The following is a 50001-nucleotide window of genomic DNA, read 5'->3' on the forward strand; positions in this document are numbered from 1 at the left end:
TGTTTGATTTAGTTGATTAACCTTAAGCCGATAGGCTTTCCAAGGTTTGATCAGGGTGCGAAACTTGAGTAATATATTGGATAAAAGTCAGTTGATAGGCTTACTAGAAGCACTATCTTTTTGACCATTACTGACCTTTCTATAATTAATTATACTCTGACCATTACTGACTTTCAAGTGATAAATGAGATTTAGTAAAAAATAGTTGTAGGTATAGGAAAAAAATGGTAATCTGTAATGGAAGAAAGGGTAGTATGATAAGCTTGGAACATGTTGGTGCAGCGATCGAATGTTCATGAAGCGCTCTCATAATGCTCATTTCTACCATACTATCTACTATTAAAGGAGAATTCATAATGGAAAAAAGAGAATACAACGTAACTGCAGAAACAGGGATTCACGCTAGACCAGCAACTTTACTGGTTCAGACAGCGAGCAAATACAACTCAGATATCACTTTAGAATATAAAGGAAAATCTGTTAATCTGAAATCAATCATGGGCGTTATGTCTCTAGGTGTTGGTAAAGGTGCTGACGTTTCTATTACTGCTGAAGGTGCAGACGAAAAAGAAGCGATCGAAGGAATCGATCAGACAATCAAGAATGAGGGAATGGCTGAATAATGACCTCACAAGTATCTGGAATTGCAGCGAGCGATGGAATTGCTCAAGCTAAAGCCTACTTACTTATCGAGCCTGATTTAACTGTTGAAAAAACAAGTGTTACTGACACGGGTGCCGAAAAAGACCGTCTGACTAAAGCAATCGATGAGTCTAAAGAGCAGCTGGGCAAGATCCGCAGCATAGCCGCTGAATCTTTAGGTGAAGAAGAAGCACAAGTCTTTGATGCTCATGTCATGGTATTGTCTGATCCTGATCTGATTGATCAGACACATGCTGTAATCGATAACGACAAAGTCAATGCAGATTTTGCTTTCAAACAAGTGACGGATACATTCATCGCTATGTTCGAAGGCATGGAAGACAATGCTTATATGCAGGAACGTGCAGCTGATATCAAAGATGTTAGAAAACGAGTACTAGCTCGTTTGCTGAACGTGACTCTGCCTTCTCCAGCTACTATAGATGAAGAAGTCATAATCATTGCTGAAGATCTTACACCTAGTGATACTGCCCAGTTAAATAAGAAGTATGTAAAAGCCTTTGTAACTGATATCGGAGGTAGAACTTCTCACTCAGCAATCATGGCCCGTTCTCTTGAGATTCCTGCCATTGTGGGAACAAAGAACATTACAGAACTCGTTAAAGAAGAGGATTATTTAATTGTTGACGGAATGGAAGGAGAAGTAATCATCAACCCTTCCGAGGAAATTATATCTTCTTTCAATAAAAAAGCTGAAGAGTTTGCTCAGCTGAAAGCAGAATGGGATCGTCTTAAAGACGAGCCTAGCCTGACCAAAGATGGAAAGCACGTAGAGTTGGCTGCCAATATCGGGACACCTAAAGATCTTGAAGGGGTAATCAATAATGGTGGGGAAGCGATTGGACTTTATCGTACCGAATTCCTTTATATGGATTCTGCTGAACTACCATCTGAAGATGAGCAGTTTGATGCCTACAAAAAAGTTCTCGAAGGCATGGGAGACAAACCGGTAGTTGTCAGAACAATGGATATCGGCGGAGATAAAGAATTGCCGTATCTTGAATTGCCTGTAGAAATGAACCCGTTCCTAGGTTACCGCGCGATTCGTGTCAGCCTGGACCAGGATAGTGTGTTCCGTACGCAATTGAGAGCCTTATTAAGAGCTTCAGTTCACGGCACACTTCGCATCATGTTCCCTATGATTGCGACTTTACCTGAGTTTAGAGCTGCGAAAGCCATTTTGGAAGAAGAAAAAGCTAAATTGATTGAAGAAGGTACTGAGGTATCTGATTCGATTGAAGTGGGAATCATGATCGAAATTCCGGCAGCAGCAGTGCTGGCTGATCAGTTTGCTAAAGAAGTAGACTTTTTCAGTATCGGAACGAACGACCTGATCCAATACACTATGGCAGCAGACCGCATGAATGAACGCGTCTCTTATTTATACCAGCCATATAATCCATCGATCCTTCGCCTAATCAAAGGTGTAATCGATGCTGCGCACAGTGAAGGCAAATGGGCCGGAATGTGTGGAGAAATGGCAGGAGATCAGATCGCTGTACCACTACTTGTGGGACTAGGACTGGATGAGTTTTCAATGAGTGCGACGAGTATTCTGAAAACTAGAAGCCTATTGAGAAAGCTTGATACAGCTGAAATGAAAGAACTAGCTGATAAAGCTCTGACAGAATGCACCACTTCTGAAGAAGTGATGGCATTGGTCGATCAATACGTATCATAATCGATAAACAGACTGGGTCTTAACCTGACCCAGTCTGTTTTGCTATACATAAAAAGGAGGCTACTTGATGAAAAAGATAGGGTTTATCGGTACAGGAGTCATGGGACAGTCGATCGTGAAACATTTACTTAATGCAGGGTATGAGGTCGCCGTCTACAATCGTACAAAATCAAAAACTGAGGATCTAATCAGACTTGGAGCAAGCTGGAAGGATACACCAGCCGAGGTGGCGCGTGAGTCAGAGCTGATTTTTACTATGGTAGGGTACCCTCGTGATGTAGAAGAGGTCTATTATGGGAATGATGGAATCTTTCAGACGGATTTCAGCAACAGAATGGCAGTCGATTTGACAACCAGTACGCCTTCTTTAGCAGAAAAAATATACAGCACTGCTGTGAAGGCTGGTGGGCAGGCGCTGGATGCTCCGGTGTCCGGCGGAGACCTGGGCGCAAGGAATGGCACGCTGACCATCATGATTGGTGGGGAGTCAGAAGTGTTTGAGTCTTGCAGGCCAGTTCTTGAACTCTTTTCGAAATCACTTGAACATCATGGACCGGCGGGTAGCGGTCAGCATACCAAAATGGCTAATCAGATTATGGTTGCAGGCACGATGACTGGGATGGCTGAAATGCTGGTCTATGCAGAAAAAGCCGAACTTGATTTGGATAAGGTAGTTAAAACTCTTAGTGGGGGCGCGGCAGCCAACTGGTCACTTGAGAACTATGCGCCAAGAATTATTAAGGAAGACTATACCCCAGGCTTTTTCGTCAAGCATTTTATCAAAGACCTCAATATTGCACTTCAGGAAGCTGATAAAATGAAGCTTAAGTTACCAGCCACAGCTAGAGCAAAAGCTTTATACGATCAGCTTGCAGAAAAAGGACATGAAGATGATGGTACCCAGGCGCTGATCAGGCTCTGGTGGGGCTAGACTGAGATAGATTGGCTTCATCGTTTGATAAGTGCAAAAAGAGGAGTCGCCTTGATTATAACTTCAGGGTGACTCCTCTTTTGTGTAGTGTCATGTGTAGCAAGCGTATGGCTTGCTAGTGCTGTTGAAAATCTGCAGGTTTTTCGAAACAGGACGTGTTCCAGTAGTCCAGCTTATTTATTTTCCATATACTCTGCAATACGGTCCATAGCTGTTTGGATATTGTCAAGACTAGCTGCATAACTTAGTCTGACATACCCTTCTCCTGCATCCCCGAATGCACTTCCTGGAATAATCGCTACTTTAGTTTCCTTCGCCAGATCGTAGCAGAAGTCATAACTGTTCTGTTTAAGTCTTTCCGGAACTTTAGCAAATACATAAAAGGCTCCAGTAGGTTCAGCAATTTCAAAACCGAGAGCAGACAGTTTTTCTACAACAACATCGCGGCGTTTAAGGTACTGATCTCTCATAGGCAGCGCATCATCTTTCCCTACGGTAAGGGCTTCTATGCCGGCAAACTGAGTGATGCTTGATGCACTGGTAACCAAAGACTGATGGGTTTTTACTATCTGTTCAGCCAGGTACTCAGGTGCAAAAATAAGTCCCAGTCTCCACCCTGTCATAGCGTGAGATTTTGACAGGCCGTTGATTACGATCGTCTGCTGACGCAAATGTTCTCCCAATGAAACAAAGGGCGCATTATAGACGATTTCACTATAAATTTCATCACTGATGGCAATGACTTCAGGGAAGCGACTGAATAAGTCGGCGAGCTTCATTACTGTCTCTTTATCCCAAGTGGTCCCGGTAGGGTTATTGGGGTAGTTGAAAATAACAGCTTTCAGTGAATCTCTATGTTCTTCCATGGTTTTTTCTAATATATCAGGATCGATAATAAATCCGGTGTCAGATGTGTCGATGAATATAGGTTCCGCTTTAGCGTATCTGACCAGAGATTCATAAAGAGTGAAAAACGGAGATGGAATAATTACCTTGTCCCCTGGGTTAAGGAGAGTCAGAAGGCTGGCAGCGAGTGCCTCTGTTGCACCAACTGTTGCGATGATCTCTGAGTCTGGGTTATAATCCAGACGATACTTTTCATTAACAAAAGCTGCTGCGGCTTCGCGCAGGAGATGGTATCCAGCAGTTTGCGTGTAAAAAGAGAAATCTTCATCGATTGCCCGCTTCGCTGCTTCCTTTACATGTGAAGGGGTAGGGAAGTCAGGTTGCCCCAGGGTCAGTCGAATCAGTTCGCCGAATTCAGAGACTTGTTCATCGAACTGTCTGATCTGTGATATTTCAGCTTTTAATACTTCCTGATTGAAAAGTGAATTGGTCATAATTATCATCCTTTTTTTTACTTATTAGTTTATCATACAGTTTTAATAAACAGAATTGAAGAGAGATTTTTAAATAGTTGAGGGAGGACTTCGGAGAATTTAGTAAAACCTGAGACAATTACTGTAATTTACAACAAATTCTGGTAAAATAGATGAGTGAAGAAGAATAGAAGTAGGAAGGGGAAAGTCTATGAAACCATCCCAACTGATACCAATTATCCGTCGCTTGGATGCGATGCGTGAAGATCAGTCTGACGAGGTGCAGGTAAGACGTTTCGAAAGAGACGGCAAGGAGCAGTGTATCGTTAGATATGACAGCAAATCCAACATGTTCGAGCTTGAAGACCGTACAAGCCAGCAGACCTATGAGTTTGACAATATTGACTATGTTGCTGTCGAAATACTTGAACTTGTTCAACCTGCAACATCTACAGAAGATTAAGAAGTGCACAAAAGGAAGTGCTTTGTGTGCTTCCTTTTTTTTAGATAGAACCCCTATGTAAAAAAATACAGTTCAGAATAGGAGGAAGTGGATGCTTAAAAGTTTTAAACCAACGTGGATGGTCGAGTCGATATATCAGATCACTCCTGAACAGCTGAAAAATGCTGGGATCAAGGCAGTTCTGACCGATCTGGACAATACGCTCATTGCCTGGAACAATCCCGAGGCAACCGAAGAGACGATTGAATGGATCAAACTGATGAAGGAAAATGATATCGAAGTTATCATCCTTTCAAATAACACACGAAAAAGAGTAGGAAAAGTAGCTTGTATTCTTGATCTTGAATTCGTTCCGAATGCCTTGAAACCTTTTCAGCGAGGGTTCAAAAAAGCTCTTGAGGAATTTGACCTTGATAAAAGCGAAGTAATGATGGTAGGAGATCAAATCATTACGGATATAAAAGGAGCCAATCATGCAGGAATCAGAAGTGTTCTCGTTAAACCTATTCTGGACTCCGATGCCTGGAATACCCGACTGAACCGGTTCGTTGAATTGAAAATCATGAATTATCTGATTGAGAAAGACCCGGATATGAAATGGAGAGGAAGTTTACATGACAGAAACAGAACAAACTGACACGCTATATTGTATTGGCTGCGGTGCAGTGCTTCAGGATAAAGACGAATCGAAATCCGGTTATGCACCGACTAAGACACTCGAAAAAGCAGCCGAAGATGAAGCAGTCTATTGTAAGCGATGTTTTCGACTGAGACATTACAACGAGGTTCAGGATGTAGAACTGACAGACGATGATTTCCTTAATATGCTTCATGAATTAAGTCAGAAAGATGCGCTCATCGTCAACCTGGTGGACATTTTTGACTTTAATGGAAGCATTATATCAGGCATACAGAGATTTGCAGGACAAAACCCTCTGATGATCGTAGGGAATAAAGTCGATCTCCTGCCGAAGTCTTTAAAGCAGTCTAAAATGAGACAGTGGATAACTGAACAGGCCCACCTGGTCGGAATCAGACCGGATAGCGTCCATCTGATCAGCGCACTCAGCAAAGATCATGTAATGGACCTTATGGAACAAATCGAAAAAGCAAGAAAAGGGGAAGACGTCTATATTGTAGGAACGACCAATGTCGGTAAGTCCACTTTAGTAAATCAGATCATCAATCTGGCAACAGATGAATCCGATGTCGTAACGACCTCATATTTCCCTGGTACTACACTCGGTAAAATTGAAATTCCTCTCGATGACGAACGGATGCTGGTCGATACCCCTGGAGTCATTCAGCCAGGTCAGCTGTCTTATTATCTATCAGCGAAAGACATCAAGGAAATCACCCCGAGAAAAGAAATCAAGCCGAAAAGTTATCAGCTGAATGAAGAGCAGACACTTTTCATTGCCGGTCTGGCACGCTTTGATTACATCTCCGGAAATGATAAGCAGTCATTCGTCAGCTATTTTGCTAATGACTTGTATATACACAGAACGAAAACCGAGAAGGCTGATGACCTCTACTCCAGTCAGAAAGGGGAACTGCTTACTCCACCTTCTGAGGACAGTGAAATTGCCAGTATGAAGCGATATGAGTTTGTGACCTCGGGTCCCTCTGATATCGTATTCTCCGGGTTAGGATGGATTTCAATCGATCAAGCAGATACTAAAATTGCCGCATGGGCCCCTCAGGGTGTAGATGTACTGATCAGAAAGCAATTAATTTAGAAAGAAGGACAATGATGAAATTAACAGGCAAGCAGAAGCGTTTCTTAAGAGCAGAAGCGCACGATATGTCACCCCTTTTCCAGATTGGAAAAAACGGGCTGACTGTTGAAATGATAAGAGAATTTGAAGACTCTCTTGAAAATAAAGAACTGATGAAAGTCCAGCTGCTGCAGAATACTGACTGGACCACCAAAGAGGCAAAAGAGCTTATCGAAGAAGAGTCGGATATAACCGTCGTTCAGACGATAGGAAAAGTTCTGGTGCTATATAAACAGGCGGAAGAAGAAAAATATCAGCACTACTCTTCCAGACTACCAAGATAAAATTAAAGGCAGGTGTAAGCAAGTGAGTCAAAACGTTTCCAGTACCATTGAACCCGAAGTGCTCACTGAACTTTTACAGTCGATTCCTGATAAAAAAATCGGCATCCTTGGAGGAAGTTTCAACCCACCTCATCTAGGTCATCTTATCATAGCAGAGCATGTAAGAGATCAGCTTGACCTGGATACTATTCTGTTTATACCATCGTATGAGCCGCCTCACAAGCAGTCGAAGCAGACAATCGATCATGTGCACAGAGTTAATATGCTTGAACAATCACTTTCAGATAATGAGCAGTTTAAGATCGATCTAAGTGAAATAGAGAGGAAAGGCAAAAGTTACACATACGATACGATAAGAATACTTAAGGAGAAGCATCCTGATACAGAATTCTACTTTATCATAGGAGCGGATATGGTCGAGGATCTGCCGAACTGGTATAAAGTAGATGAACTTATTCAGCTCGTTCAGTTTGTAGCTGTCAACCGGCCCAATTATAAGACCGGTACCCCTTATCCAGTGATTATGGTAGACGTGCCTGATGTGGATATCAGCTCGAGTATGATCCGCCAGAAGGTAAGAGACGGCTGTTCGATCAGGTATCTAGTCACGGCTGAAACCGAGAAGTACATCGAAAGTGAAGGACTATATAAGAATGAAAAATAACAAACCGATATATTCTCAAAACTATTGCGATCTGTCTAGGCCTGAACTTGTTGAGCTTATGGAAAAGACGCTGAGTAAAAGACGGTTCAAGCACGTTTTGAGAGTTGAAAAAACAGCTTTGAAACTAGCTGAGGCTTATAATGCTGACAAGGAGAAAGTCAGTATAGCTGCACTGGCTCATGACTATGCAAAAGAAAAACCGGATGAAGAGATGCGTGATCTGATCATTAGTGAAAACCTGGACCTGGAAATGCTTCAGTTCGGAAGCAACATCTGGCATGGGCCTGTGGGAGCAGTTCTGATGAAAAACGAGTATCACTTAGATGATGAAGAGATACAGGATGCAATAAAATACCATACCATCGGTTCGCCCCGAATGGATATCGTGGCGCAGATCATTTACATTGCAGATTTCATCGAACCTAACCGGTCGTTCAATGGTGTGGAGGATGCTCGTCAGCTTGCAAAGACCGATCTTGAATCGACTATAGCTTACATTTCCAGACACACATTAAAAAATCTGATAAAACGTAAGGCAAAAATATATCCCAAGGCAATCGAGACATACAATGTCTGGGGCGTTAAAAACAAGGAGGAGCAAGATGACCCGTTCGTCTATTGAACTTTTAGAATATGTAGTTAAAGCAGCTGATGATAAAATGGCTCAGGAAATACTGGCATTGGATATGAAAGAGGTATCACTTCTAGCAGACTATTTTGTAATTATGCACGCCAACAATAACCGTCAGCTTGATGCAATTGCCCAGAGTATACTGGAGGCAGCTGAGAAGAATCAGCAGCCAGTTAAGAGAGTGGAAGGTAAGAACCAGGGTAAATGGATCCTGATCGATCTCGGAGATGTTATCATTCATTTATTCAATGAGGAAGAACGAGAGTTCTACAAACTGGAAAGACTTTGGTCTGATGCTGAGCAGGTCGACGTCAGCGGCTGGCTGAGCTAATGAGCTACAACTGGTTTGCTAAAGTATACGATCAGCTCATGGACGATAGTCTGTATGGCAAGTGGCTGGAGTATACTAAAAAACATGTATCAGAGAATCGGACAATGCTTGAGCTGGGCTGTGGAACAGGAATCCTGGGTATTATGCTCAAAGAGTCGGGTTATGACCTGACAGGTCTTGATCTGTCTGAAGAGATGCTAAGCCTGGCTTACGACAGGCAGACTGAAAGCAAAGTCTTTTTCCCTCTTCTTCAAAGGGACATGAAAGAACTCTCAGAGCTCCCTCATTATGATAGTGTCATCTGCTACAGTGATGCACTGTGTTATATGGAAGATGAAGCATCTCTCGCTAAGGTTTTTAAAGAAGTCTACTCGGTGCTTTCTGATGAAGGGGTCTTTCTATTCGATGTACATTCTCTTCATAAAATGGAGCTCTTTCAGGAATTTTCCTTCCATGCAGAAGTTGATGATATCGTCTTTTTATGGGACAGTTACGAAGGGGAGCATGAAGGGTCAGTCGATCATCATTTGACATTTTTTGTAGAAACAGATGAAGGCCGATATGAGCGATTTGAAGAAGTCCATTCAGAACGTACCTATCCTGTTGAAGTATATATACAGCTGCTGAAGAAAGCAGGATTTAGAACAGTCGACGTGACAGCTGATTTTACTGATACGGTCGAATCAGATAGTGAACGATGGTTTTTCGAAGTCAGAAAGTAAGGTGACAGGATGAGAGTGTGTGGGATCGTTGCTGAATATAATCCGTTTCATAATGGACACCAGTATCATCTTGAAGAGACTAGAAAAAAATTAAAAGCTGATATTATTATTGTTGTAATGAGTGGTAATTTCCTTCAGAGAGGGGAACCGGCAATCGTTGACAAATGGTCAAGAGCCCGAGCTGCACTGATGAATGGAGCAGATATCGTTGTGGAACTGCCGACTGACTTTAGTGTTCAGCCGGCTAATTTTTTTGCTGAAGGGGCTGTATCCGTCCTTAACGGTCTGGGTTGTGATCTGATCAGTTTTGGAAGTGAGAGTGGGAATAGTCAGGCTTTCGGAGAAGCTGCGTACCTGTATCTAGAAAATGAGGCTGAACTGGACGACTTGTTCAGACAGGCGCATCAGCAGAAACAGACATATGCCCAGAATTTCAGTGATGTGATCAACACTTATTTCAGTCAGTTTCCACTTGATCTCACTCAACCAAACAACATGCTTGGTTTTGCGTATGCTAAAGAAATAAGAAGGAATGGATACGACATGTCCATCCAAACTGTTCCCAGAAAAAACAGCCACTATCATGATGATGAACTTGACAGTTCATTCAGTATAGCCAGTGCAACAGCTATTAGAAGAACTCTGCTTGAGAAGCGAGAAGCCTTTACGGCTGTCGAAACATTTGTACCGGCCGAAATGTATGATGTGCTGAAAAATCACCCACTTATATCATGGGAAAATCTGTTTCGTCTGCTTGACTACAGATTATCAGCGATAAGCACTGAAGACCTTAGTCAGATCTATCTGATGGAGAAGGGACTGGAGTACCGCTTGAAAGAGAAAATCAGCGATGCAGTATCAATGAAGGAGTTTATCGAATCTGTTAAGACTAGGCAGTTGACCTGGGTGTCCCTGCAGCGTATCTGCTGTCATATATTATTGAACAATACTAAACAGGCCATGGACATGGCAGAAAAGAGAATTGAAGCTGTCCGTCTTCTTGGATTTACGGAAGCAGGTCGAGGTTATATAGGCAGGCACAAAAAAGAATGGTCGATCAAATTGGTTTCCAATCTCAATAAAAGTACAGCGCCCAATTTTGAGCAGGATATCAAGGCGGGACATATTTATCGTCTGGCTGATAAAGAGCAGATACTTCACCAAGATTTTTATACGAAACCTTTTAATTTTATTGACAATAATGGACTAAAATAGTATAATTGTTTTTGTTGTCCAAGTACAAGGTCTACCCTCTAGGTTCTCAGCATTGACTGCTTTTTATCCTAGCAGAACTAACCGACAAACACTGAGGTGAAGTCATTGAAAACTAAATGGGCATTAAACGAATTAAAAAGATATCAGGACCAGCCATTAAAACTGGATGGGATAGTCGATTTCTCAGAATCACTGAAAAATAGAGATAATGAAATCCTTTATGCTGAGCCAATACAGATTAGAGGGACACTGGAAAATGAAAAAAATGAAGTTTATTATGTGGATCTCGTACTCGATACGGTTCTCACAATGCCTTCGTCACGTTCACTGGAACCCGTCAAGGTTCAGTTGACTATCCCATTTTCTGAAATTTATCTGCCGGCACTATCATCTGTATCACTGGAATCATTTACAGAGGATGAACTGGTCGAGGAATTATCTGAAGACATTCTTGATTTGCAGAAACCGATCGAAGATACTATTTTAACTAATAAACCTACTCAGGTTTTTACTGTGGACGAGCGTCAATCTGGCATGATGCCCAGTGGAAAAGACTGGCATGTTATTGATGAGGAAGACCATAACGATCATCCAGGATTGGCTGATGATGGTGAGGGTGATCCCCGATTTGCCGCATTGAAAGATCTGTTCAAAGAGGACAATGAGTAGTATTTGAATCAGGAATCGAATCCTTTTAAGGAGGTGTGTTGGAAAATGGCAGTACCTAAAAGAAGAACATCTACTAGCAGAAAAGCAAAAAGACGTACTCATATCAAATTGGACCTTCCAAACATGAGTGATTGTCCAAACTGTGGTGAAGTGAAGCGTAACCACCATGTATGCCCATCTTGCGGATTTTACGCAGGTAAAGAGGTAGTAAGCAAAGAAAGTTAATCGTGGCATACACGATCGACTCAATATAGAGTTTAGGAAAAAGCGTTTATGGGTTAACTCATGAACGCTTTTTCTGATAGTTAATCGTATGAATGGATAGGAAGTGGACATCATTGATGGTTCAGTCGATTTGATTATAATTATATTTTATATTTTGCCAATTATTATCCTGCTGTTTTCAAAAAAGATAAACCGCCAGTTCAGGTTGGTAAATATTCCCGTAAAAGTAGTGGACCTGCTAATCCCTTACATGCTGATTTTATTATTTTTTTTAGGGAAGCTTTACTTTGAAATCAATTTCATTCCGTACATTATTATTGTTCTGTCTCTAACGGGGATTATCATCGCCACATTCAGAACGTTCGTTAAAGAAGAACTGAACATTTACTTTTTCTTCAGGATCTGGTGGAGATATGTGTTCCTGATTCTTCTTACTGGGTATCTTGCAATAGGCATCTTCATTACTTATCTGGCCATTATTTAAGTATCAACTTAGAGAATAGCTCAAAGCATCCGAGAGTATGACGGCAGTCATATTTTCCGGATGCTTTTTTTTTGCCAGTTTTATTTTACAATTGTGTTTTATTTGTATAATGATGTGGTAGAAAGTGGGGCATTGTGGTAGACTTAGCCTTATAAGTGGGGAGAGGGGGCAGTGAAATGTTATTAGGCGAATATAAGCATAATATTGATGCAAAAGGTCGGCTGATCATCCCATCCAAGTTCCGTGAGGATCTGGGGGAGCGTTTCATTGTGACCCGTGGCCTGGATGGCTGCCTTTTTGGCTATCCCATGCAGGAATGGACCTTGCTGGAAAATAAATTAAAGCAACTTCCCCTGGCAAAGAAAGAATCAAGAACCTTCACACGGTTTCTTTATTCAGCTGCAACTGAATGTTCACTGGATAAGCAAGGACGTATCAACCTTCCGAGTCCGCTGATCAATCATGCAGTACTGGAAAAGACCTGCTATATCATTGGTGTATCAGAAAGGATTGAAATCTGGAGTGAAGAGAAGTGGGAAGCATTTTCTCAAGATGTTGACCAGTCTTTTGAAGAAATAGCGGAAGAAATGATCGACTTTGGCTTTTAGTAACGGAGGATATACATGACACTATTTGAACATGAAACAGTTTTACTTAATGAAACCGTCGAGGGTCTGAATATACGTCCAGACGGCGTCTACGTTGACTGTACACTAGGCGGAGCCGGACACTCGTCGCTTATACTTCAGAAACTTGATGAGAGAGGGCATTTATACTCCTTTGATCAGGATATTATGGCAATTAATAATGCAGCAGAATTGTTAAAAGAAGAAGTGGATAAGGGAAAAATCACGTTTGTCCACACTAACTTCAGAAATATTGCATCAGCATTGAATGGACTTGGGGTCCAGAAAGTTGACGGTATCATGTATGACCTGGGTGTTTCGTCACCTCAACTGGACATCACTGAACGGGGATTCAGTTATCACAAAGATGCACGCCTTGATATGCGAATGGATCAGTCACAGGACTTAAGTGCTCATGATATTGTCAATAATTGGGAGTACAACGACTTAGTCAGAATATTTTTTAGATACGGGGAAGAAAAATTCTCTAAACAGATCGCAAGACTGATTGAATCTACAAGAAAAGACAGACCCATCAATACAACCCAGGAGCTGGTTGAGCTGATTAAAGAAGCGATTCCGGCGCCGGCAAGAAGAAAAGGCGGGCATCCTGCCAAACGAATCTTTCAGGCCCTCAGGATAGCTGTCAATGATGAACTGGGCGCACTTGAAGACTCGCTCGAAGCAGCAATCGATCTATTATATATTAACGGACGGATCAGCGTCATCACATTCCATTCGCTGGAAGATCGCATTGTCAAGCAGATGTTCAAGAGTTACTCCAAGCTACCGGACCTACCTAGAGGACTTCCGGTCATTCCTGATCACGAGCAGCCGGTACTTAAGCTGATCAACAGGAAGCCGATTATTCCTGGAGATGAGGAACTGGCTGAGAATAACCGGTCTCGAAGTGCAAAACTAAGAATCGCAGAAAAACAGAGAAACAGCTGAACAGATAAAACGGTATATTGAAGAAAGGAGTATTGATCACATGATGAATGATAACTTAGCAAGACAGTATGAAATGAACCAACAGCCCCTGCATCAGCCTGGCATCAATCAGGAACCGGAGAAGGTAAGAGAAGCCAGTCCGAAGACGAAAGGACTGACGCGGCTTGAATCTGCAGTCATCAGCTTTTTTGGTGTCATACTATTCGGTTTGGCAGTTGTACATATTGCATTATCTATACAGGTATCTACGATCAATCGTTCGATTCAGGATATCGAGTCTCAGGCAGTCGTTACTCAGATTGAAAACGAAAACTTTGAACAGAAAGTGCAGGAATTGTCCAGATATGACAGAGTTTATTCCATCGCCATAGAAAATGGACTGGAAATGAACGTAGAACAGATCAGGAATGTATTCAGATGAAACAGTTGAAAAAAAAGGTTAAAGAGACCAACCCTTTCCACAATAGAAAAACGATCGCAATATTTATGTATGTAATCTGTTTTGTTCTCTTTGCTTCGCTTTTTCTGAGATTTACCTGGATCATGGTCAGAGGAGAAGTAAACGGGGAAGATCTTCATCTTAATGTAGAAAAATTATATACTCGAAATAATGTGCTTCAGGCCCGCCGCGGGACAATATTCGACAGAAACGGTAATCCGATCGCAACAGATGCAACGACCTACAAGATGGTAGCTATTCTTACTGATGAATGGTCATCACCTAGCAGACCCCAGCATATTGAAGAACCTCGAGCTGTTGCAGAAATTATTGCTACTCATCTGTCACTGAATGAGGATGACATTTATGCCCGACTGACTCAAGACAGTATGCAGGTAGAGTTCGGAAATGCTGGAAGCAATCTGACTTTCGAAACTATGAGTGCGATTAGAGACGATCTGTCGGAAAATGAACTGACCGGTATAACATTTGATGAAAGCAGAAGCCGGCTTTATCCCAATGGCACATTTGCTTCAAATACAATCGGACTGGCTCAAGTGACAGATGAAAGTGATGATCAGCTTCATGGAGTCATGGGCCTGGAAAAACAGTATGATGACCATTTAAGTGGTGAAAATGGATGGATAAAATTTCAGGCTGATCGCTTTGGTTATGTAATTCCAGATCAGGAAATCGAAGAAGTGGATCCGATAAACGGCAAAGATCTTACACTTACAATAGACCGGCGTATGCAGAATTTTCTTGAAAGGATTGTTGAAGAAGTAGATCAGGAACACAAACCGGAATACATCACGGCTAATCTGATGAATGCTAAAACTGGAGAAATACTGGCTACATCTCAGCGTCCAACTTTTAATGCCACTACAAAAGAAGGAATCGATCAGTCCTGGCAGAATCTTTTGGTTGAATATACATTTGAGCCCGGATCAACTTTAAAAGCAATGACTCTGGCTGCTTCTATTCAGGAAGGTACCTTCAGACCATATGAATACTTCCGCTCGGGACAGATTCAGGCCGGCGGAGGAACGATCCGTGATGTCAGACGCGAAGGATGGGGAACAATTACCCATCTGGAAGGACTGGCTCGTTCCAGCAACGTATCATTCGTTCATCAGGTTGAAGAGATGGGGCATGATAAATGGAAGAGCTATCTGGATGCCTTCGGCTTCGGTACTGGAACAGGTATAAACTTGCCTAATGAGTCGAACGGAAGTAATCCATACGAGTGGCCATTACAGAAAATTAATACTGCTTTCGGTCAGGGGATTGCAGTGACTCCTGTTCAGATGCTGAGAGCCTTTTCTGCTCTTACTAACGGTGGGATAATGGTAGAACCTCACATTGTATCAGAACAGACAGAGGGCTCAGAAAAACAGCCGGTCATTTCTCCTGAAACAGCTGCTCAGACATTGGAGTACCTTAAAGAAACAGTTTACAGCGAGCATGGAACTGCTAGAGGGTACCAGATCGATGGTTTTGAAATAGCAGCTAAGACTGGAACTGCTCAGATTGCAGATCCGGAAACTGGCGGATATCTGAGCGGGCCAAATAATAATGTATTTTCAGTAGTCGGAATGGCGCCAGCTGATGATCCGGAATTGATTCTGTATGTGACTGTGCAGCAGCCTGAACTGAATACGATCTCTCACGGCAGTCAAGCTGTCCAGAAAATATTCAACCCGGTGATGAAGAGGGCACTTAAATACTATTCTGCCGGTGACGATATGCAAAGTGAAAATAGTTATGCAAATGACATGCCTGACTTTGTTGAAAAACCAGCTCAGGATGCCATAGCGTATCTGGAGGAAAATGGTGATGCGTACAGCCTGATCGGCTCTGGAGAACGAGTTGTTCAGCAGTTTCCAAGACAGGAGATGCAGGTAGATGAAACTCAACGAGTTTTGCTTCTGACAAATGGTGCAATGACCTTACCGGACCTTACCGGCTGGTCAAGAAATGATTTGTACAGACTGGCAGAACTCACCGGGATAGCACTCACGGTAGAAGGTGAAGGTTTTGTGACGTCACAGAACATGTCTGCCGGGTCATTTATTGAAACTGGAACTGAAATAGTGGTACAATTAGCTTCGAATCAAGAATGACATAGGAGTGGACAAGAAAAGTGGATAGTGTGTATTTGGTAATGACGTTGGTAGTCAGTGGATTGATAGCTGCTTCCCTGATGCCGACTGTAATTAGTTATTTCAAAAAAAAGCAGCTGGGTCAGACAACCAGAGAAGAAGGCCCTTCCTGGCATGAATCAAAGTCGGGCACACCGACAATGGGAGGTCTCTCGATTCTTATCTCTGTGGTTCTTTCCTCGTTAATTTTTTCATTCTTGGTGGGGGGGCAGTTCTGGCTGACAGCCTTACTTGTATTCATCTTTATCGTATTTGCATTGATCGGCTTTATAGATGATTATATTAAAGTCGTCATGAAAAGAAATCTTGGACTTACCAGTCTCCAGAAGCTTATCGCTCAAATTGCAGGTGCAGTTCTTTTCTATTTCGGGGTCAGCAGTCTGATTTCTATCCAGACGATCAGTTTACCTTTTAATGTAAGTCTATCGATTGGATGGCTGTATATTTTCTTCGTCTTGTTCTGGCTGGTCGGGTTTTCGAATGCGACTAATCTGACAGATGGAATTGATGGTCTGCTTGCAACGACAGGAATGATTGCATACGGAGCATATACTGTAATTGCTGTCTGGCAGGAACAGTGGGAAGTAGCCGTCTTTACTGCAGCGGTTGTCGGTGCGCTTATAGGATTCTTTATTTTTAATAAAAAACCGGCAAAAGTGTTTATGGGAGACGTCGGCTCACTCGCGTTAGGTGCAGGACTTGCAGGTGCATCCATCATTCTTGATCAGGAATGGACGCTGCTGCTCATAGGACTTGTATTTGTCATTGAAACAGCAAGTGTAATGCTGCAAGTTGGATCGTTTAAGCTAAGAGGAAAACGAATCTTTAAAATGAGTCCGATTCATCATCACTTTGAGATGAGCGGATGGGGCGAATGGAAAATAGTTATCATTTCTTCTATTATCACACTGATCACTAGTATACTGGCATTGATCAGTATATAAACAACCGGAACTGGTAGTAGTTATCTACTTCCAGTTTTTTTCATAGCTGATTATAAGAAAGATCGGAGACTGAATTTTAGTTTAAGGAGAATAGCCATGAGCAATCAAACGGAGTACAAAAATAAGAAGGTGCTGATTTTAGGGCTGGCTGTCAGCGGGTACAGTGCGGCAAAAGTTCTTAAAGAACTTGGGGCGGAAGTTACTGTCAATGATTACAAAGATATCGACAGCAGTGATGAAGCCAAGGAACTCAGATCATTAGGAATAACGGTGGTATCAGGAGGGCATCCGTTGTCTTTACTTGATCAGCCGATAGATCTGCTCGTAAAAAATCCAGGGATCCCTTATTCCAATATTTTACTGAAAGAAGCTGAGAAAAGAGACATTCCGATTATTACTGATGTGGAAGTAGCTTATACTATTTCACCATCTTCCTTAGTAGCGATTACAGGAACAAACGGAAAAACTACAACCACCAAGATGATCGAGTCCTTACTGGTAGCTGAACCAGGTGAAGGTCATATCTATTCTGTTGGAAATATCGGAACCCCTTCAACTACTGTCGCCTTGCATTCCAATCCTGAGGACACGCTTGTTATGGAAGTATCAAGTTTTCAGCTCATGGGAACTAAGACATTCCGTCCGAATATCGCTGTTATTACCAACCTTCATTCTGCTCATCTGGATTATCATGGGTCCAGGGAAGAATATGTAGAAGCAAAGATGGCTATAACCAAAAATCAGAAAGCTGAAGATTATCTTATCTATAATCATGACCAGCTTGAACTGACAAATCTTGTGTTATCAGCTAGTGAAGCCCAGCTGATTCCTTTTTCCCGCAAGTCTCAATTAGAAAAAGGGGTCTATCTTGATGGTGGGGTCATTTGCTTCAATAATGAGAAAATCATGGACAGTTCCAGCATCGTCCTACCTGGTAAGCATAATCTGGAAAATGCACTGGCAACTATAGCTGTTGCAAAATTGCATAATGTCACTAATCAGACAATAGAGAAAGTATTCAGTCATTTCCATGGTGTGCCTCATCGTATGCAGTTTGTAGATGATATTCGTGAAAGACGGTTTTATAACGATTCTAAAGCGACGAATTCTCTAGCAACGATCAATGCTCTGGAAGGCTTCCAGCAAAAAGTCATCCTGCTTGCCGGCGGGCTGGACCGTGAAGATGATCTGGAAAATCTTATTCCTTCTTTTAGAAATCATGTCAAAGCATTGTTTACTTTTGGAGAAACAAAAAATAAATTGCTGGAAGTAGGAAAAAAAGCTGGTATAAGCGAACAGGCTGCTTTCGAGACATTGTCCGAGGCAGTATACAAAGCATTTGAAATCAGTGAAAAACACGATGTCATCTTACTGTCCCCATCATGTGCAAGCTGGGATGCTTATGCTAACTTTGAAGCAAGGGGCCAGGATTATATTGATACGATCAGAAACATAAAAATCAATGATGAAAAAGGGGAGTAAGCACTCAAGTGAGTGCATAATTTATGAAAATATTAGTAACTGGTGGCGGTACCGGAGGCCATATCTATCCGGCTCTTGCACTGATCAAACGGATGAAAGCGATGAATGACGACATCGAATTTTTGTATGTCGGCACAGAGAGAGGACTGGAAAGTACAATTGTCCCGAATTATACCATCCCGTTCAAGGCATTAAAGGTAGAAGGATTCAAGAGGAAGCTTAATTTTGAAGGAATAAAATATAATCTGAAAACTATCGGATATTTTATACAGTCCATAAGAAAATCTAAAAAAATAATTGACGAATTTTCCCCTGATGCAGTCATTGGAACCGGAGGGTATGTCAGTGCTCCCGTCTGCTATGCAGCAGCTAAAAAGGGAATACCGACAGTGATCCATGAGCAGAACAGCGTTGCCGGGATCACAAATAAGTTTCTGGCCCGTTATGTATCTGCTATAGCAATCTGCTTCAAGGATGCAGAAAATCAGTTTAAAGGACATGAAAATAAGATTGTATTTACAGGTAATCCAAGAGCTCAGGAAGTCGCAGATATTCAGGCGAACGATAGCTTGCAGACATTTAAACTGAATCCCAAACAACCAACTGTCCTTATTTTTGGTGGAAGCAGAGGAGCAGCAGCGATTAATAAAACAGTGATCGATCATTGTCAGGCGTTCGTCGAAGCTGATTATCAGGTTCTGTTTGTGACAGGTAGAGAGCACTATGAAGACTTGTCTGAAAAATGGAAAAGCAGCTGTGGACTTGAAGAGGAACACTCCAAAGTCAGTATAGTCCCTTACATTGAAGACCTGCCCAGCGTCTTCGCATCGGTTTCACTAGTTGTGTCAAGAAGCGGAGCAACTACCCTGGCGGAACTGACAGCTCTTGGTGTCCCAAGTGTACTGATTCCAAGTCCTAATGTGACAGAAGATCATCAGACGAAGAATGCCAGAAGTCTGTCGGAAGCAGGAGCAGCAGAGCTTATTCGTGAAGATGAACTGAACAGCAGCAAATTTATTGAAACAGTGAATCGCCTTATGTCGGATGAAGGTATGAGAAATGATATGGCAGCTAAAGCTAAACAGCTCGGAGTGCCTGATGCATCTGACAAGATTATTCATCTGTTGATGACACTATTGAATGGTTAAGAGTTTTAGGAGAAGTGACTATGTCAAAAAAAGAGGGACTAGAGGAAACTGCCGGTAATAGTCAGGCAGGAACAGCTTCTTCAGGTCATACAGAAAGCAGAAGAAGACTCTACTGGAAATGGTCTGGCTTGATGCTGGTCTTTACACTGGCCATATTTGTTTCACTTTATACAATCAGTTCATACAGCAATGTGAAAGATGTATCAGTGGAAGGGACCAGTGAGGTATATGATCAGGAAGTATTCAATAACAGTTCGATCACTATAGGGGATTCTGTTCTAGGTACGTATTTTGGAAGAGAAGATATCGAAACAAGGATAACAGAAGCAATTCCTCAGGTTTCCGGTGCTGAACTGAAGGTGACTGGACTGCAGTCTGTAGCGATAACGATCAGCGAATACGAAACAGTTGCGTTTCTTCAGACGGATGATCATTACCAGAAAATACTTGAGAATGGTGTCATTCTGGATGAAACGTTACCTAGAATCACATCCAGCCAGCCCATACTGCTGAATTTTTCACAAGGAGAAGCGCTCGAGCGCATGCTTTCGACTTATGAAGAAGTGGATGACCAGGTTCAGTCATTGATATCTGAAATAGTACACGTGGAAGATGATCACAACCCGATGCTTGTACGGGCATTTATGAACGATGGAAATGAGGTGCTTGCCTCGATCCCGACTTTTGCAGAACGGATGAACTATTATCTCCAGATGAGAGAAACAGTAGATGGTAATGGTGTTTTCGATCTGGAAGCCGGTGCTTATTTCATCCCTTATGACTCAGAGGAATACGAGTCCTATGAAAATGAAGAGGATATGGATCAGGGCGGGGAGTAGTCTGCTCTTATAAATATCTAAGAAGTCTCATCCTGGCGGTGAGGCTTTTTTAATTACTAATTTTGGAAATCGAAGCATCTGTACTGTTACAGAAAAGCAATTCAAATATACTGATAAATCAATAAATAGGCTTCAATATACACGTGAGTTTATGGTAGAATGATATGTATCAATAGTTAAAATCGAAACAGCGTGTTTGAATTTGATTATTGAAGAATGGGAGGTTTCAATAAAGTGAAGGATGGAATTTATTCAAGTTTAGATATTGGAACCACTTCAATAAAAGTCATTGTTTCTGAAGTGTTGAATGGCAAGATGAATGTTATTGGAGTTGGCAGTGAAAAATCTAATGGAATCAACAAAGGATTAATAATTGATATTGACGAAACAGCACTGTCTATAACAAAAGCAGTCAAACAGGCAGAAGAAAAATCTGGTATACAGATCGGCTCACTCATTGTAGGGGTACCTGCCACTAATATTGAAATCAATCCTTTTCACGTGACCGTTTCAAATGAAAATGCTTCACAGGAAATTAACGAATCATTACTCAAAAAAATTATAGAGCAAGTCAGGACTAAGAAAACACCGTCCGATAAGACACTTCTCTCGATTATGGTAGAAGAGTTTTTAGTCGATGGGTTCGACGGGATAAAAGATCCTAGAAAAATGGTTGGAGATCAAGTTGAACTTTACGGCACACTTCTGGCGACATCAAAAACAGTTCTGCACAACATTAAAAAAAGCGTCAATAATGCAGGGTACAGTATCAGCGATTTGATTTTTCAGCCTGAAGCGATGGCTGGACTGATCATGTCAGAAGATGAGCGACGTTTCGGCACCATTCAGATTGATCTTGGGGGAGGGCAGACTTCCGCTTCTGCTGTTCATGACGAACAGGTGAAATATGCCACAATCGTTCAGGAGGGTGGAGAAAACATCACAAAAGATATCTCAGTTGTTCTGAATACGTCATTGAAGAATTCTGAGAAGCTTAAAAGAGAAGTTGGCTATGCGTATAGTGAACTGACTGATGAAAGAGACCAGACCCTTTCAATAGATGTTGTTGGACAAGAAGGGACAGTAGATGTAAAGGAATCATACATCGCTGAAATAATTGAGGCCAGACTGGCTCAGATTTTTGAAAAAATTAAATTTGAACTGGATAATATAGGTGCATTTGATCTTCCGGGTGGAATCATTCTAACAGGTGGTACAGCTGCCATAACTGGAGTGAAAGAACTGGCGGAAGACATTTTTGAAGTGAATATCAAAACGTACATACCCGATTTCATGGGCGTTCGTTACCCTTCTTTCTCAAATGCCATTGCACTTGTTTACACTAAAGCACATATGGATGAGCTGACCAAGCTTCTCAATACCATTGTCTTGAACAATGAGTATATACAGACGGAAGATCAGCCAGCTGAAAAACTTCCAGCTGTCTCCAGCAAGCAGTCTAAAGTCAGCAGTAACCACAGTAATGCTTCTAGCGATTCATTTATTGATAAAATAAAATCAATCTTTTCGAGTTTTTTTGATTAAATTGGATAAGGTTATACAGGAGGAAAAAGAATGGAATTAGGATTTGATTCAGCAATCTCAAACGGAGCAGTCATTAAAGTAATCGGTGTGGGTGGAGCTGGAGGAAACGCTGTTAACCGTATGATCGAAGACGATGTACAAGGCGTGGAATTTATTGTTGCAAATACTGACCTGCAGGCACTGGATATGATGAGTGCAGAAACTAAAATTCAATTAGGACCTAAGCTGACTAGAGGACTTGGAGCAGGAGCCAACCCCGAAGTAGGAAGAAAATCTGCTGAGGAAAGTGAAGAAGCTATTGCCGATGCTCTACAGGGAGCTGATATGGTTTTCGTCACTGCAGGAATGGGTGGCGGAACTGGAACTGGTGCTGCGGGAATCGTGGCACGTATTGCTAAAGAACAAGGCGCACTGACAGTCGGTGTCATTACTCGACCATTCACTTTTGAAGGACCGAAGAAAGGCCGATTCGCAGCCGAGGGTATTGCATCAATGCGTGAACATGTGGATACACTAGTAACGATCTCAAATAACCGTTTGCTTGAAATCGTAGATAAGAAGACCCCGATGATGGAAGCTTTCAGAGAGGCTGACAACGTTTTAAGACAAGGGGTACAGGGTATTTCAGATCTGATCACGAATCCCGGTTATGTCAACTTGGACTTTGCAGATGTTAAAACTGTCATGGAAAATCAGGGATCAGCATTGATGGGTATCGGTACAGCAACAGGAGAAAACCGAACAGCTGAAGCAACTAAAAAAGCAATCTCATCACCACTACTTGAAGTCTCTCTGGATGGTGCTGAAAATGTACTTCTAAATATTACGGGCGGATCTGACCTGACGCTATTTGAAGCACAGGATGCTTCAGATATCGTGTCTGCAGCAGCTACAAACGACGTTAATATTATCTTCGGTACATCAATCAATGAAGATCTGGGCGATGAGGTTATCGTAACGGTTATTGCAACAGGTATAGATGCTGAGAAAAACCAGAAGCAGAAGCCAGCTCCATCTAAGAAGCAGTCAAAACCTTCCACACCTGCATCAAATGAAAAGGATCCTTTCGGCAACTGGGATATCCGTAAAGAACCTAACCTCAGGGACAGACACAATGCAGACCTGGACGAAAAAGCTAAAAACCGTAAAGAGTCGGCTTCCGGAAATCTATTTTCCAGAGATGATGAAACCGACAGCACAAATGAAGAAATGGACACTCCGCCGTTCTTCAGACGTCGACGTAAATAACAGTCACTGGAAAGGAAGAGTAAAATGAGCATCAAAGATAAACTGAATGATTACTTTTCTTTAAACGATACTGACAACGACCTGGAAGAAGACCTGTCAGAGCAGACACCGAAAAAAGAGAAGAAAAAAGCCACTGAGGCAGCTGCCCCGACTTATAGAGGGGTCGACGAGCTAAAAAAATCTGCCTCTCAGAATGTTGTGGCCATCAACCACCAGCAGGCTCTGAAAAAGCCTCGCATTAAAGTGATGGAACCAAGGCTCTATTCTGATGTTCAGTCCATTGCTGACCTGCTTCTTGGCAATCAGTCAGTCATCCTGAACTTCAGAAGAATGGAAAAGAATCAGGCCAAGAAAATGATCGATTTTCTTATGGGGACCACCTATGCGATCAAGGGAGATATTCAGAGACTCGGCGAAGAAATTTTCATCTGTACCCCTCATTCTTTCGAAATCGATGGGGCAGAACTACAGGCATTAAAAAACAGTGAATACTAATGAGAACGGAGCTTTACTTTATAAATGGGCCTTCAAATATTAAGTGTGCTATATAATCTAATCATGCAGGGGCTGCAGGTCTATAGAATAGCACTTGTTGTATACTTTTTGCTGTCATGGCTTCCAGGTGGATATCAGTCTAGCCTGGGGCAGTTTCTGATCAGAATCTGTGAACCGTATGTCGGATTCTTCAGACGCTTCGTTCCGCCGATTGGAATGATCAGTTTGGCAGGACTAGCCGCACTATTTTCTCTGACATTTGTGGGTTACGGAATTGATGCAGTTTTCAGCATACTATTTAATCTAGTTAGACAGTTTGGATGAGATGACAATGGAATCAGTGTATCAGCATTTTAGAGAAGAAGAAAAACAGTTTATCGATCAAGTCAGTGACTGGCTGCGTCAGGTGGAAATGCAGTATACGCCATACCTCAGTCCATTTCTGGATCCTAGACAGCAGTTTATTGTTGAGTCGATAGCTGGGCAATATGACGATATAAAGATAAGTACGTATGGGGGATATGAGGCAGCCGAACGCAGGCGCCTCTTTCTGTCACCGTCTTACTTTGATCCTGCTCAGAATGATTTCGACATTAGAATCGCTGAAATAAGATACCCTAGGAAGTTTGCGGACTTGAGTCACGGAAAAATACTCGGTACGCTTATCGGGTCAGGAATCGACAGGAGTACAATTGGAGATATCATTTCAGATGGTGACCGCTGGCAGTTCTTTGCAGACGGATCGATCATGGATTTCTTGATGTCTTCTGTAGACAAGATAGGAAAAATCACTATCCAGCTTGAAGAAATATCCTATACGGATCTGATTCTTCCAAAAGACAGCTGGGAAGATAGAGATGAAATTGTTTCTTCATTAAGACTGGATGTTGTTCTTGCTGGTGCTTTTAATATTTCCAGACAGAAATCCAAAGAGCTTATTGCTTCTGGAAAAGTAAAGGTAAACTGGAATGAAACAGATCGGCCGGATACTGTACTCGGTATTAATGATGTCGTATCTATTAGGGGATACGGTCGGTTAAGACTGCAGTCGATTGAAGGGAAAACAAAAAAAGAAAAAATCCGACTATCGCTGGGCGTTCTGGACAGAAACAGTTAATTGTTTCTTGAGATAATGATTCAGTTTCATTATACTAAAGGCATTGGAGCCTAATAAAATGTGGAGGTGTTTTTCCATGGCATTAACACCATTGGATATACATAATAAGGAATTTCCTGTTAAAATGCGAGGGTATGATCAGGACGAAGTAAATGATTACCTTGATCAGATTATAAAAGACTATGAAATGCTGTTGAAGCAGAAGAAAGAAACTGAAAAGAAACTGAGTTTTGCTGAAGAAAAACTAGCGAACTATGATCAGATGCATGATTCACTCAATAAATCGATTTTAGTCGCTCAAGATGCAGCTGACCGCTTGAAGCAGAATGCAGAAAAAGAAGCGGAAATGATTACAAAAGAAGCAGAAACACAAGCTTCCAATGTTAAGCACGAAGCAGAGAATCATGCAGATGAGCTTCTGAAAGATGCAGTGAACAAAGCTAGACGCATCGAGCAGGAAACAGAAGAATTGAGAAAACAGAGCCGTATTTTCAGGCAGAGACTTCAGCTGATGATTGAATCCCAGCTGGAACTGGTTAAAAAGGAAGAATGGGAGGATCTTCTTCAGCCGCCAACCTCTGAACAGCCGGATATCGAAACAATTAAAGAAGTTAAGAAAGAACTGGAAGACAGGCAGAACGAAGATCAGGTCGATGAAGTTGAAGAGACTGAAGAACTGGACGGATACGAAGAAGGCATGACGCCCGCGGTCGAACTTCCTGAAGTAAAATAATTTAAGATACTTAAAACACAACAGATAGTGGACGCTTAACAGAGAGTCAATAACTGGTGAGAATTGACAAGCGGAAGCTATGTGTTATCATTTAAGTCAACAAGTACTGAAATAAGTAAGTACTTGCGTCATTCTGCGTTAAGGAAGCAAAGGAAAGGAGAAGGCTTATTCTTCACTTTTCAAATTAAGGTGGTACCACGATGATTTCGTCCTTTCGGATGAGGTCTTTTTTTTATCAAAAATTATAGAAAAAGGTGAAATGATGGAAATCAAAGATACATTGAATTTACTGAAAACAGATTTTCCCATGCGAGCGGGCTTGCCGAACAAAGAACCAGAGAGACAGAAGGAATGGGAAGAAGCAGACGTCTATAACAAGAGACAGGAGCTGAACAAAGACAAGCCGCCTTTTGTTCTTCATGATGGTCCTCCATATGCGAATGGAAATATCCATATCGGACATGCTTTGAACAAAATTTCAAAGGATATTATCGTCAGATATAAATCCATGTCTGGTTTCAGATCCCCATATGTACCAGGATGGGATACGCATGGATTGCCTATCGAACAGGCCTTGACTAACACAGGAGTAGACAGAAAGTCCATGTCAGTCGTGGAATTCAGAAAGCTTTGTGAAGAATATGCCTGGGAACAGATTGAAAAGCAGAGAACAGACTTCAAACGTCTAGGAGTAGCAGGCGAATGGGATAATCCATACGTGACTTTGAAGAAAGACTATGAAGCGGAACAGATCCGCGTTTTCGGCAAGATGGCTGAAAAAGATTATATCTATCGAGGACTTAAACCGATTTACTGGTCTCCTTCAAGTGAATCAGCTCTTGCTGAAGCAGAAATCGAGTACCATGATGTGCGTTCGGCTAATATTTATGTGGCATTTACAGTAAAAGATGGCAACGATCTTCTGGATAAGGATACATCATTCATCATCTGGACAACGACACCATGGACACTGCCTGCGAACTTAGCTATTGCAGTTAAGCCTGACACGAATTATGCTGTACTGGAAGCAGACGGCCGTAAATTTGTTGTAGCATCCAAACTAGCTGAAGAAGTTGCAGAGACCCTTGAGTGGACTGATGTGACATTGATTAAAGAAGTAGCCGGCAAAGATCTCGAAGGGATCACTGCACAGCATCCATTTTACGATCGTGAGTCTTTACTGATTTTAGGGGATCACGTTACCCTTGAAGATGGTACTGGACTTGTCCATACTGCTCCTGGACACGGGGAAGATGACTTTATCGTCTGCCAGAAGTATCAGTTGCCTGTTCTGTCTCCAGTAGACGAAAAAGGCTGCTTCACTGACGAAGCTCCAGGACTGGAAGGCCAGTTCTATGACAAAGCAAATAAACAGATCACTGAATGGCTGGAAGAGAATGATGCGCTGCTTAAACTTGATTTCTTTACTCACAGCTATCCACATGACTGGCGAACAAAGAAACCGGTAATATTCAGAGCGACTCCGCAGTGGTTTGCTTCTATAAACAATTTCAGAGATGATATTCTTGATGCTGTACAGAAAGTGGACTGGCTGCAGCCTTGGGGAATGCAGCGTATTTATAACATGGTCAGAGACCGTGGAGACTGGGTCATTTCCAGACAGCGTGCCTGGGGTGTACCATTACCGATATTCTACGGTGAAAACGGTGATGCGATCATTACTCCGGAAACAACGGAACATGTTGCCCAGCTATTCGAGGAACATGGCTCGAATATCTGGTTTGAAAAAGAACCTGCAGATCTGTTACCCGAAGGATTCACACATCCATCCAGTCCTAATGGAGTATTTACGAAAGAAACAGATATCATGGACGTATGGTTCGATTCTGGTTCTTCTCACCATGCTGTTCTGCGTAAAAGAGAGAACTTGACTTTCCCGGCAGACTTATACCTTGAAGGATCCGATCAGTATAGAGGCTGGTTCAACTCCAGTATCACGACGTCTGTCGCAATAAATGGAGAATCTCCTTATAAAGCTGTCCTTTCTCAAGGAATGGTTCTTGATGGCAAAGGGAAGAAAATGAGTAAATCGATTGGTAATGTAATCGATCCTAATAAGGTCATCAAGCAGATGGGTGCCGATCTGATCCGTCTATGGGTATCCAGTGTCGATACACAGGCAGATGTAAAGGTCAGTATGGAAATTCTAAAACAAGTATCAGAAATCTACAGAAAGATCAGAAACACAATACGTTTCCTGATCCAAAATACTGAAGACTTCGACTTTGAAGCAGACGGTATCGCTTACGAAGACTTGCGTCCAGTGGATCAATACCTTATGAACCGCCTGAACCAGACAGTTAAGAATGTAGTAGATGGTTATGAACGTTATGATTTTTCAGATATCTTTAAAGAAATCAATCAGTTCTGTACAGTGGATGTCAGCAATTTCTATGCGAACTTCTCCAAAGATGTTCTGTATATAGATGCACCTGATGCCTACAGTAGACGAGCAATGCAGACAGTTTTCTATCACATCATCAGAGATCTGACTAAATTGCTTACACCGATCCTGCCTCACTCAGCTGAAGAAATGTGGACATACCTGCAGGAAGAAGAGGACTTCGCTCAGCTGTCGGAATTCCCTGAAGTACAGTCCTTCAGCAATGAGGAAGAAGTACTTGAAAACTGGGGTGCATTCATGACATTCCGGGACAAAGTACTGAAAGCTAACGAAGTGGCTAGAGAGAATAAAGTAATCGGTAAAGATTTTGAAGCGAAAACAACGGTCTATGCGTCAGATGATGTCAGAAGTCTGCTTGATACACTTGACAGTGATATCCGCCAGATCCTTATCGCTTCTGAATTCAGTGTAAAAGGTTTAGATGAAAAACCTCAAGACGATGAGTCTGTTCTTGATTTCGATGGAGTAGCGATCAAGGTCGAACGTATGCCGGGGGAGGTATGCACACGCTGCCGTATAACGTCTGAAGAGACAGTAGCTCTGAATGAAGATGAGCAGTTGTGCCCGCGCTGCCATTCTATTTGTAAAGAGCACTACCCTGAAGTTCTGAACAGTTAAAGTGCTTAAAAAAATTGAGTTCCTGTGTTTTCGATTGAAAACTAGAGGAACTCATTTTTTTAATGCTAATTTCAATATAGAGTTATTGATTTAAAGCGTTTACTTTTGTATAATTTTATATGTAATGGAGGTTTAACTGCTTAATCCTAACTTTCATAGTAGTATGTCAGTCTTAGATTTCTGTTGCAAGAAAACAAGTAGGAGGAAAGTACTTATGGCTCAAGGTAAGGTCAAGTGGTTCAACGCTGAAAAAGGCTTCGGATTTATAGAAGTTGAAGGACATGAAGATGTATTTGTCCACTACAGTGCAATCAATAGTGAAGGGTATAAGTCACTTGATGATGGTCAGGAAGTAGAGTTCGACATCATCGAAGGTGACAGAGGACCTCAAGCATCCAACGTTGAAAAACTGTGATAATAAAAAACTTCCTCAAGTACAGACTTGAGGAAGTTTTTTATATTGAAATTTGTTATTATAATCTGCTTGCAATCAAGTCATAGATGAAAACTATCAATATTGCCCCTACAATTGCAGGAATAATATAGAAGCCACCTAATTCAGGTCCCATCTGGAATAACGCGTGACCTGCCCAGGCACCAACGAACCCTATAATAATGTTACCTATAATACCACCTGGCACATCAGTACCAACAATAGCCTGACCGATTGCACCAATCACTCCACCCACTATAAGTGACCAAATAAATCCTAACATAATACATCTCTCCTCTTTCATTTTGAATAACTTACATACTTAGTATAGTAAACTGTCACATTTTATTCAAATATTTACACTTAAGAAAAGATAAGGTTGTACTAATTAATTAGAATCAGTTGTTTTTTTGTTCAGTCAGTTGTAGTAATTGATCTTTCAAACGGCTTTCAAGCTGCTGAAGCTGAACTTCTGCTTCTTTACGCTTGGATCGTCCTTCCCGTTGTATAGATAAGGTTTCTTCCAATGTCTCAACAAGATCGGCCTGAGTTTTTTCAAGCGTTTCAATGTCGATGACACCGCGCTCGTTTTCTTTAGCTGTTTCAATTGAGGACTGTTTTAACATTTCTGAATTCTTAGTCAGAAGTTCGTTAGTTGTCTCAGATACCTGTCTCTGAGCCGTAACAGCTTCCTTCTGACGAAGGAGAGTCAGTGCAACAACGATCTGGTTTTTCCATAAAGGAATAGCAGTATTAATGGATGTCTGTATCTTTTCACTTAAGGCCTGATTGGTATTCTGGATGAGACGGATTTGTGGTGCCTGCTGAATAGTCATCTGACGAGCAGTCTTCAAATCATAAACTCGCTTATCCAGACGATTCAGGAACTGATTCAAGTCATTTACCTTCTGGACTTCCATCTGGTTGCCGCTTTCCTCCGCATGCTTGACGGCCTGTGGAATGACTTCATTGCTGAGCTCATCGATTTTTACTTCTCCGGCTGCAATATAGACATTCAAAGCTTCGAAGTACTCATAGTTCTTTTCGTATAATTCTTCAAGCATGACATTGTCGTTAAGAAGCAGTTCACGCTCTTTGTCCAGCTTGACGGCTATTTTGTCAACTTGCGCACCGATCTTCTGATATTTGGCTGTCGTTTCATAGATTGAACGGTTGATTTTTCGGAACATTTTTTTGAAGATGTTTCGGTCATCTGCCTTGAGTTCATTAGGATTAGCCTCATTCAGACGAAACATCAGATCATTGAGGGTTTCGCCGATATGACTGGTCTCCTGATTCTGAACATGATTCAGTACGGAATGTGAAAACTCTCCAAGTTTCTGCTGGGCTTGAGCACCGTAGTTCAGAAGTGAATCAGTGTCAGAAGTATCGATCATTTTTGCCAGTTCGTAAGCTTGTTTTTTTCTCGTTTCATTTAAAGTATCGATCACTTTTTTTACTTCATTCTGCTTTTTTGTTTCTTTTTTTTCTACAGAGCTTTCAGTATCAGAAGAAGCACCAAAAGGATTTGCCAATAAGTCGTCGATTTCACTCTGTTCTTTTTTTTCGAACAAATCATTCTCTTCGTTTGCCATTGTAACAGCTCCTTGTGTATGGGTTAGTATTAAAGTTCATCATTCAATGTACGTTTAGCCAGCTCGATTTCGACATCAAGATCCTGGATATCGTCTTCTTTAAACATGACATAATCTTCTACGATCTGCCCACACATCTTGTCGATTGTCTGAGATGATTTCTCAAGAATATCATAGGTTGCTTTGCTTTTAGCCTTGTGGTTTTCGATTTCAACGTATTTTTTAACCAGGTCTGCAAGTGATGGCAGGTGGACGTATAGAAACTGGTCGACTTCATGAAGACGATCAGGTTCATCGGTAATTTCCTTGAACAATGCTTTTGATAGGGCTACCGTGTTATTGCGGTTTTCAATTGCTCTAAGCTTACCAGACTGAGTCATATTCTTTTCGATCATTATAACCTGTTCTTTCGCTTTGTGCATTGTTTTTCTGAAGTACTGAATATCTTCTTTAGACAGGCCTTTTGATGTATAAAAGGCTTCTTTCTCCTGAGTCATCTTCGGTAATTTATGGCTTGTATTCTTTGCAGAAGATGTCTTTCTACCAAATTTTTTCAACATAAGCACTCCAGCTCCTATACTCAGCCCCAAAGCGAGCAGTCCGTTAAATTCAAGTCCGATCATCATGATGAATATAAATAGAGAAGTGAGTAAAGTTAGTGTATAAATTAAAGATGTATATAGTGTTGACTGTTTCATTGTTGATCCTCCATTCTGGTGAAACGATTACTTATTCTAACTATATAGTATCACAAAATATGGTAGAATTGACATAAGACCTAAGATGGATTTAACAGGATATGAACGATAATTATATAATGAAAATTGCTGGCGAATCCTGTATGATTAACGGTATGTGAGGAGTGGACCAATGGATTTTAAAGAAGAAACGATCAAGGAAACATCAGTATATAAAGGAAACATTACAGAGTATACGGTACAGGAAGTCAGGCTGCCTAATGGAAAAACGGCTCAGAGAGAAATAGTCAGACACGATGGAGCTGCTGCGGTCATTCCTTTTATCAACGACGATGAAATCATACTTGTCAAACAGTACCGTAAGGCGATCGAGCAGATCAGTATTGAAATACCTGCTGGCTTGAAAGACGAGTCGGATGCCAGTGCATCTGTAACTGCTGCACGTGAACTTGAAGAAGAAACTGGCTATAGAGCAAATAACCTTTCTTTTGTGACTTCTTTTTATAGTACACCTGGGTTTACAGATGAATTTCTTGAAATCTATGAAGCGACAGATTTGTACTTAGCAGAAAATCCGCTTTCCCAAGATGAGGATGAAAATGTCGAAGTAATGATCGTAACATATGATGAAGCCTGGGATCTATATGAACAAGGGTTACTCAGAGACTCCAAGACAGTTTTCGCCTTGTTTTACTGGAAAATGAAAAAATCTATGAAGAAAGACTGAGGATGATAAGGATGTCTTCAAGAAGTGAACTGAAAAAACAGAAAGAACTGGATGAAATAAAGAAAAAAAAAGAAAGCAGATTAAGAAAAGCTGAAGATCGGAAGAACGAAAGAAAACTATCTAAAAAAGGACGCACATCAAAGAAAAGACTGAATGAGATGGAGAAGTACCGCCGAGTGGAAAAACAGCTTACTCTAGCTATCGTTATAGTCACTCTGCTGCTTATAATCGTTCTGGCGTTCGTTTTCTTTATCTGATCTTATCACTATAATGAAAGGGTGTTTAGATGAAATTAGGAATTATAGCTGCGATGGAGCAGGAAATCCGATTGCTCACTGACGAGTTGTCTGATTTGACGCAGACTAAGATCGCGAGTCAGACCTTTTATGAAGGTAAGATAGGACAAACCAATGTCGTTCTAGTACAGTCTGGTATTGGAAAAGTCAACGCAGCGATCGCAACGACTCTGCTGATCAACAGATTTAATGCTGATACGGTAATCAATACAGGATCAGCAGGAGGCATAGGAGAAGGACTCAGAGTAGGGGACCTTGTCATTTCAACAAGATTGAGCTACAATGACGCCGACGCAAGAGCCTTTGGTTATGCATTCGGTCAGATACCCCAGATGCCTGAATACTACGAAGCAGATACAGGAACAGTAAAGGTGCTAAAAACAGCTGCTTTAAAGAGTGAGTGGATAGTTAAAGACGGGCTTATAGTGAGTGGGGATTCCTTTATCAGCAATGCTTCTGCAATCCAGCAAATCAAATCCTATTTCAGTGATGCACTGGTTACAGAAATGGAAGGAACAGCTGTCGCACAAACGTGTTATCAGTTCGATATTCCATTTGCTGTGGTCAGGGCAGTATCTGATGTCGCAGATGAAGAAGCATCTGTGTCATTCAATGAATTTATCGAATCTGCTGGGAAAAAATCTGCAGAAATGGTTCTTTGGTATATTGAGTTAATAGAAGAAAATGATTCAGTCGACTAGCAATCGATATGAAGAGTTAAACTGGTTAAGCTGATCACTATTAGCATCGTAAAACCCGTTATATCACAAGGAGATGTAAATGTCTCACCTTGTGATATAACGGGTTTTACTTTAAGGCTATAGATTGCAGGAAATTAGTCTGCAGTCATCTTTTTGTGAAAGATTGCATTTGTTCAAATTATTCGATATAATACTCGAAGAGAATGATAATCATTATCAGTTACTGAACAAAAATACTACAATCGATTGAATGTTAAAGGACTGGATGAGATGGAAGGCAGCAAAATTGAAAATCGGAAACCGTTTAATTGGATTATGATCGCCTTGCTGATTGTTTTTACAGTAGTTTCCATCTTTACCGGCGTAAATGATTTGAGCATCAGAAACGTATTCAGTCTGACCGATACACAAAGGCTGATTCTGCTGACTACCCGACTGCCGAGAACGATAAGCCTGATACTGGCAGGCAGTACATTAGCCATTTCAGGTCTACTAATGCAGCAGCTGACACAAAACAAATTCGTTTCTCCTACAACTGCGGGAACACTTGCGAGTGCACGGTTAGGCATAGTTACAGCCATTATTTTCTTTTCACATTCTTCGTTGACTCAGAAAACTGTTCTGGCATTTATCTTTTCACTGATCGGCACCTTTACTTTTATCCTGTTTGTCCGTTCTGTCAAGATAAAAAATGCAGTAATGATTCCTCTTGTGGGACTGATGTTCGGAAATATAGTCAACTCCTTGAGTACATACCTGGCTGTCCAGTATGAAGTTGTGCAAAATACATCCTCTTGGCTTCAAGGAAATTTTTCTCTTATCTCTTCTACTAATTATCAGCTGCTGTTTCTTTCTGTGCCGCTGCTGTTTCTCATATACTTGCTTGCGCACTATTTCACTATTATGGGACTGGGAAAAGATGTATCGGTTGAGCTGGGCGTTCCTTATGGCCTTTTAGAGCTCGCAGGCGTGACGATTGTCGCACTGGCAACTTCAGCAATTATTCTGACGGTTGGAAGTATTCCATTCGTAGGTATCGTAGTACCTAATCTAATATCTTTGAAAAAAGGTGACCACTTCGGAAAAATACTTTTTCCTACCGCAGGCTTTGGTGCACTGTTTCTTCTGGTCACCGATGTCTTATCACGTACGCTCATCTTTCCATATGAAATACCGATCAGTGTCGTCATTGGTGTGGTAGGAAGTGTGCTCTTCTTATACTTACTGCTTCGAGGGGAATCCAGATGAATACAAAACGATTAAACCTGATTTTCTCACTGCTGCTGATCAGCATCTCAGTGTTTCTGTTTTTATACTTGACTGTTAATACAAGAGGGGATCTGTCCTTTGCAATCAGGCTGAGAAGCCAGCGTATTGTTCCATTCTTCCTCGTTGGATTTACGTCTACCATAGCGACCATTGTTTTTCAGACCATGACCCAGAATATTATACTGACACCAAATATTATCGGTCTGGATTCAATGTACATCCTGCTTCAGACGGTCATCTTCTTCTTTTTTGGTATGAACCATGTCCTAGTTACTCATCACCAGCTCAATTTTTTCATGAGTCTGCTGCTGATGATTGGAGGGAGCCTGGGCATGTTCTGGCTGTTCTTCAAGAAATATCCAGGGAAGATCTATCTTATGCTGATGACAGGACTGATCCTCGGAACATTTTTCAGCAGCTTCACTAATTTTCTTCAAGTTATTATTGATCCAAATGAATTTGAGAGTCTGTTTGCACGAACGATTGCCAGCTTCAATAGAGTAGATGTGACGCTCGTCGGGTTCTCGGTTCTCATAACGGTTCCTGTACTTATTTATCTCTTTAAAGAAAGCCGGACCCTGGATGTTCTCCATCTGGGAAGAGCCTACGCTTTGAATCTTGGAATCAATATCGACAAGTACTACCTGATCCTGTTCATCATGGTAAGTATCCTTACAGCTGTATCGACTGCTCTTGTCGGTCCCGTATCCTTTTTAGGGTTTATCGGTGCTAATATTGCTTATCGTCTGTTCAATACATATAAACATGCAACCTTGTTTATTGGAGGCAGTCTTATCTCGGTATTATTCATACTCTCCGGTCAGCTGCTGGTTGAACATGTCTTCAGATTACAAACGACATTAGGTGTAATTATTCAGTTTGCAGGGGGCATTTACTTCCTGTTTATTCTATTTAAAGAAAGGAATGTTTGATCATGATGGAAGTCCAGAACGTGACAAAAAGTTACGGCGAAACAATTGTAGTGAACAATGTCAGCTTGCCGATCGAAAAGGGGAAGATGACCGCATGCATCGGACCTAACGGAGCAGGGAAGAGCACGCTGCTTGAAATGGTGAGCAGACTGATTCCGCAGGATACCGGACACATCTATATCGACGGAAATGAGGTCAAAACCTGGAAGAAAGGTGATTTTGCCAAGCGACTGTCTGTACTTAAACAGACCAATCAGATGAATGTCCGGCTCACGGTAAGAGAGCTCGTCTCTTTCGGGCGATTTCCCTATACAAAAGGCCGCCTGAATCAGCATTGTCATGAGGTGATTGACAGTTCCCTGGAGTATTTGGGGCTTTTGGACCTGCAGACCCGTTATATCGATACCTTGTCAGGAGGTCAGCTGCAGAGAGCGATGATCGCTATGGTTCTGTGTCAGGATACAGATTATATCCTGCTGGATGAACCTTTAAATAATCTGGATATGAGTTACGGGGTCCAGATGATGAAAACACTCAGACGCCTGGTTGATGAACTTGGAAAGACTGTAATAACAGTCGTGCATGACATCAACTTTGCTGCAAGTTATGCGGATAATATCGTCGCAATGAAAGAAGGCCAGCTTTTTGCTTCCGGCCCCGTTGACGAGATGATCACTAAACCTGTACTCGATGACTTGTACGATATGGATGTCAAGATTATTGAAAGTAACGGAACTAAATACTGTCTGTACTATACTAATTAAAATTAAAGACAAAGAATAGGAGAATAGACAATGAACAAATCATATTTAGTAAAATGGGGACTCATTCTGAGTACACTGACCTTAACAGCATGTGGAGACACACAAGAAGAGAATGTGGATTCCAGTGCCGCTGACGGAGAAGAAACTGTCTTAGAAGACAGTTCAGAAGAAAACGTGGAAGAATCACCTTCTGTCGTGACCATTGAAGATGCTGCAGGCAATACAGTGGAGGTACCGGCCGATCCGCAGGCTATAGCTGTGTTTGACAACGGCCAGCTGGATAATCTGTCTACGCTTGGCCTTGCAGATCGTGTGGTGCTGACAGCTTCTCCTAATCTTCCTGATCATTTATCTGAGTACGAAGATATTGAGGTTGCCGGAAGCTTTTTTGAGATCGATCTGGAAGTGACAAATGCAGCTCAACCTGATCTGATTATTGTAGCTGGTCGGTCAAGTTCGGCCTATGATGATCTGAAAGATATTGCTCCGACGATCGATTTGAGTAATGACTCGACAGCCTATTTTGACTCGATAGACAACAATCTGGACCGTCTTGGTATGATTTTTGGTCTGGAAGATGAAGCAGAAGCCATTGTTTCGGAGCTTGAAACTGAGCTTGAAGAGTTGAGAGAGCGTGCAGAGGCGTCAGAATTGACGACCTTAATGGCTATGTACAATGAAGGCTCACTTTCAGCATATGGACCGGGTTCTCGATTCGGCGTGGTTCATGATGCATTTGGATTTACAGCTGTTGATGAAGACATTGAAGAATCGAATCACGGCATGGAAATCTCCTTCGAATATGTGCTGGAGATGGATCCGGATCTTCTCTTTGTCATTGACCGAACTGCTGCAATAGGCGGCGATACGTCTTCTCAGCCAATAGAAGAAAATCCGGTCATTCAGCAGACATCCGCATTCCAGTCTGATTCAATCTATTATCTGTCACCAGCTGCATGGTACCTTGCTGAAGGCGGCGTAGGAACATTCCGTATCATGATGGATGAAGTAGGACAAGCTTTAAATTAATTGGACACACGACTTAAATAGGGAGGTAAGGTATCGGGATGAACTTATCCTGCATCCTTTCTCCTTTTTTGATACACTAGTAAGGCAATGATAAATCAGGAGGTTGTTATGGAACATTATTTCGAACCAGAACATTTCAGTATTTTTTCAGTCGATGGACTGGATGAGAGGATGGCACTGATCAGAGAACAGATCCAGCCTGTTTTCCAGTCGTTCGGTGATGAATTCAAAGCGCATGTGAATACTCAGACGGCATTTGACGGAGGCTTTCACATTGCCCAGCATAGACGCAGAACTGCTAACGCTCCGGAAAGTACGTGGAGTGCTCTTGGAGGAAATGCTAGAGGCTACAAGAAGTATCCGCATATCCAGCTGGGAATCAACAGCGATCATATTTTTCTCTTCCTGTCACTGATCGATAACCCTGTACATGAAAAGGCCATGGGTCAGTATCTTCTCGAGAACCTGGAGCTGTTCAATCATTTATCAGAGGAATATTATATTTCACCCGATCATACTAAACCTGAGCTTAAAAAGGCGGATAGTGAAATAATCGAAAAGACTTTGAAGAGGCTGCTCAAAGTTAAAAAAGGAGAGTTCATGATAGGTAAGATCATGCGTGAAGATAGTGTAGAGTTGTCGGATAAAGACGCACAGTTTGACTTCTATAAAAAAACACTCGACGACCTCATGCCTATCTATTCCCGCCTGCTTGATGTTCATCAGAAGAACGAGGACTAACTTAAAGGATAAAGGAGTTTTTCATATGCAGTCAGAGAAAGATAAGATGACAGCAGGAGAGATGTATGACCCATCTGATCCTGAACTGATAAAAGGAAGATGCAAAGGCCACTATAAAGCTCAAGATTTCAACAGAGCTGATACTGATGAAGAGAGAAAGCGGATCATTAAGGACCTGTTCGGAACCACTGGTGAAACTATTAAAGTGGAACCGACTGTGCGTGTAGATTATGGCTACAATATACATGTTGGGGAAAATTTTTATGCCAATTTCAACTGTGTCTTTCTGGATGTCTGCCCTATTCGCATTGGGAAGAATGCGATGCTGGGTCCGGGAGTCAGTATTGTTACACCTGAACATCCTTTACTACCAGCAGAACGGAATTCAGGGTATGAATTCGGGAGACCAGTGACTGTGGGGGATAACTGCTGGATCGGAGCAGATGCGACGATTGTAGGCGGCTCTGAACTGGGCAATAATGTAGTTGTTGCTGCGGGAGCTGTAGTCAAGGGTGTCTTTCCTGACAATGTTGTGATCGGTGGAGTGCCGGCCCGTATCATCAAGAACATACCGATTAATGAACAAGGCCAGTTTTCATAGGCCTTTTTTATTTGCATGAATACTCAGCATATTCTTAGACATTTATTAGTGTATTAGCTATGATGTACATATAGCACTCTTTATTGAGATGCTTCTCAGTGAAGAGAATAATGAATGGAAGGTGACGCATATGCAAGAACTTTTAACATTCCCGACAGACGAACTGCTTAAAGAGTACGAGGTAGTCGTTTCGATCTCACTGAACAACGAATCGAATGCAGTAGAAATCGAAGCGAACCAGATTCAGTTCCAGAATTTACTGAAAGAGGCAAAAGCTAAACTCTGTGAGTTGTATGATGAGAAATACTGCAATACGTTACTCGAAAAAGTGAAGCCACTTGTGGATCATTCAGATTTCTGGAGGCAGATGACTCAAAGTGTCGTCTTTTATGTCACCCCGGACGAAGTCTACTACTACCGCTTAAGTGTGCCGATTCACACTGGTACAGTAGTAGCTGAACAACCATATATCTTACCATTGATCGCCAATTTCCAGTACGTGAGCTACTATCACCTGCTGGCCCTGAATCATGATAAATTCAGTTTATACAACGGCAGACGCAATAAACTGCAGGAAATAGATCTGCCTGAAGAGGCCCCTGACACACTGACTAAAGCTTTAGGGGACGAGCTGACTGGTGGAGAGCTCAACGTTGGATCTTATAATGGAAGTGAAGGAAACAGTGGTGGCGTCTTTCACGGACATAACGAGAAGAGCAATGAAGTTGAGATCGACCAGGAAAATTATTTCCGTGAAGTTGATAAATATGTCTTTGAACATTATTCCAAGCCGACAGAACTACCTTTAGTCCTATTCGCTCTGCCGAAAAATATAGCAGATTTTGAACGTTTGTCAAAAAATGAATACCTTGACGAAACACGTATTGAAGCTTCTCCATCGCAGTTATCGTTTAATGAGATTCAATCACATACTTCTGAAGTGGTGGATGAAATTATTAATCGCAGATACAAGAAACTCGTTGAGAAATTTAACGAAACGACACCTGAATATCGACTTGAAGCCCAGTATAATGACTTGGGAATGGCAAGTATTCAAGGGAAAATCGACGTTCTTCTGATCGAAGACGATTACCAGGTCCATGGTGAACTTGATGAGAACGGACAGTACCAGGAAAGCACAGAAACTAAAAAGTATGTGAACCAGCTTGTTCATAACGTACTCAAGACTAAAGGAAACGTCTATGTTCTGGAAAAAGCCAGTATGCCTTCAGATACAGGAATTGCTGCAACTTTAAGATTCTGATTCATAAAGAATAAGAGTAAAAGCCGGGGCCAATGACTCCGGTTTTTATTTTATCTAAATGTCCCAATCACCTTGACTTCCCGACTTATTATCGGTATACTGACCTTTGTGTAAAATATCGCAGCGGGAAGTGGTAACCGCGTCAACAGTTTTTTGCCATGTGAATCATATGAGCGCAATTGTGTAACCAGCGGCTGCAATTGGTGAAGATTGAAAAGAAACTGCACGTACTACTGAGCTTCCATTCGTTATTTTACTCCATTGCAGTTTTTGAATAAAACTGACAACAATTTAAATGGAGGAATCCCAAAATGGCAAGATACACAGGACCATCATGGAAAAAATCAAGACGTTTAGGCATCTCTTTGACCGGTAGCGGAAAAGAACTGGCAAGACGTCCATATGCACCGGGTCAGCACGGACCTACTGCGCGTATCAAACTATCTGAATACGGCCTGCAGTTAAAAGAAAAACAGAAACTTCGTTACATGTACGGGTTGAACGAACGTCAATTCTTCAACTTGTTCACTAAAGCAGGTAAAATTCGTGAAGGTAAACACGGTGTCAACTTCATGGTGCTGCTTGAACAGCGTCTAGATAACGTTGTTTACAGACTTGGACTTGCGACTACTCGTCGTCAGGCTCGTCAGCTTGTAAACCACGGTCACATCACTGTAAACGGCAAACGTGTCGATATTCCATCATTCCACGTATCAGTTGGAGATGTAGTCGGCGTTCGTGAAAAATCTAAAAACCTTAAAATTATCAAAGAATCAGTTGAATCTATTTTTGGTCGTCCGGACTTTATTACGTTCGACGATGAAAAGCTTGAAGGATCTCTTACACGTCTACCACTGCGTGAAGAAATGCCTGCTGAAATCGATGAAGCGTTTATCGTTGAGTACTACAACAGATAATCCGATATTAACAGTATTAAAAAGCCTTCTGTCATTAAATCGACAGAAGGCTTTTTTAGATTGACTGGACACGTCATGTTTAAAGAGCTTCGAGGAGAACATTACAGAATTCTTCCAGCATTTTTTTGTCGTCTTGCGAGAAACGATTCTTGATTGGCGCATCAATATCAAGGACACCGATTTTTCTGCCGTTTTTGATAAGCGGAACTACAATTTCTGACTCACTGGCTGCATCACAGGTAATATGACCTGGAAACTGATGAACATCAGGAACGACAATCGTTTCTTCGTTCTTAAAGGCTGTGCCGCATACTCCGCTGCCGTCCTTTATTCGAACACAAGCTACTTTACCCTGGAAAGGACCCAGGACGAGTTCCTGATCAGTTGTATCCCACAAGTAGAAGCCAGCCCAGTTTACGTCTGTCAAGTGATCAAAAAGCAGAGCAGAGGCATTGCTGAGATTGGCTATAAGGTTAGGCTCATCTGCCAGAACAGCTTGAAGCTGCTTATTTATCATATAATTCAGTTCTTTTCCCATGATTCTTTCCTTTCGCTACTATGTTTTTTTTAGAATTTGCTTGCTAGTATAACATAATTGTTCTAAGTTTGATATACTATATAAAAGAGAACAAGGGTAGACTCTCGTATCTACTGCTGGAGGGAATAAAATGACAATCGAAATTGTCGTAGCGATCAGCATCGTCATACTTGCAGTGATAGTGTATTTCAGTACATATTACCTCAAGAAAACACATTATACTGATATCGACCGACTGGATCACAAAAAAAAGGACGTATTCAGTTATTTGCCTAATGAGAAAGCAGATAAGCTTGAAAGAATGGCAATTAGTGGCCAATCTAAAGCATCAGCTGAAATGGCTGTCAGTAAGGTGAACTTGATCAATGATGAACGACTGCCGGAAGTAGAGGCGTTTTTATTTGATGCCGAACAAGCCACAGATCGTTACCGGTTCAAGCAGGCTTCAGACTATCAGAAAAGAGCAGATGAATCGCTGAATGCTATTGAAGAAGATGTCAAGCAGATAGTCAGTACGATCGATGAATTGCTGCAGCGTGAAGAAGCGAATCTGAAAAAAGTCGATGCTATTAAGAAAAGGTACCATAAAATCAGAAAAGAACTGCTGGCGAACAGCTTTACTTTTGGCGACAGCATCAATAATCTCGAAGACAAATTGGGTGACATTGAATCCAAGTTCACCTCGTTTTCCGATCTGACAGCATCAGGAGATCACGAAGAAGCTAAGCTGATTGTATCTAAACTGGATAAAGATATGTCAGCGATGGAAAAGCTAATGAGTCGTATTCCTGAACTGATCAAGACGATCAACACGTCCTATATCAAACAGAAAGAAGAGATAGTCGAAGGGTACAGAACTCTGACTGAACAAGGGTATCTCTTTCCAGAAGCAAATGAAATGGAAAATAAGCTAAACACGCTCGATAATGATATCATTGAACTGAAATCTCATATTGAGGAACTGGATATTAAAAAAGCAGATTCTCAAAGTGAAGCTGTCGAAATAGAGATCAATGACTTATACGATCTTATGGAAACTGAAATTGAATCCAAGGCATCGGTAAACACTTTAATCAAGAAACTAAAGAAGATCATATTGTACGTTCAGGAGCAGAATCGTGAAATGGGCTTTGAACTTGACCGGATCAACCAGAGCTATACCCTCTATCAGAATGAGGAGAATCAGTATAAAGACCTGAAAGAGGCCCTAAAAGAACAAGTCAAACTGATCGGTGAGGTAGAAGCAGAGCTTTCAGAAGAACAAATACCGTACTCAACTGCAGAAGGGTTACTTAAAAAGAGCTTCGAGCAGTTGGAGAACGTGTCCCGAACTTATGAGACAATGTCGACACAGCTCTATTCTTATAGAGAGAAAGAGCTGCAGATCAAAACTGATATTGAAGAAATGGAAATGGCATTAAGGGAAATGAAACGTTATATTGAAAGCAAGCATCTTCCAGGTCTGCCGAAAGCTTTTCTGGATCTCTTTTTCTACACAACAGATCACCTGGAGGCTTTATCCAAGGAACTCGCCAGACCTCGTCTAAATCTGAAAGAGGTGCTATCTCTTCATAAAATGTGTGAAGATGATATCGAATCACTGGCGGACCAGACCGACACGATCGTCGATGAAGCTCTCCTGACAGAACTGACCAGCCAGCGCCTATACAGACATAAAGACGAACATCCAGAAGTAATCGAGACAATCAAATACAGTGAATCCCTCTTCCTCGATGAGTATGATTATAAAACTGCCCTTAAAATGGTCAGAGAAAAACTGGAAACAATTGAGCCTGGTGCATATCAGAACCTATCCGAAGAGTATAAAAAAGATAAATCGTATGATTAAAACTTATTTTACGGGAAAAGTCAGTCTAGTACTGGCTTTTTTCACGGTTACCATACTGCAGGTAATACACCAGTCCAAGGCTTGAAGAAGTAAAAAATTCTGATATAATAGTAAAAGTTTGTATATGAACGGCATAGAGAGGTTTTGACATGATATACTTTGACAATTCAGCTACAACTAAAATTAATGATTCAGTTCTCGAGTCCTATCTGGAAGCAAGCAAACGATACTACGGTAACCCGTCCAGTCTGCATGTTATGGGCGAAGAGACGAGTAGTCTGCTGAAACGGTCCCGTGCTCAGGTGGCCGAGCTGCTTCAGGTCGATTCTGAAGAAATAGTCTTTACCAGCGGTGGTACTGAAGGAGACAACTGGGCAATAAAAGGCACAGCAATCGAAAAGATGGCTTACGGGAAGCATATTATCTCTACAGCTATCGAGCATCCAGCAGTAATTAAATCCTTGGAGCAACTGGAACAAATGGGCTGGGAAGTGACGTACCTTTCTGTAGATGAGAAAGGTCAGATCGATTTGGATGAACTAAAGCAGGCAATCAGAAAAGATACGGTTCTTGTATCCATAATGGCTGTCAACAATGAGATGGGAAGCATACAGCCTTTAAGAAAGATTGGAGAAATACTTGAAACTTATCCATCTATACACTTTCATGTAGATGCTGTACAGGCAGTCGGCAAAATTGATCTGGACCTGGCTGGATCAAGAATCGATATCGCTGTCTTTTCTGGACATAAATTCCATGCGCCTAAGGGGACCGGCTTCATTTATCTGAAAAAAGGCAGAAAACTTGCTCCCCTGATGAGTGGTGGGGGCCAGGAAAAAGGAAAACGAAGCGGGACAGAAAATGTACCAGGGAATATTGCTATGGCTAAAGCTCTGAGACTTCTGTTAGAAGACGTAACAGCTAAAAGAAAAAGATTATCTGAACTGAAAAACGAACTGACTGACTATCTGAAAAAATTGGAGAAAGTGACCATCTTTAGCCCAAATGGGAGTGCACCTCATATTATTTGTTTCGGAATGAACCGGATTCGAGGAGAAGTCATTGTCCACGCACTGGAAAAGCATGGGATCATTGTATCGACGACTAGTGCTTGTTCCAGCAGGAGAAAGACGAAAACACCAACTGTACTGGATATGGGCTACACTAAAGAAGAAGCTGAATCAGCTGTCAGAATCAGCTTGAGTCACTTAAACACGAATGATGAAGTTCAGGAATTCAAAGACCAGTTCAATTTGATATATGAGCAGTTGAAAGATATAAATTAAGGAGAGCGTTATGCAGATTACAGAAATTCTGGTTCGCTATGGCGAGCTGTCTACAAAAGGAAAGAACAGAAAATTTTTTATCAAGAAGCTGCACAGAAATGTTCGGTCACAACTTCGTCAGTTCAGCACAGTCAAGATCAGTTCGAACAGGGACAGGATGCATATTGATCTGAACGAGGAAGACGCCAATGCAGTGATGACCGAACTCAAGGATGTATTCGGTATCCAGTCATTTTCACCTGTCGTTAAAGTGGATAAAACGCTGGAAGAAGCCAAGAAAGCCGTTGTTCATCTGGTTAAGGAACAGTTTAGGGAAGGTATGACCTTCAAGATCATGACCAGAAGAGCTGACCATGATTTTGAATATGATACGAATGAAATGAACCGCCTTCTTGGAGCAGAAGTTGAAAAAGCTGTTCAGCCGGTATCAGTGAAAATGAAAAACCCCGATGTAACGGTCAGGGTAGAGGTTCGAAAAGATGGGATATTCATCTCTGTCGATACTTTGTCCGGTGCAGGAGGTCTTCCAGTAGGTACAAGTGGTAAAGGGATGCTTATGCTGTCAGGCGGGATCGATTCACCTGTTGCAGGATATCTGTCTATGAAACGAGGCATGTCCATAGAAGCCGTTCATTTTCACAGCCCGCCTTACACTAGTCCGCAAGCTCTTCAGAAAGCTAAAGATCTCACTGCCAAAATTGCACGATATGGGGGAGACGTCACCTTCCTGGAAGTTCCTTTTACTGAAATTCAGGAAGAAATTAAGAAAGTGATTCCCGAAGCGTATTCAATGACTATTACCAGACGAATGATGCTGAGGCTGACTGATGCGATCAAAGAACACAGAAACGGGTTGGCGATAATCAATGGTGAGTCGCTCGGGCAAGTCGCTTCTCAGACTCTAGAAAGCATGAGAGCTATAAACGAAGTGACCAATACTCCTGTTCTCAGACCACTGATTTCAATGGACAAGAACGACATCATTAAAATTGCACAGGATATCGATACCTTTGATCTGGCGGTTCAGCCTTATGAAGACTGCTGCACGGTCTTTGCCCCTACACGTCCTAAAACAAAGCCTAGACTGCACAAGGTCAAGGAACTGGAAGAGGAGCTGGATATTGACGGGCTGATGCAGCGTGCACTGGACGGCATAGTTGATACGGTGATCGGTAAACATTCCGGTTCAGAGCATTCAGACGAAGCAGCTTTTGATTCGCTTTTCTGATTCTTTTGGTTGCATTCGGCCCTGATGAACCGTACACTAGACTTAAACCATAGGAAAGAAGGAAATAACATGGATGTAACTTTAAAAGGTGAAAAATTCCAGACAAACGCTCAACCCCCTCAAGTAGGAGACGATGCGCCTTCCTTTACGGCTAAGAATCTGAATGAAGAAACGGTCAGCTTGTCAGATTACAAAGGAGATGTGCTGATCATCAGTACGGTTCCGGATATTGAAACAAGCACGTGTTCCAGACAGACGAATACCTTCAATGATAAAGCTGAAGATCTGAAGAATACACGGATCATTTCCATATCGACAAATACTATAGAGCAGCAGACCAAATGGGCAGAATCTAAAGTGCTGTCTTCAGATATTCTTCATGACAGTGACCGGTCATTTGCTAAAGATTATGGTCTTTACATCGAAGCTATTGACAAAATGGCTCGGACAGTCTTTGTCATCAATAGAAACGGCCAGATCGTCTACCGTGAAGTGGTGAAAGAAATGGCAGAAGATCCTAACTATGAAGAAGCTTTGTCAGCTGCAAGACATGAAGAAGCAGAACTGAACTAATTCAGACAAGAGAATAAATAAAAGCATAGAACAAGAGGAGTAATGATCCGAATCATCTCAGAGAATGGGTGTCAGCTGGAAATCCCTGATGAAGACGATCACGAAGTAGCTTGGGAGCTTTTACGGGGAAACCAAATAGTACTCGTAAATGGGACGACAGACCATTAATACTGTCTAGAGAGATTACAGCATATATTTGATCGACCGGAATATGCTGTAGTAATATAGGTGGTACCGCGAAGCATTCGTCCTAGTTTGATTAGGATGGGTGCTTTTTTTGATAATTAAAATAAATGAGGTGCATAAAATGGAAGAGAATAACATGTCAACGAAATACGATCCAACTGCCGTAGAAGCAGGAAAATATCAGGAATGGCTGGATAAAGATTTGTTCAAGCCAAATGAGAAGGGAACAGAACCGTATTCTATCGTCATTCCGCCGCCGAACGTGACAGGGAAACTTCACTTGGGCCACGCATGGGATACGACGCTTCAGGATATCATAATTAGACAAAAGCGTATGCAGGGATATGACACCTTGTGGCTTCCAGGGATGGACCATGCCGGAATAGCAACCCAGGCCAAAGTAGAAGAGAAACTGGCTGAGCAGAACATTTCCCGTCATGATCTGGGTCGAGAGAAGTTTCTTGAAAAAGTATGGGACTGGAAAGAAGAATATGCGGCTAATATCCGTGATCAGTGGGCAAAAGTTGGTATATCAGTCGATTATTCAAGAGAACGGTTTACGCTTGATGAAGGACTGAATAAAGCAGTAAACAAAGTATTTGTTGATCTGTATAATAAGGGTCTTATCTATCGTGGAGAGTACATCATCAACTGGGACCCTAAAGCGCAGACGGCCTTATCAGACATTGAAGTCGAGCACAAAGAAGTCAATGGTGCCTTCTACCATATCAGCTATCCGATAGTGGACAGCGAGGAGTCGGTAGAAATTGCTACGACCCGTCCGGAAACAATGCTTGGAGATACGGCTGTAGCTGTCCATCCAGATGATGAGAGGTATCAGCACCTGATTGGAAAGAAAGTGCTACTTCCTATATTAGACAGGGAACTGGATGTCATCGCTGATGACTATGTCGACATGGAATTTGGTACAGGAGTAGTCAAGATTACTCCCGCCCATGACCCGAATGATTTTGAAATCGGTCAGCGACATGATCTGAAACAAATCAATGTGATGAACAATGATGGATCCATGAACAGTCTGGCAGGAAAATATGAAGGGATGGACCGGTTCGAAGCACGTAAAGCTCTAGTCAGTGATCTTAAAGAAGAAGGATATCTAATCAAGATTGAAGACATGCAGCACAGCGTGGGTCACTCAGAACGAACAGGTGTCATTGTCGAGCCGAGACTGTCAACTCAATGGTTTGTGAAGATGGATCACTTATCTGATAAAGCACTGGCTAACCAGCTGACTGAAGATAAAGTCAATTTCGTACCGGAACGTTTTGAGAAGACATTCAATAGCTGGATGGAAAATGTACACGACTGGGTTATTTCAAGACAGTTGTGGTGGGGACACCGTATACCGGCCTGGTATCACAATGAGACAGGTGAAGTTTACGTTGGAGAGTCAGCCCCCTCTGATCTGGAAAACTGGACGCAGGATAATGATGTGCTGGATACCTGGTTCAGTTCGGCCCTCTGGCCTTTTTCTACTATGGGGTGGCCTGACGTGGAAAGCAGCGACTTTAAGAAATACTTCCCGACGAGTACGCTGGTAACAGGGTATGACATTATTTTCTTCTGGGTCAGCCGTATGATTTTCCAGAGTCTTGAATTTACAGGCAAAGCGCCGTTCAAGCATGTTCTCATGCATGGACTGATAAGAGATGAGCAGGGCAGAAAGATGAGTAAATCTTTAGGAAACGGAATTGATCCTATGGAAGTCATCGACAAGTATGGTGCGGATGCACTGAGATGGTTCCTTTCCAACGGATCTGCTCCTGGCCAGGATGTCCGCTTCAGTTATGAAAAGATGGATGCATCATGGAACTTCATCAATAAGATATGGAATGCAAGCAGATATGTCATCATGAATTTAGGTAACTTTTCAGTTGAAGAAATCGATCTGACTTTAGAAAAATCGATTGCAGACAAATGGATCCTAGCTCGTCTTAATGAGACAGTCAGACAAGTGACCGACCTGTTTGAGAAGTTTGAATTCGGTGAAGCTGGCCGTCAGTTGTATAAATTCATCTGGGATGATTACTGTGACTGGTATATAGAGATGAGTAAGGAAGTCCTGACACAGGGAACGAAAGAACAGAAGCAGTCTGCCAAGTCTGTTCTTGTACATGTTCTGGACCAGACCCTGCGTCTGCTTCATCCGATCATGCCATTCGTAACTGAAGAAATATGGTCTCATATCCCTCACTCAGGAGAGTCCATCGTAACTGCAGAATATCCTGTGACTCGCACTGAATTCGAAGATCAGGATGCTGTAGAAAACATGGACATGTTGATCGAACTGATTAGGGCTGTCAGAACGATTCGTTCGGAGGCTGACAGACCTTTGTCCAAAACGATTGATTTGCTGATCAGAACTAAAGGAGACAAAGAAGAGACTTTCCTTAAAAAAAATGAGTCATTCATCAGACGATTCTGTAACCCTGATCAGCTAGTCATAGAACAGTTGGTCGATGTGCCGGAAGAAGTGAAAGTAGCTGTAGTAACTGGCGCGGAAGTATTCATCCCACTTGCCGGACTAGTCGACTTCAAAGAAGAAATCAAGCGTCTGGAAAAAGAGCAGTCTAAATGGCAGAGTGAAATCACTCGAGTGGAGAAGAAACTTGCTAATGAAAAATTCGTTCAGAATGCTCCAGACAGCATCGTTGAAGAAGAGCGAGCTAAAGGGAGAGAGTATCAGGAGAAATATGATTCTGTCACTCGACAGTTGGCGAAAATGAAAGAGATAGAAGAGGATAATCGATGAATAGACTGATCATATTTGATATGGACGGGCTGATGTTCGACACTGAACCCCTCTATTATAAAGCCAACCAGAAGACAGCTGACCGTATAGGCCTTCCCTTTGACTATGCGTTTTATGAAAAGTATATTGGTGCCAGCGAGAAAGACTTTTTCAATGCGATGTATCAGTCATTTGACAAGGAAAAAGTCGAGCGATTCATCACTGACAGTACAGCGGATTTAAAAGATGTCCTGTTTGCGGCTCCTCCAGTCAAGAAAAAAGGACTGGTCGATCTGCTCGATTATCTGAAAAGTAATGAATACAAAATGGTGGTCGCGTCCAGTTCTGAAAGAGAGGTCGTCAAGGCACTTCTCGTTAGTGCTGAGGTATCAGATTACTTTGACGGCGTCGTTGGAGGAGATGATGTGACGCATTCAAAACCTCACCCTGAGATATTCATCAAAGCCAGTACGCTGGCAGGTGAAAATTTATCTAATATTTTAGTTCTTGAAGATTCAGTAAACGGGATCAAAGCGGCTAACGCAGCAGGCTTTCCAGTTGTAATGGTACCGGATCTTATCGAACCCGATGATGAAATCCGCAGCCGAACATTAGACGTCTGCCATGATCTTCATGAAGTTCTAACGAAGATAAAAAGTGACATTTTAATTTAATGGGTAATGTTATAGAAGAGGAGCTAAAGACAGCTTCTCTTCTTTTCATGTGCGCCCGGCATGGGCGACAACTTGGTGGTGAAAGTCCACTACAGACTTGGCAGTAGGAACTGTTA

General features: G+C 41.9%; 53 protein-coding genes and 1 other annotated feature. Of the genes, 48 read left to right on the forward strand and 5 right to left on the reverse strand.

The window, feature by feature from the left end; translation table 11 throughout:
* Nucleotides 1–356 precede the first annotated feature (356 nt).
* From ABFX15_RS11005 to ABFX15_RS11015, 3 genes are all read left to right on the forward strand, one after another.
* A complete protein-coding gene (locus ABFX15_RS11005) occupies nucleotides 357–623 on the forward strand; it encodes a phosphocarrier protein HPr (RefSeq protein ID WP_091482496.1) in 267 nt (88 codons plus the stop codon).
* Nucleotides 623–2344 (forward strand): phosphoenolpyruvate--protein phosphotransferase, encoded by a 1722-nt coding sequence (gene ptsP / locus ABFX15_RS11010; RefSeq protein WP_346025457.1) that lies wholly within the window; start codon nucleotides 623–625, stop codon nucleotides 2342–2344. Before ABFX15_RS11005 ends, ptsP begins: the two co-directional genes overlap by 1 nt.
* 67 nt (nucleotides 2345–2411) lie before the next feature.
* Nucleotides 2412–3275 carry an NAD(P)-dependent oxidoreductase gene (locus ABFX15_RS11015; RefSeq protein WP_346025458.1) on the forward strand — a complete coding sequence of 288 codons (864 nt, stop codon included), beginning with the start codon at nucleotides 2412–2414 and terminating at the stop codon, nucleotides 3273–3275.
* A gap of 173 nt (nucleotides 3276–3448) precedes the next feature.
* On the opposite strand, the gene ABFX15_RS11020 is transcribed toward ABFX15_RS11015, so the two are convergent.
* Nucleotides 3449–4618, reverse strand: a complete 1170-nt coding sequence (locus tag ABFX15_RS11020) for an aminotransferase class I/II-fold pyridoxal phosphate-dependent enzyme (RefSeq protein ID WP_428830633.1) — start codon at nucleotides 4616–4618, stop codon at nucleotides 3449–3451.
* Nucleotides 4619–4805: 187 nt separating this feature from the next.
* On the opposite strand from ABFX15_RS11020, the gene ABFX15_RS11025 reads away from it, so the two are divergent.
* From ABFX15_RS11025 to ABFX15_RS11160, 28 genes are all read left to right on the forward strand, one after another.
* Nucleotides 4806–5057 carry a YkuJ family protein gene (locus tag ABFX15_RS11025; protein WP_091479027.1) on the forward strand — a complete coding sequence of 84 codons (252 nt, stop codon included), beginning with the start codon at nucleotides 4806–4808 and terminating at the stop codon, nucleotides 5055–5057.
* 91 nt (nucleotides 5058–5148) lie between these two features.
* Nucleotides 5149–5694, forward strand: a complete 546-nt coding sequence (locus ABFX15_RS11030; protein WP_091479026.1) for a YqeG family HAD IIIA-type phosphatase — start codon at nucleotides 5149–5151, stop codon at nucleotides 5692–5694.
* Nucleotides 5672–6796: a ribosome biogenesis GTPase YqeH gene (gene yqeH / locus ABFX15_RS11035; protein WP_346025460.1), complete on the forward strand. Its 1125-nt coding sequence runs from the start codon at nucleotides 5672–5674 to the stop codon at nucleotides 6794–6796. Before ABFX15_RS11030 ends, yqeH begins: the two co-directional genes overlap by 23 nt.
* A gap of 11 nt (nucleotides 6797–6807) precedes the next feature.
* A complete protein-coding gene (yhbY, locus tag ABFX15_RS11040) occupies nucleotides 6808–7119 on the forward strand; it encodes a ribosome assembly RNA-binding protein YhbY (protein WP_091479023.1) in 312 nt (103 codons plus the stop codon).
* Between the two features lie 22 nt (nucleotides 7120–7141).
* Nucleotides 7142–7783, forward strand: coding sequence for a nicotinate-nucleotide adenylyltransferase (locus ABFX15_RS11045; protein WP_346025461.1), 642 nt, complete (start codon nucleotides 7142–7144; stop codon nucleotides 7781–7783).
* Nucleotides 7773–8405 (forward strand): bis(5'-nucleosyl)-tetraphosphatase (symmetrical) YqeK, encoded by a 633-nt coding sequence (gene yqeK, locus ABFX15_RS11050; protein WP_346025462.1) that lies wholly within the window; start codon nucleotides 7773–7775, stop codon nucleotides 8403–8405. Before ABFX15_RS11045 ends, yqeK begins: the two co-directional genes overlap by 11 nt.
* A complete protein-coding gene (gene rsfS, locus ABFX15_RS11055) occupies nucleotides 8386–8745 on the forward strand; it encodes a ribosome silencing factor (RefSeq protein ID WP_346025463.1) in 360 nt (119 codons plus the stop codon). The genes yqeK and rsfS overlap by 20 nt, the downstream gene beginning before the upstream one ends.
* The gene (locus tag ABFX15_RS11060) at nucleotides 8745–9467 is read left to right on the forward strand and encodes a class I SAM-dependent DNA methyltransferase (protein WP_346025464.1); all 723 of its coding nucleotides are present in this window, start codon (nucleotides 8745–8747) and stop codon (nucleotides 9465–9467) included. The genes rsfS and ABFX15_RS11060 overlap by 1 nt, the downstream gene beginning before the upstream one ends.
* A gap of 9 nt (nucleotides 9468–9476) precedes the next feature.
* The gene (locus ABFX15_RS11065; protein WP_346025465.1) at nucleotides 9477–10682 is read left to right on the forward strand and encodes a nucleotidyltransferase; all 1206 of its coding nucleotides are present in this window, start codon (nucleotides 9477–9479) and stop codon (nucleotides 10680–10682) included.
* A 105-nt stretch (nucleotides 10683–10787) separates the two neighbouring features.
* The gene (locus ABFX15_RS11070; RefSeq protein ID WP_346025466.1) at nucleotides 10788–11351 is read left to right on the forward strand and encodes a DUF177 domain-containing protein; all 564 of its coding nucleotides are present in this window, start codon (nucleotides 10788–10790) and stop codon (nucleotides 11349–11351) included.
* A gap of 45 nt (nucleotides 11352–11396) precedes the next feature.
* Complete coding sequence (gene rpmF / locus ABFX15_RS11075; RefSeq protein ID WP_091264598.1) at nucleotides 11397–11576, forward strand: 50S ribosomal protein L32; 180 nt, start codon at nucleotides 11397–11399, stop codon at nucleotides 11574–11576.
* 103 nt (nucleotides 11577–11679) lie between these two features.
* The gene (locus tag ABFX15_RS11080) at nucleotides 11680–12060 is read left to right on the forward strand and encodes a DUF3397 family protein (RefSeq protein ID WP_346025467.1); all 381 of its coding nucleotides are present in this window, start codon (nucleotides 11680–11682) and stop codon (nucleotides 12058–12060) included.
* A gap of 176 nt (nucleotides 12061–12236) precedes the next feature.
* Nucleotides 12237–12668: a division/cell wall cluster transcriptional repressor MraZ gene (gene mraZ, locus ABFX15_RS11085; RefSeq protein WP_346025468.1), complete on the forward strand. Its 432-nt coding sequence runs from the start codon at nucleotides 12237–12239 to the stop codon at nucleotides 12666–12668.
* Nucleotides 12669–12683: 15 nt separating this feature from the next.
* A complete protein-coding gene (gene rsmH / locus ABFX15_RS11090; RefSeq protein WP_346025469.1) occupies nucleotides 12684–13637 on the forward strand; it encodes a 16S rRNA (cytosine(1402)-N(4))-methyltransferase RsmH in 954 nt (317 codons plus the stop codon).
* A 40-nt stretch (nucleotides 13638–13677) separates the two neighbouring features.
* On the forward strand, nucleotides 13678–14058 hold the full coding sequence (ftsL, locus tag ABFX15_RS11095) for a cell division protein FtsL (RefSeq protein WP_346025470.1): 381 nt from the start codon (nucleotides 13678–13680) through the stop codon (nucleotides 14056–14058).
* A complete protein-coding gene (locus tag ABFX15_RS11100) occupies nucleotides 14055–16199 on the forward strand; it encodes a penicillin-binding protein (RefSeq protein ID WP_346025471.1) in 2145 nt (714 codons plus the stop codon). The genes ftsL and ABFX15_RS11100 overlap by 4 nt, the downstream gene beginning before the upstream one ends.
* Nucleotides 16200–16240: 41 nt before the next feature.
* Nucleotides 16241–17182 carry a phospho-N-acetylmuramoyl-pentapeptide-transferase gene (mraY, locus tag ABFX15_RS11105; RefSeq protein ID WP_346025472.1) on the forward strand — a complete coding sequence of 314 codons (942 nt, stop codon included), beginning with the start codon at nucleotides 16241–16243 and terminating at the stop codon, nucleotides 17180–17182.
* A gap of 96 nt (nucleotides 17183–17278) precedes the next feature.
* Nucleotides 17279–18664 carry a UDP-N-acetylmuramoyl-L-alanine--D-glutamate ligase gene (gene murD, locus ABFX15_RS11110; protein ID WP_346025473.1) on the forward strand — a complete coding sequence of 462 codons (1386 nt, stop codon included), beginning with the start codon at nucleotides 17279–17281 and terminating at the stop codon, nucleotides 18662–18664.
* Between the two features lie 23 nt (nucleotides 18665–18687).
* On the forward strand, nucleotides 18688–19812 hold the full coding sequence (murG, locus tag ABFX15_RS11115; RefSeq protein WP_346025474.1) for an undecaprenyldiphospho-muramoylpentapeptide beta-N-acetylglucosaminyltransferase: 1125 nt from the start codon (nucleotides 18688–18690) through the stop codon (nucleotides 19810–19812).
* 20 nt (nucleotides 19813–19832) lie between these two features.
* Nucleotides 19833–20651: a cell division protein FtsQ/DivIB gene (locus ABFX15_RS11120; protein ID WP_346025475.1), complete on the forward strand. Its 819-nt coding sequence runs from the start codon at nucleotides 19833–19835 to the stop codon at nucleotides 20649–20651.
* 234 nt (nucleotides 20652–20885) lie between these two features.
* The gene (ftsA, locus tag ABFX15_RS11125; protein WP_346025476.1) at nucleotides 20886–22196 is read left to right on the forward strand and encodes a cell division protein FtsA; all 1311 of its coding nucleotides are present in this window, start codon (nucleotides 20886–20888) and stop codon (nucleotides 22194–22196) included.
* Nucleotides 22197–22226: 30 nt separating this feature from the next.
* Entirely contained in the window at nucleotides 22227–23444 is a 1218-nt protein-coding gene (gene ftsZ / locus ABFX15_RS11130) for a cell division protein FtsZ (protein ID WP_346025477.1), read from the forward strand.
* A 24-nt stretch (nucleotides 23445–23468) separates the two neighbouring features.
* Nucleotides 23469–23939 carry a cell division protein SepF gene (locus ABFX15_RS11135; RefSeq protein ID WP_346025478.1) on the forward strand — a complete coding sequence of 157 codons (471 nt, stop codon included), beginning with the start codon at nucleotides 23469–23471 and terminating at the stop codon, nucleotides 23937–23939.
* A gap of 24 nt (nucleotides 23940–23963) precedes the next feature.
* A complete protein-coding gene (locus tag ABFX15_RS11140) occupies nucleotides 23964–24263 on the forward strand; it encodes a YggT family protein (RefSeq protein WP_346025479.1) in 300 nt (99 codons plus the stop codon).
* A 7-nt stretch (nucleotides 24264–24270) separates the two neighbouring features.
* A complete protein-coding gene (locus ABFX15_RS11145) occupies nucleotides 24271–25056 on the forward strand; it encodes a YlmH family RNA-binding protein (RefSeq protein ID WP_346025480.1) in 786 nt (261 codons plus the stop codon).
* Nucleotides 25057–25132: 76 nt separating this feature from the next.
* Nucleotides 25133–25789 carry a DivIVA domain-containing protein gene (locus tag ABFX15_RS11150; protein ID WP_346025481.1) on the forward strand — a complete coding sequence of 219 codons (657 nt, stop codon included), beginning with the start codon at nucleotides 25133–25135 and terminating at the stop codon, nucleotides 25787–25789.
* A 262-nt stretch (nucleotides 25790–26051) separates the two neighbouring features.
* Nucleotides 26052–28832: an isoleucine--tRNA ligase gene (ileS, locus tag ABFX15_RS11155; RefSeq protein WP_346025499.1), complete on the forward strand. Its 2781-nt coding sequence runs from the start codon at nucleotides 26052–26054 to the stop codon at nucleotides 28830–28832.
* Between the two features lie 214 nt (nucleotides 28833–29046).
* Complete coding sequence (locus tag ABFX15_RS11160; protein WP_091264554.1) at nucleotides 29047–29247, forward strand: cold-shock protein; 201 nt, start codon at nucleotides 29047–29049, stop codon at nucleotides 29245–29247.
* 58 nt (nucleotides 29248–29305) lie between these two features.
* Here the strand turns inward: ABFX15_RS11160 and ABFX15_RS11165 are convergent, their stop codons facing one another.
* The 3 genes from ABFX15_RS11165 to ABFX15_RS11175 form a co-directional block, all read right to left on the reverse strand.
* Nucleotides 29306–29548, reverse strand: a complete 243-nt coding sequence (locus ABFX15_RS11165; protein WP_091264552.1) for a GlsB/YeaQ/YmgE family stress response membrane protein — start codon at nucleotides 29546–29548, stop codon at nucleotides 29306–29308.
* 115 nt (nucleotides 29549–29663) lie between these two features.
* Nucleotides 29664–30860, reverse strand: a complete 1197-nt coding sequence (locus ABFX15_RS11170; RefSeq protein WP_346025482.1) for a toxic anion resistance protein — start codon at nucleotides 30858–30860, stop codon at nucleotides 29664–29666.
* A gap of 29 nt (nucleotides 30861–30889) precedes the next feature.
* The gene (locus ABFX15_RS11175; RefSeq protein WP_346025483.1) at nucleotides 30890–31558 is read right to left on the reverse strand and encodes a 5-bromo-4-chloroindolyl phosphate hydrolysis family protein; all 669 of its coding nucleotides are present in this window, start codon (nucleotides 31556–31558) and stop codon (nucleotides 30890–30892) included.
* A gap of 172 nt (nucleotides 31559–31730) precedes the next feature.
* Here ABFX15_RS11175 and ABFX15_RS11180 point away from each other — a divergent pair, with 172 nt between their 5' ends.
* The 11 genes from ABFX15_RS11180 to rpsD all read left to right on the forward strand — a co-directional run bounded on the left by ABFX15_RS11180 (nucleotide 31731) and on the right by rpsD (nucleotide 40799).
* A complete protein-coding gene (locus ABFX15_RS11180; protein WP_091478981.1) occupies nucleotides 31731–32285 on the forward strand; it encodes an NUDIX hydrolase in 555 nt (184 codons plus the stop codon).
* An 11-nt stretch (nucleotides 32286–32296) separates the two neighbouring features.
* Complete coding sequence (locus ABFX15_RS11185; RefSeq protein WP_346025484.1) at nucleotides 32297–32542, forward strand: hypothetical protein; 246 nt, start codon at nucleotides 32297–32299, stop codon at nucleotides 32540–32542.
* A gap of 29 nt (nucleotides 32543–32571) precedes the next feature.
* Nucleotides 32572–33282 carry a 5'-methylthioadenosine/adenosylhomocysteine nucleosidase gene (locus tag ABFX15_RS11190; RefSeq protein ID WP_346025485.1) on the forward strand — a complete coding sequence of 237 codons (711 nt, stop codon included), beginning with the start codon at nucleotides 32572–32574 and terminating at the stop codon, nucleotides 33280–33282.
* 315 nt (nucleotides 33283–33597) lie between these two features.
* Nucleotides 33598–34530 carry an ABC transporter permease gene (locus tag ABFX15_RS11195; RefSeq protein WP_346025500.1) on the forward strand — a complete coding sequence of 311 codons (933 nt, stop codon included), beginning with the start codon at nucleotides 33598–33600 and terminating at the stop codon, nucleotides 34528–34530.
* A complete protein-coding gene (locus ABFX15_RS11200; protein ID WP_346025486.1) occupies nucleotides 34527–35483 on the forward strand; it encodes an iron chelate uptake ABC transporter family permease subunit in 957 nt (318 codons plus the stop codon). Before ABFX15_RS11195 ends, ABFX15_RS11200 begins: the two co-directional genes overlap by 4 nt.
* Nucleotides 35484–35485: 2 nt before the next feature.
* Nucleotides 35486–36247: an iron ABC transporter ATP-binding protein gene (locus tag ABFX15_RS11205; protein ID WP_346025487.1), complete on the forward strand. Its 762-nt coding sequence runs from the start codon at nucleotides 35486–35488 to the stop codon at nucleotides 36245–36247.
* 30 nt (nucleotides 36248–36277) lie between these two features.
* Complete coding sequence (locus tag ABFX15_RS11210) at nucleotides 36278–37276, forward strand: siderophore ABC transporter substrate-binding protein (protein ID WP_346025488.1); 999 nt, start codon at nucleotides 36278–36280, stop codon at nucleotides 37274–37276.
* A gap of 108 nt (nucleotides 37277–37384) precedes the next feature.
* Nucleotides 37385–38017 carry a DUF1054 family protein gene (locus ABFX15_RS11215; protein WP_346025489.1) on the forward strand — a complete coding sequence of 211 codons (633 nt, stop codon included), beginning with the start codon at nucleotides 37385–37387 and terminating at the stop codon, nucleotides 38015–38017.
* A gap of 25 nt (nucleotides 38018–38042) precedes the next feature.
* A complete protein-coding gene (locus ABFX15_RS11220; RefSeq protein WP_346025490.1) occupies nucleotides 38043–38618 on the forward strand; it encodes a sugar O-acetyltransferase in 576 nt (191 codons plus the stop codon).
* Between the two features lie 130 nt (nucleotides 38619–38748).
* Complete coding sequence (locus ABFX15_RS11225; protein ID WP_346025491.1) at nucleotides 38749–39882, forward strand: baeRF6 domain-containing protein; 1134 nt, start codon at nucleotides 38749–38751, stop codon at nucleotides 39880–39882.
* Between the two features lie 311 nt (nucleotides 39883–40193).
* Complete coding sequence (gene rpsD, locus ABFX15_RS11230) at nucleotides 40194–40799, forward strand: 30S ribosomal protein S4 (RefSeq protein ID WP_091264530.1); 606 nt, start codon at nucleotides 40194–40196, stop codon at nucleotides 40797–40799.
* Nucleotides 40800–40878: 79 nt separating this feature from the next.
* On the opposite strand, the gene ABFX15_RS11235 is transcribed toward rpsD, so the two are convergent.
* Nucleotides 40879–41337: a GAF domain-containing protein gene (locus ABFX15_RS11235; protein ID WP_346025492.1), complete on the reverse strand. Its 459-nt coding sequence runs from the start codon at nucleotides 41335–41337 to the stop codon at nucleotides 40879–40881.
* A 130-nt stretch (nucleotides 41338–41467) separates the two neighbouring features.
* On the opposite strand from ABFX15_RS11235, the gene ABFX15_RS11240 reads away from it, so the two are divergent.
* The 6 genes from ABFX15_RS11240 to ABFX15_RS11265 all read left to right on the forward strand — a co-directional run bounded on the left by ABFX15_RS11240 (nucleotide 41468) and on the right by ABFX15_RS11265 (nucleotide 49885).
* Complete coding sequence (locus ABFX15_RS11240) at nucleotides 41468–43186, forward strand: septation ring formation regulator EzrA (RefSeq protein WP_346025493.1); 1719 nt, start codon at nucleotides 41468–41470, stop codon at nucleotides 43184–43186.
* Between the two features lie 149 nt (nucleotides 43187–43335).
* The gene (locus ABFX15_RS11245; protein ID WP_346025494.1) at nucleotides 43336–44472 is read left to right on the forward strand and encodes a cysteine desulfurase family protein; all 1137 of its coding nucleotides are present in this window, start codon (nucleotides 43336–43338) and stop codon (nucleotides 44470–44472) included.
* A 10-nt stretch (nucleotides 44473–44482) separates the two neighbouring features.
* Nucleotides 44483–45700 carry a tRNA uracil 4-sulfurtransferase ThiI gene (gene thiI / locus ABFX15_RS11250; RefSeq protein ID WP_346025495.1) on the forward strand — a complete coding sequence of 406 codons (1218 nt, stop codon included), beginning with the start codon at nucleotides 44483–44485 and terminating at the stop codon, nucleotides 45698–45700.
* Nucleotides 45701–45769: 69 nt separating this feature from the next.
* Complete coding sequence (locus tag ABFX15_RS11255; protein ID WP_346025496.1) at nucleotides 45770–46273, forward strand: thiol peroxidase; 504 nt, start codon at nucleotides 45770–45772, stop codon at nucleotides 46271–46273.
* A 17-nt stretch (nucleotides 46274–46290) separates the two neighbouring features.
* Nucleotides 46291–46529: a binding site (T-box leader), on the forward strand.
* A 51-nt stretch (nucleotides 46530–46580) separates the two neighbouring features.
* A complete protein-coding gene (locus ABFX15_RS11260) occupies nucleotides 46581–49232 on the forward strand; it encodes a valine--tRNA ligase (protein WP_346025497.1) in 2652 nt (883 codons plus the stop codon).
* The gene (locus tag ABFX15_RS11265) at nucleotides 49229–49885 is read left to right on the forward strand and encodes an HAD family hydrolase (RefSeq protein WP_346025498.1); all 657 of its coding nucleotides are present in this window, start codon (nucleotides 49229–49231) and stop codon (nucleotides 49883–49885) included. Before ABFX15_RS11260 ends, ABFX15_RS11265 begins: the two co-directional genes overlap by 4 nt.
* The last annotated feature ends 116 nt before the right edge of the window (nucleotides 49886–50001 follow it).

This window comes from Alkalibacterium indicireducens (genome assembly GCF_039522005.1).
Taxonomy (GTDB): domain Bacteria; phylum Bacillota; class Bacilli; order Lactobacillales; family Carnobacteriaceae_A; genus Alkalibacterium; species Alkalibacterium indicireducens.

What these genes read in the sequence shown, in the direction of transcription:
- ABFX15_RS11005 (WP_091482496.1), top strand. Translation starts at nt 357, where the DNA reads ATGGAAAAAAGAGAATACAACGTAACTGCAGAAACAGGGATTCACGCT.
- ptsP (WP_346025457.1), top strand. Translation starts at nt 623, where the DNA reads ATGACCTCACAAGTATCTGGAATTGCAGCGAGCGATGGAATTGCTCAA.
- ABFX15_RS11015 (WP_346025458.1), top strand. Translation starts at nt 2,412, where the DNA reads ATGAAAAAGATAGGGTTTATCGGTACAGGAGTCATGGGACAGTCGATC.
- ABFX15_RS11025 (WP_091479027.1), top strand. Translation starts at nt 4,806, where the DNA reads ATGAAACCATCCCAACTGATACCAATTATCCGTCGCTTGGATGCGATG.
- ABFX15_RS11030 (WP_091479026.1), top strand. Translation starts at nt 5,149, where the DNA reads ATGCTTAAAAGTTTTAAACCAACGTGGATGGTCGAGTCGATATATCAG.
- yqeH (WP_346025460.1), top strand. Translation starts at nt 5,672, where the DNA reads ATGACAGAAACAGAACAAACTGACACGCTATATTGTATTGGCTGCGGT.
- yhbY (WP_091479023.1), top strand. Translation starts at nt 6,808, where the DNA reads ATGATGAAATTAACAGGCAAGCAGAAGCGTTTCTTAAGAGCAGAAGCG.
- yqeK (WP_346025462.1), top strand. Translation starts at nt 7,773, where the DNA reads ATGAAAAATAACAAACCGATATATTCTCAAAACTATTGCGATCTGTCT.
- rsfS (WP_346025463.1), top strand. Translation starts at nt 8,386, where the DNA reads ATGACCCGTTCGTCTATTGAACTTTTAGAATATGTAGTTAAAGCAGCT.
- ABFX15_RS11060 (WP_346025464.1), top strand. Translation starts at nt 8,745, where the DNA reads ATGAGCTACAACTGGTTTGCTAAAGTATACGATCAGCTCATGGACGAT.
- ABFX15_RS11065 (WP_346025465.1), top strand. Translation starts at nt 9,477, where the DNA reads ATGAGAGTGTGTGGGATCGTTGCTGAATATAATCCGTTTCATAATGGA.
- rpmF (WP_091264598.1), top strand. Translation starts at nt 11,397, where the DNA reads ATGGCAGTACCTAAAAGAAGAACATCTACTAGCAGAAAAGCAAAAAGA.
- mraZ (WP_346025468.1), top strand. Translation starts at nt 12,237, where the DNA reads ATGTTATTAGGCGAATATAAGCATAATATTGATGCAAAAGGTCGGCTG.
- rsmH (WP_346025469.1), top strand. Translation starts at nt 12,684, where the DNA reads ATGACACTATTTGAACATGAAACAGTTTTACTTAATGAAACCGTCGAG.
- ftsL (WP_346025470.1), top strand. Translation starts at nt 13,678, where the DNA reads ATGATGAATGATAACTTAGCAAGACAGTATGAAATGAACCAACAGCCC.
- ABFX15_RS11100 (WP_346025471.1), top strand. Translation starts at nt 14,055, where the DNA reads ATGAAACAGTTGAAAAAAAAGGTTAAAGAGACCAACCCTTTCCACAAT.
- mraY (WP_346025472.1), top strand. Translation starts at nt 16,241, where the DNA reads ATGACGTTGGTAGTCAGTGGATTGATAGCTGCTTCCCTGATGCCGACT.
- murD (WP_346025473.1), top strand. Translation starts at nt 17,279, where the DNA reads ATGAGCAATCAAACGGAGTACAAAAATAAGAAGGTGCTGATTTTAGGG.
- murG (WP_346025474.1), top strand. Translation starts at nt 18,688, where the DNA reads ATGAAAATATTAGTAACTGGTGGCGGTACCGGAGGCCATATCTATCCG.
- ABFX15_RS11120 (WP_346025475.1), top strand. Translation starts at nt 19,833, where the DNA reads ATGTCAAAAAAAGAGGGACTAGAGGAAACTGCCGGTAATAGTCAGGCA.
- ftsZ (WP_346025477.1), top strand. Translation starts at nt 22,227, where the DNA reads ATGGAATTAGGATTTGATTCAGCAATCTCAAACGGAGCAGTCATTAAA.
- ABFX15_RS11135 (WP_346025478.1), top strand. Translation starts at nt 23,469, where the DNA reads ATGAGCATCAAAGATAAACTGAATGATTACTTTTCTTTAAACGATACT.
- ABFX15_RS11140 (WP_346025479.1), top strand. Translation starts at nt 23,964, where the DNA reads ATGGGCCTTCAAATATTAAGTGTGCTATATAATCTAATCATGCAGGGG.
- ABFX15_RS11145 (WP_346025480.1), top strand. Translation starts at nt 24,271, where the DNA reads ATGGAATCAGTGTATCAGCATTTTAGAGAAGAAGAAAAACAGTTTATC.
- ABFX15_RS11150 (WP_346025481.1), top strand. Translation starts at nt 25,133, where the DNA reads ATGGCATTAACACCATTGGATATACATAATAAGGAATTTCCTGTTAAA.
- ileS (WP_346025499.1), top strand. Translation starts at nt 26,052, where the DNA reads ATGGAAATCAAAGATACATTGAATTTACTGAAAACAGATTTTCCCATG.
- ABFX15_RS11160 (WP_091264554.1), top strand. Translation starts at nt 29,047, where the DNA reads ATGGCTCAAGGTAAGGTCAAGTGGTTCAACGCTGAAAAAGGCTTCGGA.
- ABFX15_RS11165 (WP_091264552.1), bottom strand. Translation starts at nt 29,548, where the DNA reads ATGTTAGGATTTATTTGGTCACTTATAGTGGGTGGAGTGATTGGTGCA.
- ABFX15_RS11170 (WP_346025482.1), bottom strand. Translation starts at nt 30,860, where the DNA reads ATGGCAAACGAAGAGAATGATTTGTTCGAAAAAAAAGAACAGAGTGAA.
- ABFX15_RS11175 (WP_346025483.1), bottom strand. Translation starts at nt 31,558, where the DNA reads ATGAAACAGTCAACACTATATACATCTTTAATTTATACACTAACTTTA.
- ABFX15_RS11180 (WP_091478981.1), top strand. Translation starts at nt 31,731, where the DNA reads ATGGATTTTAAAGAAGAAACGATCAAGGAAACATCAGTATATAAAGGA.
- ABFX15_RS11185 (WP_346025484.1), top strand. Translation starts at nt 32,297, where the DNA reads ATGTCTTCAAGAAGTGAACTGAAAAAACAGAAAGAACTGGATGAAATA.
- ABFX15_RS11190 (WP_346025485.1), top strand. Translation starts at nt 32,572, where the DNA reads ATGAAATTAGGAATTATAGCTGCGATGGAGCAGGAAATCCGATTGCTC.
- ABFX15_RS11195 (WP_346025500.1), top strand. Translation starts at nt 33,598, where the DNA reads ATGATCGCCTTGCTGATTGTTTTTACAGTAGTTTCCATCTTTACCGGC.
- ABFX15_RS11200 (WP_346025486.1), top strand. Translation starts at nt 34,527, where the DNA reads ATGAATACAAAACGATTAAACCTGATTTTCTCACTGCTGCTGATCAGC.
- ABFX15_RS11205 (WP_346025487.1), top strand. Translation starts at nt 35,486, where the DNA reads ATGATGGAAGTCCAGAACGTGACAAAAAGTTACGGCGAAACAATTGTA.
- ABFX15_RS11210 (WP_346025488.1), top strand. Translation starts at nt 36,278, where the DNA reads ATGAACAAATCATATTTAGTAAAATGGGGACTCATTCTGAGTACACTG.
- ABFX15_RS11215 (WP_346025489.1), top strand. Translation starts at nt 37,385, where the DNA reads ATGGAACATTATTTCGAACCAGAACATTTCAGTATTTTTTCAGTCGAT.
- ABFX15_RS11220 (WP_346025490.1), top strand. Translation starts at nt 38,043, where the DNA reads ATGCAGTCAGAGAAAGATAAGATGACAGCAGGAGAGATGTATGACCCA.
- ABFX15_RS11225 (WP_346025491.1), top strand. Translation starts at nt 38,749, where the DNA reads ATGCAAGAACTTTTAACATTCCCGACAGACGAACTGCTTAAAGAGTAC.
- rpsD (WP_091264530.1), top strand. Translation starts at nt 40,194, where the DNA reads ATGGCAAGATACACAGGACCATCATGGAAAAAATCAAGACGTTTAGGC.
- ABFX15_RS11235 (WP_346025492.1), bottom strand. Translation starts at nt 41,337, where the DNA reads ATGGGAAAAGAACTGAATTATATGATAAATAAGCAGCTTCAAGCTGTT.
- ABFX15_RS11240 (WP_346025493.1), top strand. Translation starts at nt 41,468, where the DNA reads ATGACAATCGAAATTGTCGTAGCGATCAGCATCGTCATACTTGCAGTG.
- ABFX15_RS11245 (WP_346025494.1), top strand. Translation starts at nt 43,336, where the DNA reads ATGATATACTTTGACAATTCAGCTACAACTAAAATTAATGATTCAGTT.
- thiI (WP_346025495.1), top strand. Translation starts at nt 44,483, where the DNA reads ATGCAGATTACAGAAATTCTGGTTCGCTATGGCGAGCTGTCTACAAAA.
- ABFX15_RS11255 (WP_346025496.1), top strand. Translation starts at nt 45,770, where the DNA reads ATGGATGTAACTTTAAAAGGTGAAAAATTCCAGACAAACGCTCAACCC.
- ABFX15_RS11260 (WP_346025497.1), top strand. Translation starts at nt 46,581, where the DNA reads ATGGAAGAGAATAACATGTCAACGAAATACGATCCAACTGCCGTAGAA.
- ABFX15_RS11265 (WP_346025498.1), top strand. Translation starts at nt 49,229, where the DNA reads ATGAATAGACTGATCATATTTGATATGGACGGGCTGATGTTCGACACT.